Source organism: Bacteroides luhongzhouii, assembly GCF_009193295.2.
Classification (GTDB): domain Bacteria; phylum Bacteroidota; class Bacteroidia; order Bacteroidales; family Bacteroidaceae; genus Bacteroides; species Bacteroides luhongzhouii.
In genome coordinates, this window is sequence record NZ_CP059973.1 from 2,249,182 (window position 1) to 2,306,852 (window position 57,671).

A 57,671-nucleotide genomic window follows, 5' to 3' on the forward strand; every position below is an offset into this window, starting at 1 on the left:
TTGAAAAGCGTGGTGACCGTGTCAATACTCGCCATATCTTATTGCGCCCGAAAGTATCGGAAAAAGAATTGACCGAGGCTTGTGCTCGTCTGGATTCTATTGCCGATGATATTCGTGCCAATAAATTTACATTTGATGATGCGGCTGCCGTTATCTCACAGGATAAGGATACTCGTAACAACCATGGTATTATGGTGAATATCAATGAAAATTCAGGTGTGACTACTTCTAAGTTCCAGATGCAGGATCTTCCTCAAGACGTTGCTAAGGTAATAGATAAGATGAATGTAGGTGAAATTTCCAAAGCCTTTACAATGATTAATGAGAAAGATGGAAAAGAAGTATGTGCTATCGTGAAGTTGAAAGCAAAAATCAATGGTCATAAAGCAACCATTGCAGAAGACTATCAGGACCTAAAAGAAATTGTGATGGAGAAACGCCGTGAAGAGGTGTTGCAGAAATGGATTCTGGACAAGCAGAAGCATACTTATGTGCGTATCAACGAAAACTGGCAGAAGTGTGACTTCAAGTATCCGGGTTGGGTTAAGAAGGACTGATGTAACCTTGCTTTGATTTTATATGCTGAAAACAAATAAGAAAAATAGACAACAAGACAGGCATAGATGGCTCCTTATAGGCTTTCTGTGCCTGTTTGGTGTATGTCTTGTAGCACAAAACAACAAGAAGCAACCGGAGAATAAAAAGACCAAAGTTTATCTGCTTCATGCTGATGAAGGGCAGGCAGATAAGTTGGCGCGTCCGGATGTGCAGGTATTGATTGGTAATGTGAAATTGCGGCATGACAGTATGTATATGTACTGTGACAGTGCACTGATTTTTGAGAAAACCAACTCGGTAGAGGCCTTCAGTAATGTGCGTATGGAACAGGGAGACACTTTGTTCATTTACGGTGATTATCTTTATTATGACGGAATGACGCAAATTGCGCAGCTTCGTGAAAATGTGAAGATGATTAATCGGAACACCACTCTGTTGACAGATAGTTTGAACTACGACCGTCTCTACGACCTCGGATATTATTTCGAGGGAGGAACCTTGATGGATGAAGAGAATGTATTGACTTCCGATTGGGGGGAATACAGTCCTGCAACGAAACAATCGGTATTCAACCATGATGTGAGGTTGGTAAACCCTAAGTTTGTATTGACTTCCGATACGTTAAGGTATAATACGGAAAACAAAATCGCAGTTATTCTCGGCCCCTCCAATATTGTCAGTGATAATAATCATATTTATTCGGAACGGGGATTTTATAACACATTGACCGAACAAGCCGAACTGTTGGACCGCTCAATCCTGACCAATCAGGGAAAGAAACTGGTAGGCGACAGTCTGTTCTATGACCGTATAATCGGTTATGGAGAGGCGTTTGATAATGTGAAGATGACAGATTCTATTAATAAGAATATGCTAACGGGTGATTATTGCTTCTATAACGAATTGACAGACTCCGCGTTTGCGACGAAACGTGCTGTGGCAATCGACTACTCGCAAGGACCTGACAGTCTTTATATGCATGGCGATACATTGCAGTTAGTGTCTTACAACCTGAATACGGATTCCGTTTTCCGGTTGATGAAGGCTTACCATAAGGTGCGTATGTATCGTACGGATGTTCAGGGAGTATGTGACTCATTGGTCTATAATTCGAAGGATTCTTGTATGACCATGTATACCGATCCTATTCTTTGGAATGAAGGGCAGCAACTACTTGGCGAGCAGATCAAGATTTATATGAATGACAGTACGATTGACTGGGCACATATTATCAACCAGGCGTTGACGGTGGAAATGAAAGATTCTATTCATTATAACCAAGTGTCCGGCAAAGAAATGAAAGCCTATTTCGTCAATGGAGATATGCGTCATATTGAAGTGGTTGGTAATGTGTTGACCGCTTTCTATCCGGAAGAAAAAGACAGTACGATGACCGGTTTTAATTGTTTGGAAGGTAGTGTACTTCATCTTTATATGAAGGATAAGAAGATGGAAAAAGGACTGTTTGTCGGTAAATCCAACGGAACGATGTATCCGATGGATCAGATACCGCCTGATAAATTGCGTCTTCCCACTTTTGCCTGGTTCGACTATGTCCGTCCGTTGAATAAGGATGATATATTTAACTGGCGGAGTAAGCGTGCGGGTGATACACTGAAACCGACCACTGACCGGCGACCCAAAACAGAAAAGCGAAACTTAATTAATATGAAGTAGTATGGGAATGTTTAACTCAATGAGAAAGCCCCGCGGCTTTAATCATCAATACATTTATGTAGACGAGCGGAAAGAAAAGCTCGCAAAGATGGAGGAGAACGCCAAACGTGACTTGGGGATGCTTCCGGAAAAGGAATTTAATCCGGAGGATATTCGCGGCAAGTTCATCGAAGGTACTACGCATTTGAAAAGAAGAAAAGCGAGTGGCCGCAAACCGGTCTCTTTCGGAATCATACTGATAATCATTGCTTTCCTTGTCTATCTGTGGCATTATCTGGCGACAGGAAGCTGGAATTTTTAATTATTAATTAACGAAGTATGAGCGATATAATTCATTTGTTACCTGATTCGGTAGCTAACCAGATTGCTGCCGGTGAAGTGATACAACGTCCCGCGTCTGTCATCAAGGAGCTAGTGGAGAATGCGATTGATGCAGATGCACAAAATATACATGTATTGGTGACTGATGCAGGTAAAACTAGCATTCAGGTGATTGATGATGGAAAAGGAATGTCCGAAACGGATGCTCGTCTTTCCTTTGAGCGGCATGCCACTTCCAAGATACGTCAAGCGGCAGATCTGTTTGCTTTGCGTACAATGGGATTTCGCGGAGAGGCATTGGCTTCCATTGCGGCAGTGGCACAGGTAGAGTTAAAGACACGTCCGGAATCGGAAGAGTTGGGAACGAAGCTGGTGATCGCAGGCTCTCAGGTGGAAAGCCAGGAGGCCGTGTCCTGTTCTAAAGGAAGTAACTTCTCTGTAAAGAACCTATTCTTTAATGTACCTGCCCGTCGTAAATTTCTAAAGGCTAATTCAACAGAATTGAGTAACATCCTTGCCGAATTTGAACGGATCGCTTTGGTGCATCCGAATGTTGCTTTTTCGCTTTACAGTAATGATTCGGAGTTATTTAATCTTCCGGTATCACAATTACGTCAACGTATCCTTGCTATTTTCGGTAAGAAGCTCAATCAGCAGTTACTGAATATAGAGGTAAATACTACCATGGTGAAAATCTCCGGATACGTAGCCAAGCCGGAGACTGCCCGTAAGAAAGGGACACATCAGTATTTCTTTGTCAACGGGCGTTATATGCGTCATCCTTATTTTCATAAGGCAGTCATGGAGGCTTATGAACAGTTGATTCCCGTCGGCGAACAGATTTCTTATTTTATCTATTTCGATGTCGATCCGGCCAATATTGACGTGAATATCCACCCGACAAAGACCGAAATCAAGTTTGAGAATGAACAGGCCATCTGGCAGATACTTTCAGCATCCGTGAAAGAGTCGCTGGGTAAATTCAGTGCGATCCCTTCCATTGATTTTGATACAGAAGATATGCCTGACATCCCGGCATTTGAAGAAAAGATATCTTCCGAGCCTCCGAAGATACATTATAATACAGATTATAATCCGTTTAAAGTTTCTGCCGGTGGCGGATCGTACAGCCGTTCGAAAGTGGAATGGGAAGATTTGTACGGAGGGCTGACGAAAGCCAGTAAGATGAATAACCCGCAACCGGAACCCGAAATGGATTGGGAAGACTCTTCTATTGGCGGCCAACCTGCTTTCGTTGAAGAAAAGATGGAGACGGTCACCTCTGCCGCTTCTTCTACTTTGTATGCCAGTGAACCGGTTATGGAGAAAGGAAATCAGCATTTGCAGTTTAAAGGGCGGTTTATCCTGACTTCAGTTAAATCCGGTCTGATGTTAATCGATCAGCACCGGGCACACATACGGGTGCTTTTTGATCGTTATATGGTACAGATCCAACAGAAACAGGGGGTATCACAAGGCGTTTTGTTCCCGGAAATCTTACAATTGCCGGCTTCGGAAGCAGCTGTACTGCAAAGTATTATGGATGATTTGTCTGCAGTCGGTTTCGATTTGAGCAATCTGGGAGGCGGTAGCTATGCCATTAATGGTATTCCTTCGGGGATTGAAGGCCTGAATCCGGTGGAACTGGTGCGTAATATGCTGCATACGGCGATGGAAAAAGGAAGTGACGTCAAGGAAGAAATCCAAAGTATTTTGGCATTAACATTGGCTCGCGCGGCGGCTATTGTTTACGGACAGGTGTTGAGTAATGAAGAAATGGTAAGCCTTGTAGACAACCTTTTTGCCTGTCCTTCACCGAATTACACACCCGATGGGAAAACTGTTTTGACAACAATCAAGGAGGAAGATATCGAAAGATTATTCAAATAAAACAAATAATTTCATCTTTTTCTAAAACCTTTTAGTTCAGTTCGTGTTATTTAAATAGTTCAACAAAGAAAAAGATTTAAATAACCACTTAACTATTAGGTATATGAAAAAGATTCTGATGTTGCTGGCATTTGCCGGCGTTGCGTCTGTCGCTTCTGCGCAGCAGACAATGACTGTAACTGAATACGAAGTGATTCAGGTACAAGATAAATATCAAGTAATAACTAATCCTTTCTGGAGTAACTGGTTCTTCTCTGTAGGAGGTGGTGCTCAGGTGCTATATGGAAACAATGACCATATCGGCAAATTCAGAGACCGTGTTGCTCCTACATTTAATGTGTCTGTCGGCAAATGGGTAACTCCAGGTTTCGGATTACGTTTGCAATACAGCGGATTGCAGGCAAAAGGATTCACTACCAGTGAAACTGCTAATTATGTAGTAGGTGGTCCGAGAGAAGACGGCTCTTACAAACAAAGATGGGACTACATGAACTTGCATGGTGATTTGATGATTAACCTGAACGCGCTTTTCGGTGGATACAATCCGAACCGCGTATATGAAATTATCCCTTATATAGGTGCCGGTTGGGCTCATGCTTATTCTCGTCCTCACACTAATTCCGCTACTTTCAATGCAGGTATTATCAACCGCTTCCGTTTGTCGAATGCTGTTGACTTGAATCTGGAGTTGAGCGCAACAGGTCTGGAAGGTAAGTTTGACGGAGAACATGGAGGTAAACCCGATTATGATGGTATCTTAGGTGCTACCCTCGGGGTGACTTATTACTTCCCGACTCGCGGATTCCAACGTCCTACTCCACAGATTATCTCCGAACTCGAATTGAACCAGATGCGTAATCAGATGAATGCAATGGCAGCAGCTAATATGCAATTGCAGCAACAGTTGGCAAATGCACAACAACCGGTAGAAGTAGAAGATACTGAAGAAATTGTTATAACAGATACTAACATTGCTCCGCGTACCGTATTCTTCAAGATTGGTTCTGATAAATTATCTCCGCAAGAAGAAATGAACTTGTCATATCTTGCCAGCAAGATAAAAGAATCTCCGAATGCTACATACACAATCAACGGATATGCTGACTCTGCAACTGGTACTCCTGCTTTCAATCAGAAGTTAAGTTTGGAACGTGCACAGGTTGTTAAAGACTTGTTGGTTAAGAAATATGGTATCTCTGCCGATAGACTGAAAGTTGCAGCCGGTGGTGGTGTCGACAAGTTCGGTCAACCGATTCTGAATCGTGTTGTATTGGTAGAATCAGCTCAATAATACATTTGATATTGTAATATAGATGCGGCTGTTAAGTGGGCCGTATTTATGAAAGGAAAGACTTGCTCAGGTAAAGATATCCCCTTGGATACTTTACTTGGGCGAGTCTTTTTGTTTCCAATGATTTGCATATCCTATAATTTTTTGCGAATATTGCAATCAAATGCATGGGTCTTAGACATAAGTTTCTTACTTTTGAACAAAGATTCCGGTTTTTATGATTGTTACTATGAAATGTAGATACCTTCTATCTTTAGTCTTTTTATTGCATATATGGGTATGCAAGAGTAATGTTATAGATAATAGTGTCTATGATTATGGTCTCACGTTTCTGGCTCATTCTACCAATCAGGATCAGCGGACCAATCTAGATCTTACTCCTGCGGCTTCTTTGTCTTTTCCCGAGGACGGTTTCTCGGTGGGATTCGATATAAAGTTGAGAAATGAGCTGTATACTTACGGGTATGTTGTACGGGTCATAGCAGATGATTCTTCCTGCTTTGATTTTATCTCTTACCTGCTTTATTCCCGTTTTAATATTGTATTGACCGACAAAGACCGGGTGGTCAAGAATACAGAGATTGCAGATTCGGTAAAGATTGTAGCGGACAAATGGATACATGTCGATCTGCAATTCACAAAAGATCAGATTCATATTGCCGCAGACGGTATCCAGGCGGAAATCAATCATTCCCTGAGCAACTTTAAGGATATCAAGATCTATTTCGGAGGCAGTAAGCATCCTCGTTTTTTCTCTACAGATGTACCTCCTATGACCATTCGTAATATAGAACTTGTTGATTTTCAAGGTAAACTGCTTTATAAATGGGAATTGGCTGCTCATGATAAAGATGAGACTTACGATAGTGTCAGAAATAAACAGGCTTTTGTACGTAATGGTGTTTGGGAGATAGATAAACATACTAAATGGGCGGCACTAGCTTCGTTGAATGTGCGTCATATCAATCCGCAGGTGGCTTATGACGATGTGTCGGGACGTTTTTTCATAGCAGGAGGCGGTTCGTTATTTGTTTATGATGTGAAGGCGAATCGTATTGATTCGATTGCTTATAAAGGACATCCTTATATAGGAGCTTCCAGCCAGATGATTTTTGATGCCAAACGAAACAGGCTCTTGTCTTATACACCGGATTCTAACGATTTGAATGTCTATGAGTTTGACCGGAAATGCTGGACATTAGAAACTCCGGTAATGATTGATACCCGCCAGCATCATAATCGTATTATCAATCAGAAGAGAGATGAACTGATTGTTTTTGGTGGCTATGGTAATCACCGGTATAATTCACAACTGAGCAGAATAAACCTGTCTGATCCGCAGGGATGGTCGATCAGTTCCCTTGATTCCTGTCTGTTTCCGCGCTATCTAAGTGCGATGGGGGCGGAGAATGAAGACTACTTATTGATCATGGGTGGTTATGGCAATCAGTCGGGTAAGCAGGAAGAATCTCCAGGAAACTTCTATGATCTTTACCGATTGAATTTGAAAACAGGCAAATGTGCCAAGTTATGGGAGTTTGTGAATGACAGGCAGCACTTTACTTTCGGCAATTCAATGATTGTTGATACACCGTCGAATAGTGTATATGCTTTGACATATAATAATGACCGGTATAATACTTTTGTTTATTTGAGCCGGTTTGATATAGAGACCGGACAACCGGTTCAGGAAGTGATGAGTGATTCCATTGTTTATAACTTCCTCGATATTCATTCTTATTGTGATATGTTTCTGCAAAAAGAGACATCTTCTATTTATGCCGTGGTGTTGCAGGAAAAAGAGCCCGGAATATCTAAAATCGAATTTTATAAACTAGCATTTCCACCTTTGTCTAAGGAAGATATTTTGCCTCATCAGACTGGTAGAATGAAGCCAGTGATATTGATATCCGGTATTTTGGCGGGACTACTGTGCCTGATAGGAGGAAGTATATGGTTATTGCATAGTAAGAGAAAGAGAATAGTGAATGTGGCAGTCGGTCCGGTTGCTACGGAAGAAGTAAAAGACAGATCGGTCAAAGAAGAACCGACCGAACAAAAAGTATCTTCCGTTTTATTATTGGGTGGATTTCAGGTCTTTGATAAGCAAGGCGATAACATCACGGGAGATTTTACGCCTACTCTTAAGCAATTATTCTTGTTTTTACTGCTGAATACCATCAAGAACGGAAAGGGAACGACTTCTCAATGTCTGGATGAAACCTTTTGGCTCGATATGAGTAAGTCCAGTGCATCGAATAATAGAAACGTGAATATCAGAAAGCTAAGGCTGGTCATAGAGAAAATCGGAGATATCAATATTGAAAATAAGAACGGCTACTGGTATCTGAATTTGGGGAAAGACGTGACCTGCGATTATCAGGAAGTGATGAGATTGCTGGATCAGATAAAAGATAAAGATACCATTACGGACAAAAAGATAATCAATAAAATCATATCCCTGGCGAGTGCCGGCGCATTGCTCCCTAACGTCAGTGCCGAATGGATTGACGAATATAAGTCAGCCTACTACGTTCTGTTGACGGAAATACTGCTTTCTGTGGTCAACCGTTCCGATATAAAAGAAGATTCCAGGCTTTTGCTGAAAATATCAGATGTAATTCTGCTTGTTGATAATATAGACGAAGACGCTATCCGCACTAAATGCAGAGTCTTGTATCAGATGGGGCAGAAAGGTTTGTCCAAGCAAAGTTTCGATAAGTTCTGTATTGAATATGAACGTTTGCTGAATGCCAAGCCTGATTTCTCTTACGATGATATTATAAATTCACTCTAAATTAATCCTCTATTAATAATTTTCCGGTACTTTCTGTTGGTCGGTGAAGAGATAGTTCCTCATCGATAGCGAGGTATGCCTTCATCGATATTAGATCCTGTCCTCATCGGTGCCCGAAATAAATCCTTGCGATGTAAGGCACTCATTATACCATCAAATAATAATTGTTTTTTTATCATGAAACCGTCATTGATAACTAGATACTTATGCGAAAATGATGAAATGCTTTATCGCTATTAATCTAAAATTAATATGGCATTAAGGACTGGAATTCTATATTTGCTTCAGAAACGGACGGGATATCTTCCACTATGTTTCTGATGGCTTGAGCGGATCAAACTATAACCTTATAAAATGATGGAAATATGAAAAACGACACTTCTTAATTACTGCTTGGACTTACTTGTCAGAGAAAGTTTTCTTGAGATGAAAACGGTTTGAATTAATTAATGTTAATCTATAAATTATGAAAATAGGAAAGAGCAAAGATCATTTGCAAAGAGTTTTTTTAAGGTTCCTTTATTTGATAATGGGGAGCATTCTTTCTTTGGATTCTGTTATGGCGCAGGAAAACTTGAAAGTTTCTGGGCAGGTGACAGACAATAAAGGAGAAGCCATTATCGGAGCCTCAGTGAAAGTACTGAAAACGGGTACGGGGACTATTTCTGATATGGATGGTAAGTTCACTATCCAGGTTCCTGTGGGAACAGAACTAGAGATAGGATATGTCGGCTATAATCCGAAGAGAGTGAAAGTGGTGAATAAAAACTTCGTAACGATAGTCCTTGAGGAGAATGTGGTAGCATTGGGCGATGTAGTTGTTGTCGGATATGGCATTCAGAAAAAGGAAAGTTTGACGGGAGCTATCGGAAATCTGAAAGTAGATGATATCGTAAAGACCAAGGCACCTAGTTTGGCACAGGCCATTCAGGGAAAAGTTGCCGGTCTGCGGATCAGACAGGAAAATGGAGAGCCGGGTAAGTTCAGTTCCAATATCAATGTCCGTGGCTTCGGAACTCCTTTGTTTGTGATTGACGGAGTAGTGAGAGACGGTTCCAGCGAATTTCAACGGCTGAATCCGGAAGATATTGAAAGCATATCTTTCCTGAAAGATGCTACTGCCTCTATCTATGGTATGAATTCGGCGAATGGTGCCGTGATTGTTACCACCAAGAAAGGGGCTACAGGCAAACCGCGTATTACGTTGAACGCCAATGTCGGCATTACTTCTCCTACCAATGTGCCGGAGATGGCCAACGCCGGACAATATATGACCATGCGAAATGAGGCGGAAATCAATGCAGGCAGACCGGCTTATATCACAAAGGACGAATTGACCAAATGGCAGCAAGGTGCTCCCGGTTATGAGAGTGTAGACTTGTATGATGCCGTTTTCAATAAGCACGCCACACAGTTTCAGACGACTCTGTCCCTGGAAGGTGGTACCGACAAAGTAAGTTATTACGGTAGTTTCGGTTATGCCACCGATAACAGCTTGTTGAAGAATAACGCATTGACTTATGATAAATATACATTCCGTTCCAATGTCAGTCTGAAGATTACCAAAGACCTGACAGCCAGTATCAATCTTGGCGGACGTTATGATACCACCAACCGTCCCTGGTTTCCTTTCTATGATATATTTAAGAGTACGCGTGTAAATCCGCCTACTACTTCTATCTATGCCAATGACAATCCGGATTATTATAATAACTTCTCTTATGTCCCTAATCCGGCAGCTATGATCGATGCCGATTATACCGGCAGCGCTAAAGAGCGGAATAAGAATTTGCAGACACAGTTTGCATTAGAGTATAATATTCCTTATGTAAAGGGGCTGAAGGTGAAAGGTACTTTTATCTACGATTACAATAACTACGGATATAAGGCTACGCGGAAAGGTTTTAAAACATATACCTATGGCGAATATACGGGCGAGTATACAGCGGCAGATGCCAACTATCCAGCTTTACTCCAGGATAATCGCAGAGAATCGGAGCGGGTGGATATGCAGTTTCAGACAAACTATAGCAGAACGTTCGGCAACCATACCATCGGAGCTACTTATGTCTTCGAAAGACGCGAAGAGAAAGCAAACTGGATGAACGGTGAACGCAAGTTTGACTTTTTCACAATCGGTGAACTGGACAATGCACGCGAATCTGACCAAAAAGTATCCGGTTCCTCGGAACACCAGGCTTATCTTTCTCATATCGGGCGTCTGACCTATGATTATAAAGGCAAATATCTGGCAGAGCTTGCTTGCAGATACGACGGTTCTTATCGATATGCTCCGGGCAGCAGATGGGCATTCTTTCCGTCCGCTTCCGTAGGATGGAGAATTTCGGAAGAGAGCTTTATCAAAGACAACTTCAAGTTTGTCGATAATCTGAAACTTCGTTTCTCTGCCGGTCGTTCGGGGCAAGATGCCGGTGATCCGTTCCAATACTTCTCCGGTTACACGTTGAACAGTGGCGGATATGTATTCAGTCAGGGAAATTATACCAATGGAGTGGCTTCTCCTGTGATGATCAATAAGAATCTGACCTGGATTAAAGTAAATATGTATAATATTGGTATTGACTTTTCAATCTTTAACCGGCTGATCGCAGTAGAGTTTGATATTTATCAGCGTGACCGCAGCGGTCTGTTAGCCGACCGTTACGGCTCTCTTCCCAATACATTCGGTTCCAAGTTGCCACAGGAAAACCTGAACGGCGACCGTACGAGGGGTATTGAATTTACATTGACTCATACCAACAAAATCGGTGATTTCCACTACAGTGTATCCGGTAACTTTAACTTGGCGCGTACCCAACGCCGTTATATAGAGAGCGGTCCTTACAAGAGCAGTATGGAAAGATGGAGAAACCAAGCATCCAACCGCTGGGGAGATTTTATCTGGGGGTATCAGACGGACGGACGTTTCCAGAACTTTGACGAGATTAATACATATCCGATTCAGAATGGGGATAACGGAAATTCCAAGGAACTTCCCGGTGACTACATCCTGAAAGACGTAAACGGTGATGGAGTAGTGAATGATCTGGACAAGACTCCTTTGTTCTGGTCCGGCAGCCCGTTGATTCACTATGGTTTCAATGTAGAAGCGTCCTGGAAGAACTTCGACTTCTATGCTCTTTTCCAAGGTTCTGCCCTGTACACGGTGCAGTTTGATGAGGTATACGCAAAGATGCTCTGTTTCAAGGGTGGCAATACCCCCGAATACTTCTACGACCGTTGGCATCTGTCCGATCCGTATGACTCGAACAGTGAATGGATACCGGGAGAATGGCCGGCCATCCGTCTGGAGCAGGACATGGGATCGTTCTATACGAGGGATTCGCAGATATGGCGTAAGAACGCTTCTTATCTGAGACTGAAAACAATTGAGATCGGCTACACCTTCAGTCCCCGACTGATGCATAAACTGGGTATCGGTAGTTTAAGAATCTATGCGAACGGAAATAACCTGTTTACTATCTGTGACCCGTTTGTAAAGGCATTCGATCCGGAAAAGATTGAAGGAGACTATAGTGCCGGATTGAATTATCCTCTAAATAAGAGCTTTAACTTTGGATTGACCTTGAACTTTTAAAGAAGATGATTATGAAAATATATAGTTGTTTATTATTGGGAGCCATGTTTCTGCTGGGCGGATGTAGCGATTTGCTTGATATCGATCCGAAGAATAAAATTCCGGCGGATGAATTGTTCTCCACTCCAGAAGGGGTACAGGCACATATGGCCAATCTGTATGGTCGTTTGCCTATCGAAGATTTTACCTATTCACCGAATCGCGGCTTCAATGTGGGAGTCGGTACGGATGTGAATAATGCCGGTTTTATGGCTGCTCATTTTTGTGATGAGGCTATCCATCCGGAGTACAATGACTTTGGAGAAGAGTGGTTCGATTATTGGGAAGACGGTTATAAACTCATTCGTGATTTAAACAGTCTGTTGGTTACTATTCCTACACTGACCAGTATTACCGAACAGCAAAAGAATGAGATCAATGCGGAAACTCATTTCCTGAGAGCTTATACCTATTTCGCCTTAGCCAAAAGATACGGTGGGGTACCTATCATTAAAGAACCGCAGGAGTATAACGGTAATATCGAAGAACTGCGTGTCCCCAGAAATACGGAGAAAGATACTTGGGACTTTGTTCTGGAAGAATGTGACCAGGCAGTATCGCTTTTTGGAGATGCGAATGAGGATGATGTGTTGAGAGCGAACAAATGGGTAGCATTGGCGCTGAAGTCAAGAGCCGCTCTGTATGCTGCTTCCGTTGCCAAGTTTACTCATCAGCCTTATGTCTCTTTCTCAGGTCCGGCTGTTGACCAGAAGCTGGTAGGTATAGAAGTTATATCGGCCGATCATTATTATGATGAATGTATATCAGCCTCACAGGAAATCATGAATAGCGGTAAGTTCGGTCTTTACAAACCTTCCCCCGCTACTCCGGAAGAAGCGACAACCAACTATCAGAAGCTATTTGAACAGCCTTTCCAATGCCTGGACGGACTGAAAGAGCCTATCTTCATGAAAGCCTATGCTGCAAATACCATTTTGGCACATAACTATGATGTCTGGTTCAGCCCCCGTCAGATGATCCTCGACCCGAATCTCTATCCCGGTCGTATGAATCCGACACTAGATTTTGTCGATTCTTTTGAAGATTATACGGATGATGGAACCGGAACACCCAAACCGATCAGCACGCGTGTGGATGGAAATGAAAGTGATTATAATGGATTTAACCTATCCACTCGATACCTGTCTTTCCCGATAGATAAACCTTACCAGGCATTTGCAGGTCGTGATGCCCGTTTGAATGCGATGGTGTTATTCCCGGGACAGAACTTTGGGAGTACGAAGATCATTATCCAGGGTGGCCTGGTAAAAGCTGACGGTTCCGGTTATCATTACAGGACTCAGGCTTCGGAGAAGGGGCAGGATGGTCTGATCTATTATACTTACGGAGCGGAGAAAAGCACGGAATATTCAGGATTCGATCCGACTTTGGGACACTATACCCGCAGCGGGTTTCTGTTTAAGAAGTTCTTGCAGATAGAAAATCCGGTTGAGCAGGCATGGAGTAAAGGTACACAGCCTTGGATCGATTTCCGTTATGGGGAAATTCTTCTCAACTATGCAGAAGCCGTTATCGAAAAGACAACCTCTACTTCTGCTGAAAAACAGGCTGCACAAGACGCTTTGAATGCGATCCGCAAAAGAGCGGCTCACAAAGATGACATTGCATTAACTCAAACGAATGTTCGCAAAGAACGTTTTGTCGAGCTGGCATTTGAAAACAAGCGCAGATGGGATTTGTCACGTTGGAGAACTTTCCATAAGGAATTTGAAAACCGAGTGAGAAAGGGACTTGTACCTTTCCTTGACCTGCGGACAAATCCTGCGCATTATGTATTTGTACGTGTCAATCCGTTGGGCATTGAATCAAAGACCTTTGATTATAGCTGGTATTATAAGAGTATCCCGGGTACGGGGGCTAATGGTCTGGTACAGAATCCTTAATTAGTATATTCTAAAATATAGATTAGATATGAAAAAGCTTCTATTTTTATTATGTGTTGTAGTAGCAGGCAGTATGTTTTACTCTTGCGAAAAAGATAATCTCGAAGGGCCGGACGCAATCTTTGCCGGTGAACTGAGAGACCGGAAGACCGGAGAACTCATTCAACAGGAGATATCGGACGGTTCCCGTGTTTATTTCATCGAACAGGGGTGGGGAGATAATCCTCCTGTTCAGAATATGGTCGTTAAAAAAGACGGAACGTTTTATAACGGTATGATCTTCTCCGGTAATTATAAAATCATCCTGAATCGTGGGAACTACGTTCCTTTGGATACCCTGGATATGAAAATAAAGCCGGGAAAGAATTATCAGGTCTTCGAAGTGAATCCCTATCTGCGGATCATTGAACCGGAAATATCTGTGATCGGAAGAAAGGTAGTGGCGAAATTCAAACTGGAGCAGGTGACCAGTAACGAGGTCTATCGCATTTCGTTGTTTGCACACTCTCACATTGATGTATCCAACAAGCTGAATATTGTCAACCGGACAGAAGAACTGAACCGTTCTATTATCGATGGTGAGGCCTTCGAACTGTCTATCAATCTGGACGACTACACTTCTACGCTGGTTCCGGGCAAGAGTTATTATTTCCGGATCGGCGCACAGTCTCACGGAAGCGAGACAAAGTACAATTATTCGGCATCTGTACAGTTGGACATTTAGCATAAAAACGGAAAAGCCATGAGAAAATATTTACAGTTGGTATTCCTTGCGGTCTCTGTCTTTTGTTCAGAGATATTGTTGGCAGAATCTCGTGATCCGGTCCGGATACTGGATTTGAGGACGCTCAATGAACTTGATCTGAAAGAACAGGAGAAGGCGGAGCAACTATGGGACATTATGCATACGACAGCTACCTTGCAAGGCATTGTGAATCGGAATAGTCCGCGATTGTACATTCGCTATGTCAAGAACGGGCAGGGAGAGAATGTCGATGATTATTGGTGGAATAAATACCGTCAGGAAGGACAGTGGCTGGCGGGACGTGATACGGTAGCTTACACCGAACTGTCGGATGTCGTGACCGTTTTCAGAAAAGAAATACGCGGAGTGGTTGTTTATGACTCAAAAGTAGCATCTACCAGTAATATTGCTTCATCTGTGGCGGGAATCGAGAATCTGATAGCTGTGCGCTATGACATTTCTCCCAATAGTCTCTATACCCGTTTGGTGCTGCAAGGACCGAAGCTGGCTGTGAAATGCTGGCTGGTGAACAAAGATGGTTCTTCTCTTTTCACGGGCAAAGGAAAGATTGCCGGAACCGGTCAACCTTCGACAGGATCTCTGAAAATCGATCCCTATGTATGGTTTATAGAGAAATACCTGAAGAAAGGATTATGCAATACGGAGTACGCTGCTTATTACATCGACCAGTTCTGGCGTACCGATCCTACCCGGACGGTAACGAACCATCACCAGTTGACCAATCATGACTTTTTTGTCAGCAAGAAAGCTTTCTTCTTTGACCTTTCTCCTTGGGGAGACGAGCCGGCGACAGATGATCCGACACAAAAAGAAGGATTGGACTTGCAGATACTGGAAACTTTTCTGCAAGAAGCCTATAAGCAAAATAAAGGAAAGAAATTCTGCTATGTCGGAGGTTTCCCGAGCTGGATTTATAAATATACGCAGCATGCCGGTGGAAAGCATGAAGATGTAGCTACCGAGTGGGAATTTTCTCGTATTATCAGTGCTTATAACGCCTTTAAGGATGCCGATGCCATCGGACTGGGAGCATTGGCTAACTCCTCCTTCTGGCAGCATTTTCCTCTTCAGGAAAAGTATCCCCAAAAGTGGGTGACACATCAGGAACTTATGGACAGAGGCTATCTGAACAGTGACGGAACAATCAACTTCCAGGGACGGAATTTTATCCTCTTCTATGTAGGCGATTATGATTCCTCCTCCTGGATTGCTCAGACTACCCCTTTCCTGTGGGACGAACCCAGCCGGGGAGAAGTGCCTTTGATGTGGTCTGTCAGTCCTGTACTTGCAGAACGCGTTCCGATGGTGATGCATAATTATCGGGTGACGGCTACTCCGAATGATTATTTTGCCGCTGCCGACAATGGTGCCGGATATTTAATGCCGGGTATGTTGCAAGCGCCCCGGCCGGTGTCCGGATTGAAAAGTGGATTGAGTGCATGGGCAAAGCATTGCAGCAAGTATTATCAGAAGTGGGGATTGACCATTACAGGATTTGTGATCGACGGCGAAGCCCCCGGACTGGATTCAGACGGATTGGACTGTTACGCATCGTTCAGTCCGAATGGAATAGTTCCGCAGAAGATGCCTTTGACATTGCTGCACAATGATATGCCGGTGATCCGGGCAGATTATGATATTGTAGATCATGATTACCGCAAGGCAACGGATGTGATTGTGGAAAGAGTAGAGAAACGTCCGGTTCCTTTCCATTGGTTCAGAGCCATATTGAAATCACCTTCCTGGTATAAAGGGATTTGTGATGAATTGAAACAGCGGCATACGAATATTGAATTGCTGGATGCACCGACATTTTTTGAACTCTATCGTATCTATCTGAAGCAACATCCGGATGCTGCTGCCGGAAAGATAACGATGAACTAACTAAATTAATGAACAGACATATTCATATAGAATGATGATGAACAGATTGAATATAAAAAGAACAGTCGGCTCCTGTTTGATGGCGATGGCGTTTTTTTCGTGTACCCATACGGATCAGACGCCCGTGAAGGACTTTGTCGATTATGTAAATCCATATATTGGCAATATCAGCCATCTGCTGGTGCCTACTTACCCAACCGTACATCTGCCGAACTCGATGCTCAGAGTCTATCCGGAAAGGGAAGACTATACATCGGACAGGGTAAACGGCCTTCCGGTGGTGGTGACCAGTCATAGAGGCAGCTCGGCTTTTAACCTGAGTCCGGTGCAGGGAGAGGTATCCCGACCGATTGTATCTTATTCCTATGATTTGGAGAAGATTACCCCCTATAGTTATTCCGTATACCTGGATGAGGCTGATATACAGGTTGAGTATGCTCCTTCACATCAGGCCGGTATTTATCATATCTGTTTTGGGACGGAAGGTGATAATGCTCTGGTGGTAAATACGAAAAACGGAAAGCTGGTCGCTGAAGAAAAAGGAGTCAGTGGCTATCAGATTATTGACAACACTTCTACCAAAATCTATCTGTATCTCGAAACTAGTCAGCCACCTTTACGCAAAGGAGTACTGGCAGATGGAAAAGTTGATATGGAAAGTAAGGAAGGCAGTGCCATCGCTTTGTTTTATGGAAGCGAGAAGAACCTGAATCTACGTTATGGAATTTCCTTTATCAGCGCCGAGCAGGCAAAGAAGAATCTGCAACGTGACATCACCACCTATGATGTAAAGGCAATGGCGGATGTTGGACGCAGAATATGGAACGAGACATTGGGCAAGATTGTGATAGAAGGCGGTTCGGAAGACGAAAAAGAAATCTTCTACACTTCCCTTTATCGTACCTATGAACGCATGATCAATCTTTCGGAAGACGGGAAGTATTACAGTGCTTTCGATGGCAAGATTCATGAAGATGGCGGAATACCTTTTTATACAGATGACTGGATATGGGATACTTACCGGGCTACACATCCGTTGCGTATCTTGATAGAACCGCAGAAGGAACTCGATATGATTCGTTCATATATCCGGATGGCGGAACAGTCGGACAGAAGATGGATGCCTACCTTCCCCGAGGTGACTGGAGACAGCCACCGGATGAATGGCAATCATGCAGTGGCAGTTATTTGGGATGCTTATTGCAAAGGATTGAAAGACTTTGATCTGGAGGCTGCTTATGAAGCCTGCAAGGGAGCGATCACAGAGAAAACATTGTTGCCTTGGCTGAGATGTCCGTTGACGGAGCTCGATGAGTTCTATCAGGAAAAAGGATTTTTTCCTGCACTGAACCCTGGCGAAGAAGAGACTTGCAAGGCTGTTCATTCGTTTGAGAGGCGGCAAGCGGTTGCGGTTATGTTGGGTAACTGTTACGATAATTGGTGTCTGGCGCAGATAGCCAAGACATTAAACAAGACCGATGACTATAAGAAGTTTATGCGGATGTCTTATACGTACCGGAATGTTTATAATGCGGAAACGGGTTTCTTCCATCCCAAGAACAAGGACGGAAAGTTTATCGAACCGTTTGACTATCGTTATTCGGGAGGACAGGGGGCACGTGACTATTATGGTGAAAACAACGGTTGGATCTATCGTTGGGATGTGCAGCACAATCCGGCGGATTTGATTGTCTTGATGGGTGGACAGGCTTCATTTATCGAGAGATTGAATCAGACATTCAATGAACCGTTGGGACGAAGCAAGTTTGATTTCTATCATCAGTTGCCGGACCATACCGGTAATGTCGGCCAGTTCTCTATGGCAAATGAGCCTTGTCTGCATATTCCTTATTTGTATAACTATGCCGGTCAGCCGTGGATGACACAGAAAAGGATTCGCGTTTTGCTGAACCAGTGGTTCCGTAATGACTTGATGGGCGTCCCCGGTGATGAAGACGGAGGTGGAATGACCGCATTTGTGGTATTCTCCATGATGGGCTTTTATCCGGTAACTCCCGGTTCTCCAACCTATAATATCGGCAGTCCGGTATTCCAATCCGCAAAGATGGAGGTAGGTGACGGACATTTTTTCGAGATCATAGCGGAGAATTATGCACCGGACCATAAGTACATCCAGTCGGCTACCTTGAATGGAAAGCCGTGGAATAAGCCGTGGTTCAGCCAGTCGGATATTCAAAACGGCGGACGTTTGGTTTTGCAGATGGGAGATAAGCCCAATAGGAAGTGGGGAACAGCTTCGGACGCCGTGCCGCCTTCTTCAGAGAGTTTGCCGGAATAAAGTCATAATAATATTAAAATCTAAAATATAACACAATGAAAAAGATGATTGTACTCACCAGTCTATGGTCGTTTTTATTTATCTTTTCCTTTTCAATGTTCGGTTGCAGCGAGGATGACGATGAATTTGGCACAACGACCGAAAGAGGAAATGAAGTCCGTACTCCCCGTGTGGAGGAGATCAATGGAAAAGCAGTGGTCACCTGGATTGATCCTTATATTACGGATATCAAGGAGGTGCAGGTAAAAGATTTGCAGACTAATGAGCAGCAGACGGTTGCCAAAGGAGTGCAGAGCGCAGAATTTGCGATTACGGACAATAGCCTGTTGTCCTACCGATATGAAATGAAAGTTGTCAGAACGACCGGAGAGGTGTCTGCCGGAGTGACTGCCCGTTTGGTGAAGAACTGGGCACAAAAGTTGCATCCTTTGATGGATTATCATAGTGATGCGACTCCTCAAAGTGGTATGTTCTTTAAGAATCAGCCGGTGGCGAAAGTGAATGTGTTCGATATTCGTGATGACGAAAATATATCGAAGCTGACTACCGCTGTTATGCAGGGAGTGATTAACCAGGAACAGGCACTGACTTATCTGATTTGGTTACAGCAGGATTTGACACAGCTGGATGATGCTGAAGTGCAGTATGAAATGCAGCCTTTGGCGAATACTTCCCGCAACAGAGGTTTTGCGGCATTATATAATATGTACAAGGACCGCTTCAACTGCCTGGTAGTCTGGGATGAGAATCAGCCTTGGTCATGGAGTATGGCACAGATGATTTCATCGCAGGAGAAAGGCATTCCGGTTACGGAATCCATGAGAAAGTTCATAGAGGACGAGCTGGGAACAGGAGATCTGGAAATAAGGGATATACGTAACCAATGGTCGTCAAAGGCAGAAGCTTATGGCTGGGCGATAGCGCACTATGCCGGCAAATGCCATCCGAAGCTAACCTTCTCCGGTGGATTGAGGAGTGACTATAAAGATAATCCGTGGAGAATGTACGATTACGTAGCTGCTTCTAAAGGCTTTGTCTTCTGGTTAGACGACTCTAATGGAGATGACAAACAGATCATGGATAATATCTTCAATAGCGGATCTTATCCGGTAGGTTCCTCGGTATTTGGTTATGGAATGAATGCCAATGGCGACGAACTGAACAAGATTACCAACATTCATAATGCAGGATTTGTGGTGAGTGACTATTATGCGAATGGCAGCTACTGGTGCAGTTTCCCAAGCAAAGCCTTCCAGCAGCGTAAAGGGATAGCCGGAGAAGTGAAGTCGGGTAAGATATACGTCGCTATCAGTCTGAGTGACGGAGACAATGTTCAGTTCGATGCAAATTCTCTTTATCAGATATTCAAGGAAGGAAAGCGTAGAGGCGAAGTCCCGGTAGGAGTGACTTTGGCGGCAGGCTTACAGGAATTAAATCCGAAGTTGCTTGAATTCTACTATAAGAATATGACTTCGAACGATGAGTTGACGGCAGGACCTTCCGGTTTCCAGTTTATCTATGGGGATTATTATGCGCAGAGCGGTAAGTATGCAGAATGGCTGGAAATGAACAAGAAGTGGTTATCCACTGCCGGTTTCCACACGGCGCATCTTTGGAATACAGACGAGCAGATGTATTTCGAACAATACATGAAGAGCAAGGCTGTCGATGCGATCATGGACGGATCTAACCGGACGCATACCACAGGTTCATCCTACAAATTGGTAGATGGTGTGGTGCGTATCGATCAGGGGACTATGTGCCGCAATAATGGAGACGTATACCGTGATCTGATGTCTGTATCTCCCAGCCCGCGGCGTCCTTTATTCCGGCATGTATATCTGTTGACCAACTATTACGGATTTGAAGGAAATAAAGTGGTGGTGTACGAGAGACTGATCAAGGAACTCGAACGGGTTGAACAGGACTGCCCGGATACGTATGAATTTATGCTCCCGATGGATTTGGCCGCTTCTATCAGGAAGTACATAGAAGAAGGCGGTATTTATTAAAGGAATTATAAACGAATCTAAAACAAGTGAGATATGAAAAATAGATATAGTATCCGGTTACTGGTTATAGCCTTTCTTTCGGTTTTCGCTATGGGTATCTGCTACTCATGTTCGGATGATGACGGAGAAGGGGTGAAGGTATATGAGTATCGTGAACAGATAGGCAGGAAGATAAAAGTGTTGACCGACCTGCAGGCCGAATCCCAGTTCGGACTTCGGGAAGGAATGTATCCTGAAACAAGCCGGACGATTCTGGAAGATGCGATAGCCAAGCTGAAAGATTTCCTTCAGACGATAAAAGAAGCGGGAGTGGCGGAAGCTCAGATTCCCGAAGAGACAGCCAGACTACTGAAAGAATCGGACGAAAAGATAGCCGAGTTTAAGGCGACTGTCCGGACGGAAGACTTACTGGTTCCGGCAGAGCTGGAAGTAAGCGGGAAGAATGGCGGATATATTGACTTTGGCGCTCATCCGGAATATTCCACATTCGGTGAAGTTGGCAAGCAGGCGTTTACTGTTGAGTTTTGGGTAAAGCTGAAGGATGTAGAAGGCTTCTTCTATCTGATTTCTACCTTTACGGATGATGATACGAACAATCACGAGCGCAAAGGCTGGTGCGTGAATAGCTATAACTATGGTGGCAACAACATGCGTATGACATACGGAATGGGCTTTAATGACCTGATGGAACCTGCCTTCGGATTTAGCACCGTTAATGAGTGGGTACACCTGGCTGTGGTGACGGATGAAACCGGAGTAGACGGCGAGATGAATGGAGGCAGACCTGTCATGACCAAAATGTATATGAACGGTGAACTGAAACTTTCGACCACTTCTCATCAGGATGCTTCCAAACCGTACGCTTCTAACGACAGCAATGTCCCGATGGTGGCATTTGGCGGTATGAGTGCCACAGGCAACCGTATCAGTGATAAGGGGGCTAACGGAAGTATGAAACACCTCCATATCTGGCGTGCCGCCAAGACACAAGATGAAATCCGCCGGGTGATGGAGCATCCGGAGAATGTGACGGGCGAAGAGGACGATCTGGTTTGCGGATGGACTTTCGCGAAGATGGCGCTTGACGACCAAGAGATTAAAGACCTGACCGGAAAGTATACGGCAAAGCTGATCGGAGATTATAAGTGGATTGAATTAGAATGATACGAAACAGAAAATACAGGATAGATATGAAAAATAACTATTTATATAATTGGGTAGCGATAGTGTTTATGATGCTTCAGATGCTGTCATTTACTTCTTGTTCTGATGATGACAATAACGGTTGGCCGACGGAAACGGACAAAACCGAAATCTTCATAGAACGTTTCTGTACATTGGTGACTAACCTGACTGCACTGCGGGACGGAGCTACGTATGGCGAACAGAAAGATAACTATCCGGTATCCAGTAAAGTCATGCTGGATGATGAGATTGCTTATTTGGAGGAAACGATTGCTAAACTGAAAGAAGGAAACAAAAAGTTGGCGGACAGTGAAGCCGACCGTATAATCCGTGAAGCTGACCAGATAGAGAAAAACTTCAGAGCGACCAGACGTACCGAAGATTTCTTACCGATTGCCGCCGAACTGTTGGTCAACGGAAAGAATGGCGGATACATTGATTTTGGTGTTCATCCGGAGTATTCAGCTTTCGGCGAACAGGGACAACAGGCATTTACAGTCGAGTTCTGGGTGAAACTGACAGATGTGGACGAATATCTCAATAGCTTTGTATTCTTGCTTTCCACCTTCACGGATGATGATACGAAAGATCACGAGCGTAAGGGATGGGCGGTAAACAGTCACTTCGGCAGATTACGTATGACGTATGGTATAGGTTATAGTGACTTGTTTGAGCCGGGCTTCTCGTTCAATACACTAAATCAGTGGGTTCATGTGGCAGTTGTTACTAACGAGAATGGAGTGGACGGAGAAATCAGAGACGGCATTCCGGTGATGACAAAGATCTACGTCAACGGTCAGTTGATGCTGTCGGAAAGAGGTCGGGATGACCGTTTGCCATACACTCCGAATGATAAGGAAGTGGCTATGGTTGCCTTTACCGGACTCAGTGCAACTGCCAACCGTATCGGAGAAAAAAGCACCAATGGATGTATGCGTCATCTGCATATCTGGAAATCAGCGAAGACAGAGGCCGAAATACAACATCTGATGGATACTCCGGAATCCGTGACAGGAAGTGAATCGGATCTGGTATGCGGATGGACATTGAATAAGACTGTTTCGGATAACAATAACATCAAAGATCTGACGGGCAAATTCTCAGCCAAGCTGATCGGAGATTTTCAATGGGTAGAGAATAGATAATTGTTTTACGAACCGGGTAGTTCCCAAGGCCGTCGGATGGCTGGCTTTGGGGCTACTTTTTTAAACAAACGAACATGAGAAAAGAACTTGTTTTTGTTTTATTGGCATTGTTTCTGTGTGCCGGCTGTAACGGCAACAAAAAGAAAATGAACGGTGAACACGATTCGGAAGCGGTAAACATTACGTTGGATGACCATACGATTAGTTTTTATTATAACTGGTATGGAAATCCGTTAGTGGATGGAGAAATGAAGCACTGGATGCACCCGATAGCCCCTGCTCCGGGACATTCAGGAGATGCCGGTGCCATATCCGGACTTAATGATGACATCGCCTGCAATTTCTATCCGGAACTCGGAACGTATAGCAGCAATGATCCTGAAATCATCCGGAAACATATCCGGATGCATATAAAAGCGAATGTCGGCGTACTGTCTGTCACTTGGTGGGGGGAAAGCGATTATGGCAACCAAAGTGTGTCTCTCCTGTTGGATGAGGCTGCCAAAGTTGGGGCAAAGGTGTGCTTTCATATAGAGCCTTTTAATGGACGCAGCCCGCAAACGGTAAGGGAGAATATTCAATACATAGTGGATACTTATGGTGATCACCCGGCTTTTTACCGTACGCAGGGCAAACCTCTTTTCTTTATCTATGATTCTTATCTGATCAAACCTGCCGAGTGGGCGAAGTTGTTTGCTGCCGGAGGAGAGATAAGTGTGCGTAATACCAAGTACGACGGTCTTTTTATTGGTCTGACATTGAAGGAAAGCGAGTTGCCCGACATTGAGACAGCGTGTATGGATGGCTTTTACACTTACTTTGCCGCAACAGGTTTCACAAATGCTTCTACTCCGGCCAACTGGAAATCCATGCAGCAATGGGCAAAAGCACATCATAAATTGTTTATTCCGAGTGTCGGCCCGGGATATATTGATACCCGGATTCGTCCTTGGAACGGAAGTACCACCCGCGACCGTGAAAATGGAAAATATTACGACGATATGTATAAAGCTGCCATAGAAAGCGGTGCTTCTTATATCTCAATTACGTCTTTCAACGAATGGCATGAAGGAACTCAGATAGAGCCGGCTGTCTCAAAGAAATGCGATGCTTTTGAATATTTGGATTATAAACCATTGGCTGATGATTACTATTTGATAAGAACTGCTTATTGGGTAGATGAATTCCGAAAAGCAAGATCTGCTTCGGAAGATGTTCAATAATAAAGAATAGAAAAGCGATTTCAGCATTCAGCGATTCTCTGTAATCGCTTGCTGGAAAGGAAAAGCGGCTGAAAGCGAACCCTGAAAAGAGAGATTCATACTTTCAGCCGTCTTTTTTATATCCGTTATTTGGGTTATCTCTTCTGGTATTTTTATTTCATTTTAGTTTATTTGACAGGCTGATAATCTCTGGATTTTCCGTAAAATCCGGGAGCAGGCACATATATCGGTTGGTTGGGTATGCCGATATTCAGCAGCTTGCCTTCCTTGCGGAGCCGACGAATATGAATCATGGCTGTGGAGCGTACCATCCCCGTGATTCTTTGGAAGTCGGAACGTTGCATAATCTGATGATCGGTGAAATACTCTTTCAGTCGCATGTCTATCTCTATTTCCGATAATTTGGCGGAATGTTTGACCCGCTTCATTTGCTTTATTTTTATAGTTCCGACAGATTGTTTCAACCTTTTGTCCGAACGGAATTGTATCGCTTTCAATTTCACTTTCGAATTTTTGCGGGGAGTATCAGCGGATATTTCCTCGGTGGCGGTCAACGTAGGGTAGAAATAACCGATGCCATCCAGGTGCACCTGTCTGCCTTCTCCCAGCTCTTCTCCCATTACTTGCGAGAGAGCGTCCAATACGGCAGTCACGTCTACTTCGTTCAGTGTGCAGCGCGCTTGGATTCTACTTCTGAGTTCTTCCGTATCTACCTGTCCGTTGGCGATGATGCGCGGATGGAATCTTTTCTTCTTGGGTTTGTCCGGTGATAACGGATTCTCGTACCAGTCAAATAATATAGCCATAGTTCTTTTCTTTTATAGATGTACTTCTGTTCTGTTTCTCCTATAGTTCTTTGTGGTTGTTCTTCCTTTAAATGCACAAGCTAATCTCAATCAGCTTATACGCTAACTAAAGTTAGCGTATAAGATAACAATGGATAGCTTATCGGCTAACCTTAATTAGCTTATGCATTTTCTTGTTGCAAAGATACAACACAAAGGCTTGCTAACCTAATAATAAAGGCTTTATTTCATAAATGCAATTAGTTAAGGACAAACTTGCAATCGGCTTGCAAACCGCTATCGGGCGGTTGTATATTTGGCATACGAAAACATTAAAATAACAACAAAAATATGATGGAAAAAGTAACAAAATTGTTCTCTATGTTGAGGAAGGTGTGGAGAACTGGAATGAAAAAAGAGACTGCTTTTGCAGGAACGGAAACGAACGGGCTGAAAATGAACGGACCGAAAAAAGTAGAGGGAGGACTGTCTGTCCCGGAAGAGATACAGCCGGAAGTAGTGGAAAAGCCGGAATCTTCGGCATTATTTTTGGGGGCGGATTTGCCGCTATCTAAACCGGATAGTAAGAAAAGCGGCTCTGCCTGCTTGACGGAGCAGGTAAACGATTTTTTGCGTACACGGTATGATTTCCGTTATAATCTCTTGACGGAAGAAACGGAATTCCGGCCGTTGGATGATGCAGGTAAAGCAGTCGGGCTTTTTCAGCCGGTGAGCAAACGTGATTTGAACACCTTTTGTATGGAAGCTCATGCAAAGGGAATTAGTTGCTGGGATAAGGACGTGAGTCGCTATATTTATTCTACCCGTATTGCCGAATACCATCCTTTCCGGCTCTATATGGACGAATTGCCCGTTTGGGATGGCATTGATCGCGTCACTCCGTTGGCATTGCGCGTTTCCGACTTACCTCTGTGGGTACGCGGCTTTCATACGTGGCTTTTGGGAGTTGCCGCCCAATGGTCGGGAAAAACAGGGATTCATGCCAATAGTGTAGCTCCCATCCTCGTAAGTTCGGAACAGGGACGGTTGAAGTCTACTTTCTGCAAGTCGTTGATGCCTGCGGCTTTGCGGCACTACTATATGGATAATCTCAAACTGAATTCGGAGGGGAAGGCCGAGCGTCTTATGGCGGAAATGGGATTGATCAATCTTGATGAATTTGATAAATATGCTGCGGGTAAGATGCCCCTATTGAAAAATCTGATGCAGATGTCGAGCCTGCATATTTGTAAGGCATATCAGAAAAACTATCGTGACTTGCCGCGTGTCGCTTCATTTATAGGCACTTCCAATCGCTATGATTTGTTGACTGACCCTACGGGCAGCCGTCGTTATCTTTGCGTGGAAGTCGTAAAACCGATTGATTGCGAGGGCATAGAACATGAGCAACTTTTTGCCCAGCTGAAAGCTGAATTGGAACAGGGAATTCCTTATTGGTTCAATAAGGAACAGGAACGGGAATTGCAACGGCACAATGTGTCTTTTTATCATGCCTGCCCTGCTGAAGATGTTTTTAACAGCTGTTTTCGCATAGCTTTGCCGGAAGAAGAATGTTTACATTTATCCGCAGCGGAGATATATAAGGAATTGAAGAAAATGAATTCAGCCGCATTGAGAGGTTTTAATCCGAACCAGTTTGCACGAGTATTGACGAAGATGGGAGTGGGGCGGAAACATACGGAGTATGGAAATGTATATTCGGTGATACGCCGCTGATGGAGTCTAAGATTTGTAAAACTGAAACGGCTGAAAGCAATATTTTTTACTTTTGCGGTTCGCTTTCAGCCGGAATGCCGATGGATAAGAGGTTTCAGAGCGGCTGAAGAGGCTGGAAGCTAAATCTTGCGGAAGAAGTCGTTTTCAGCCGCAACTATCATTCTTGTTGTAGAAAGGCAGTCCTACCCGTTCTATATGTTCACCTATTGGAGTGTTCCTGTTTTTATTGTAATCAATAACATCTACTTTATATAATAATCCCAAATCTTCTATTTGAATATGAATGTCCATTAGCTGGTCAAAAGAAATATCATTACCTATCGCAGCCAAATCTATATCGGAACCTTCCGAATATGTACCTTTAGCTCTGGAACCGAAGATTAGAACTTTTTCTATGTTAGCGTGTTTGCGAAACACACTGCAAATATCCGATATGACAGTATTGCTTAGTCCGTACATGATTAAAATAGTGTATTCATTTCCGTTCTTAATTTTTCTTCATTAAGTTTGGTGTCCAGTTGTTTTAAAAGAAGAGAGTATTCCTCGTATATTTTTCGCGCAATTTGTATGGCATCTCCCTCATTATAGGTGTGGGAGGTCGTGACTCGTGCTTTTGCCATACGTCGCCAACCGTCGTGATCAGAAATTAACCCGTCTTCGAAAGCTTGTTGGAGAGTGCCGTTGGGATCTTGTACAAATTCATACCCTTTAAATTTTAAGAAATCCTGAAGAACTTCCATCCAAGTTCAAAAGTATATTCGAATCGTTGGATTAACCCTTCCATTTCCAATTCTGATAAACTATCCGGTTGTATACCTGATTCTGTTATATCCAGGATTCTTTTATTTGCACGATGAAAGCTATCATATCGTTGTAACCAGCGTATATCTTGTTCCATATAAGTATCTTGTTTTTAAGTAAGGAGTTTCTTTATTGCAAAAATACGTATACTATCGGGAAAGACAAAGCTAAAACATTGATTCTTTTAGTTTTTTATTGTAATTATTCCATGCTGCTATTATGTAATTTCCTATATTTGTAATATTGAATCAAATACAAAATACTATGGGAGATTTGAATAGTGTATATCCGCTACTCGGTATAGTAATACTTATTGTTTTGTTATGCCGGTTCGATGGTCGGTTCACGAAGATAGAGAAAGAGCTTGATGTAATAAAAAAACAGATGGACGCTCTTTTGAAGGGGCAGGCGAAAATGGCTGTAGGTGATAGGGAATCAAGTGAGGAGACGCCTGAAAAAGTAGTAGCAGAAGTCTTGCCAGAAGAAAAATTGGTTGAAGAAGAGTCGGTTGTTCGAGAACCAAGTACAATGGTTGAGGCTGTGGTTGCTGATAAATTGCAAGATGCTTCGGAATCTGCCCAAGAATCTATTCAAGAAGAAATTATTGAAAATATCCCAGTGATGGATACCGTTCGGGAAGAGTCTACAATGTCTCCAGAACCGATTCATGTGGCGCCGGCTACTCCGGAACCACCAAAGAAACAAATCAATTACGAGAAGTTTATCGGTGAAAACCTTTTTGGAAAGATTGGTATTCTCATATTTGTGATAGGGGTGGGCTTCTTTGTGAAGTACGCCATTGACAAGAACTGGATAAACGAAACTTTCCGTACGGTGCTTGGTTTCCTGACCGGAGCCGCATTGCTGGTTGTTGCCGAACGGTTGCAGAAGAAATATCGTACATTCAGTTCGTTACTTGCCGGTGGTGCTTTCGCCGTGTTCTATCTCACGGTTGCTATCGCATTCCATTATTATCATATCTTCTCGCAGACTGTGGCGTTTGTCATTCTGATAGCCACTACTATATTTATGTCTGTTTTATCTGTGATATATGACAGGCGTGAGCTGGCTATTATTGCACTTGTCGGCGGATTTTTAGCACCTTTCATTGTGAGTAGCGGTGAAGGAAGTTATCAAGTTCTGTTTACTTATGTGAGCATTTTGAATTTGGGGATGTTCGGGCTTTCCATCTGCAAAAAGTGGAGCGAGCTTCCGATAATCTCCTTTGTCTTTACTTGTCTGATAATGGCTAGTTTCTTATTGTTGAGCTATTCTTCCCGTTCTACGGTCATTTCGGGACATTTGTTGATGTTTGCCACCCTGTTCTATTTTATCTTTTTGCTTCCTGTGTTTTCCATTCTCCGTGGAGAGAAGATACAGGCGATGAGCCGCGGGCTGGTGTTTGTCATCATCACTAATAATTTTGTCTATCTGCTTTCGGGAATTCTTTTCCTAAAGAATATGGAGCTGTCTTTTAAGGCGAGCGGTCTGTTGAGCCTGTTTATCGCACTCGTTAATCTGGGGCTAGTGCTTTGGTTATGGAAGAATAGGAAAGAATACAAATTCCTCGTGTATACTACATTGGGACTTGTGCTGACATTTGTCTCCATTACAGTCCCGATTCAACTGGACGGAAACTATATTACTTTGCTTTGGGCATCGGAAATGGTATTGTTGTTGTGGCTTTATGTTAAGTCGAAAATCAGGGTATATGAGTCTGCGGCCAAAGTCCTGATAGGACTTACTTTCGTTTCTTACTTGATGGATGTGTATAGCGTGATGTTTGAACAGCATTCTTTGGATACGATCTTTCTGAATAGTTCATTTGCCACCTCTTTGTTTGTAGGATTAGCTACAGGAGCGTTTGCTTTATTAATGGAATATTATCATTCATTCTTCTCTACGGCACGCCGGTTGAAATACAGTTTTTGGAATCCTTTTATGCTTATAGTTTCCGTAATCATACTTTATTATACATTTATGATGGAATTCAATTTGTATTTTGAAGAGGCAACGAGAAGCGGAGCGATGTTTTTGTTTACCGCCGTATCCATTTCGGGCATTTGCTATGCTTTCAGAAAACGATTCTCAATAATCAAGCACCTCACTTCCTATACATTGGCTATCGGAATGAATACGTTTGTATATATTCTGAATATATGGTGTGACCAATGGGAGAATATGGCTTTCACTCCTGTCATGTTGCGATGGCTGACGGCCGCTTTCGTGATAGCAAACATGTATTACGTGGCACGTCTGTACTATACATCAATCGGCATAAAATCCCGCTTCACCGTATATCTGAATATTCTTGCCACACTCCTTTGGCTGACAATGGTACGTTCTTTCCTTTGGCAAGTAGGTGTAGACGATTTCAGTGCCGGGTTATCTCTTTCATTAAGCATTGCTGGGTTCGTCCAGATGGGATTAGGAATGCACCTGCATCAGAAAGCGATGCGTATGGTAAGCCTTGCGACTTTCGGAATAGTCCTGCTCAAACTCGTATTGGACGATTTATGGGCAATGCCGACTATCGGTAAGATTGTCGTATTTATCATTTTGGGATTGATATTGCTGACACTTTCGTTCCTTTATCAGAAACTAAAGGATGTGTTGTTCAAAAATGACGAGGAAGAAACAAACTAAATCTTTGAAAATATCCGATAAAAAATAGGCTGTCTAAAAAGTCGGTTCTATCCTCATTCTCCTCCTTCAAGAAGGAGGAGTACCCGTAGAGGAGGTGGTAGGTAAATATATAAATCTTTCATCTACAATAAGATAGGGGTAATTTTGTTTATCCTACCACCCCGTCCTTCGGATACCCCTCCTTCCCGAAGGAGGGGAGTTAGAGTAACTGACGACTTTTTAGACAGCCTCTTTACTTTAGCTCTTAATTATGTTTATTCCCAAACGAAATATTTTACTTCTGAGAGAAACGCTTTACCTGCTCTTCGATCAGTTCCTTGTCATCAAAGTAATTAATCTTCATTGCTTTCTTCACGTCAGCCAACGTTTCTGCAGCAGTAGTTCTGGCCACTTCGCATCCTTTCTGAAGCATGTCATATATAGCCGGAATGTCTTTGCTGAACTCTTTACGACGGTTGCGAATCGGTTCGAGAATTTCTTGCATGATAGAGTTCAGAAAACGTTTTACTTTTACGTCGCCCAGTCCGCCGCGTTGATAATGCGCTTTTAGTTCTGCCAGATTCGGATAATCCGGTAGGTAACGTTCAAAATGTTCGGGGAGGCAGAAAGCATCCAGGTAAGTAAATACCGTATTACCTTCAATCTTTCCCGGATCTTGTACGCGGAGATGTCCCGGGTCGGTATACATACTCATGATTTTCTTTTGGATTTCTTCCGGTTCTTCCGAGAGATAGATGCAGTTTCCGAGCGATTTACTCATTTTAGCTTTACCGTCAGTTCCCGGAAGACGCAAACAAGCCGCATTGTCCGGCAACAGGATTTCCGGTTCTACCAATGTTTCACCATATATATAGTTGAAACGGCGAACGATTTCACGAGCCTGTTCGAGCATCGGTTCCTGGTCTTCACCCACAGGGACAGTCGTTGCGCGGAACGCTGTAATGTCCGCTGCCTGGCTGATGGGATAAGTGAAGAAACCTACGGGAATACTTGCTTCAAAGTTACGCATCTGAATTTCCGATTTCACAGTCGGGTTACGTTGCAGTCGGGATACGCTGACAAGGTCCATATAATAGAAACTAAGTTCGCACAGTTCCGGAATTTGCGACTGGATGAAAATCGTAGCTTTAGTCGGATCAATACCACAAGCCAGATAATCAAGAGCAACTTCGATTACATTCTGACGCACCTTTTCCGGATTGTCTATATTGTCTGTCAATGCCTGTGAATCGGCAATGAAGATAAACATCTTACTATAATCACCTGCATTCTGCAAGTCAACTCTGCGTTTCAACGAACCTACATAGTGACCGATATGAAGTCTTCCGGTAGGGCGGTCGCCTGTCAATATGATTTTTTCTTTGCTCATAATGAATGTCTTATTTATAATCAATGGAACGCAAAGATAAGGATAAAAACTGAAAAATGAATAAAAACGGAGATACTTCATTTTCGAAATGCCCACTTCTGTCAATGCTTGTGAAAAGATTAATGAAGGTTGTCTTGATAAATAAAGAGTTGAAATCATGATTCTTATGTTTTTTATATATCTTTGTAGCATACTAACCATCGTTTTATAGCCTCATTAAAGAGTGGCTGGAAAATGAATGAAAAATGAAAAAGATTCTTTTAATATGTTTGTCATCTTTGTTAATAATGAGTGATTTGGCAGCACAACAACAGACTATGGTTGTATGGCCGGGAGAAGTGCCGGGTGCAACTAAGGAAAAACAAGCCATGGTGAAGGACTTAACTACCGAACCGGGTGTGATACGTATAACGGAAGTTACCAATCCGACACTGGAAATATACCAACCTGTAGGTGCGGGGAACGGAGCGGGAGTAATCGTATGTCCGGGAGGAGGATATGCACTTTTAGCTTATGATAAAGAGGGAACTGATATTGCAAAGTGGCTGGCGAAACAAGGCTTTACTGCCTATGTACTTGCCTATCGGGTACCCGGTAAGCAAGATGGGGCATTGCAGGACGTGCAGCGTTCCATCCGGCTGATGCGTCAGAAGAATAAGCAACTCGAAAAAGTGGGAGTAATCGGATTCTCTGCTGGCGGCAGTCTTTCTGCAAGAGCGGCCACACGCTTTAATGAGAATACTTATCCGAAAGTAGATGCAGCGGATGAACTTAGTTGTCGTCCGGATTTTGCATTGCTGATTTATCCGGCCTATTTAGATCAGGGAAATGAACGGACCTTGACCCCGGAACTGACTATCACCGAACAGACACCTCCCATGTTTTTGTTTGCCACCAGTGATGATTTCCATGCCAATAGCGCTTTAGTTATGGCACAAGCATTGCGCGATCATAAAATACCCGTAGAATTTCACCTTACGGCAAAGGGAGGACATGGATATGGTATGCGTGGAGCTCCGGCAGGACTTTTATGGCCTTCGTGGGCCGAGCAGTGGTTGAAAGAATTTGTGAAAAAGTAGTAGTTTCTTTTTGCTATTTCCAAAATTAGTAGTTACTTTGCACAAATTTTGAAGAAAACAATGAATCAACAGGAAATTAGAAGTAAGTATTATCTACATTCGGATGTTTTGCACCCGGAAACGGCGGGCTTCTTCTCTTATTTCCAAAAACGATATTTTAGTTCTTTGGTAATGCGTTAGTCCTTTTTTGAGGGCAACGCATTTTTTTTATAAGCAAACTTAGATATAACAACATATTATAACAACAAAAGAAATGGAAAAGGAAATCAAGAAAGTCCTCGTTTTGGGTTCAGGAGCACTCAAGATCGGACAGGCAGGAGAATTTGACTACTCTGGCTCACAAGCACTGAAAGCGTTGAAAGAAGAAGGTATCAGCTCGGTACTGGTTAATCCGAACATTGCAACCATTCAGACTTCTGAAGGTATTGCTGATAAGGTGTATTTCCTTCCTGTGAATACTTATTTCGTAGAAGAAATTATCAAGAAAGAAAAACCGGATGGTATTCTGCTGGCATTCGGCGGACAGACTGCATTGAACTGCGGTGCTGAACTTTATACACAAGGTGTTCTTGATAAATACGGAGTAAAGGTACTCGGAACTTCGGTAGAAGCTATCATGTATACAGAAGACCGTGACCTGTTCGTGAAGAAACTGAATGAAATCGACATGAAGACTCCGGTTAGCGAGGCAGTAGAAAACATGGAAGATGCCATTGCTGCTGCACGCAGAATTGGTTATCCTGTCATGGTGCGTTCTGCCTATGCATTGGGTGGTCTTGGTAGCGGTATCTGTGCCAATGAGGAAGAGTTCCTGAAACTGGCAGAGAGCTCATTTGCTTTCTCAAAACAAATTCTGGTAGAAGAGTCTTTGAAAGGCTGGAAAGAGATCGAATTTGAAGTGATCCGTGACGCTAACGACCATTGCTTCACAGTAGCTAGCATGGAAAACTTCGATCCGTTGGGTATTCATACCGGTGAATCAATAGTAGTAGCTCCTACCTGCTCGCTGGATGATAAAGAATTGGCTCTGTTGAAGGAACTTTCCACCAAATGTATCCGTCACCTCGGTATCGTGGGTGAATGTAATATTCAGTATGCTTTCAACTCTGATACGGATGATTACCGTGTGATTGAAGTAAATGCCCGTTTGAGCCGTTCTTCTGCATTGGCTTCTAAGGCTACCGGTTATCCATTGGCATTCGTTGCTGCTAAAGTAGCGCTTGGTTACACACTCGACCAGATTGGTGAGATGGGAACCCCGAACTCTGCATACGTAGCTCCACAACTTGACTACTATATCTGTAAAATCCCTCGTTGGGACTTGACTAAGTTTGCCGGTGTATCTCGTGAAATCGGTTCAAGCATGAAATCAGTTGGTGAAATCATGTCTATCGGTCGCTCTTTCGAAGAAATCATCCAGAAAGGTCTTCGTATGATCGGTCAGGGAATGCACGGTTTCGTAGGAAACGATGATTCGCATTTCGACGACCTCGACAAAGAACTATCTTGCCCGACAGACTTGCGTGTCTTCGCTATCGCACAAGCAATGGAAGAAGGTTACACCATCGAACGTATCCATGACCTGACAAAGATTGACCCATGGTTCCTTGGCAAACTGAAAAATATCGTAGACTACAAAGCGAAACTGTCCACCTATAATAAGGTAGAAGATATACCTGCTGATGTAATGCGTGAAGCTAAAGTGTTAGGTTTCTCCGACTTCCAGATTGCCCGTTTCGTTCTGAATCCAACCGGAAACATGGAGAAAGAAAACCTGGCAGTGCGTGCTCATCGTAAATCGATGGGTATTCTTCCGGCTGTAAAACGTATTAATACGGTTGCTTCCGAACATCCGGAACTGACTAACTATCTGTATATGACTTATGCAGTGGAAGGTTATGATGTGAACTATTATAAGAATGAAAAATCAGTAGTCGTATTGGGCTCGGGTGCTTACCGTATCGGTAGCTCTGTGGAATTTGACTGGTGTTCGGTGAATGCGGTTCAGACTGCCCGCAAACTGGGTTACAAGTCTATCATGATTAACTACAATCCAGAAACGGTTTCTACTGACTATGATATGTGCGACCGTCTTTACTTCGACGAACTTTCGTTCGAACGTGTACTTGACGTAATCGACCTCGAACAACCTCGTGGTGTGATCGTCTCGGTAGGCGGACAAATCCCGAACAACCTGGCTATGAAACTTTACCGCCAGTCGGTTCCTGTATTGGGTACTTCTCCGATTTCTATCGACCGTGCTGAAAACCGTAACAAGTTCTCGGCTATGCTCGATCAACTGGGTATCGACCAACCGGCTTGGATGGAACTGACCAGTCTTGAAGAAGTGAAGGGATTTGTAGAAAAAGTAGGCTACCCGGTATTGGTTCGTCCTTCTTACGTCCTTTCAGGAGCAGCAATGAATGTTTGCTACGACGATGAAGAATTGGAGAACTTCCTGAAGATGGCTGCCGAAGTTTCTAAAGAATATCCGGTTGTTGTTTCCCAGTTCCTTGAAAATACGAAAGAGATTGAATTTGATGCCGTTGCTCAGAATGGGGAAGTGGTAGAATATGCAATTTCCGAACACGTAGAGTTTGCCGGTGTTCACTCCGGTGATGCTACTTTGGTATTCCCGGCACAAAAGATTTACTTTGCAACAGCTCGTCGCATCAAGAAGATCAGCCGTCAGATTGCTAAAGAACTCAATATCTCCGGTCCGTTCAATATCCAGTTCCTGGCTCGTAACAATGAAGTGAAAGTAATCGAATGTAACTTGCGTGCTTCTCGTAGCTTCCCGTTTGTTTCTAAAGTTCTGAAACGTAACTTTATCGAAACAGCTACCCGCATCATGTTGGATGCTCCATACTCACGTCCGGATAAGTCGGCGTTCGATATCGATTGGATCGGTGTAAAGGCTTCTCAATTCTCCTTCTCTCGTCTGCACAAAGCTGACCCGGTATTGGGCGTAGATATGTCTTCTACAGGTGAAGTGGGATGTATCGGTGATGATTTCTCTGAAGCATTGCTGAATGCAATGATTGCTACCGGATTCAAGATTCCTGAAAAAGCAGTGATGTTCTCTTCCGGTGCAATGAAATCGAAAGTAGATTTGCTGGATGCCAGTCGTATGCTGTTCGGTAAGGGTTATCAGATTTACGCAACTGCCGGAACGGCTGCTTTCCTGAATGCTCATGGAGTAGATGCAACACCAGTTTACTGGCCGGATGAAAAACCGGGTGCAGAGAACAATGTCATGAAGATGATTGCTGACCATAAGTTTGATTTGATCGTTAACATTCCGAAGAATCACAGCAAACGTGAATTAACGAATGGTTATCGTATCCGTCGCGGTGCAATCGATCATAACATTCCGTTGATTACAAATGCTCGTTTGGCAAGTGCCTTTATCGAAGCATTCTGCGAATTGAAACTGAATGATATTCAGATTAAGAGCTGGCAGGAATATAAATAAAAACAGCTTTAGCTGTCTGTTAGATAAAAAGAACTCCCTCTTTGGCTTGTCCAAAGAGGGAGTTCTTTTTTATTAGCAAATATAGCACATTAGAGTGTGTTCTATATAGGGAGTGTTTTGTTATTAATAAATGATTAAAGTTAATTATTGGTTGAAACTAAGTAGAATCTGCCTATCCATCAGCAAGAGAAGAGATTTATTTTTTATTTTTGTTTTTTGAAAAGATAAAATCAGATAAAACAATGTTAGTACTTCTATCTTGTGCCAAGACTATGAGTGAGACTTCAAAGGTGAAAATACCTTTGAAGACAGTTCCACGATTTCAAAAAGAAGCTTCCGGGATTGCTTTGCAGATGTCACAGTTTTCAGTGGATGAACTGGAACGCCTGTTGCGTATAAATGCCAGGATGGCGGTAGAGAATTATAAGCGTTATCAGGCTTTTCATGCAGAAGATACGCCGGAATTGCCAGCTTTGCTGGCTTATACCGGAATTGTGTTCAAACGATTGAACGCAAAGGATTTCTCGAAAGAAGAATTTGAATATGCGCAGGGACATCTGCGGTTGACTTCTTTTTGTTATGGGTTGTTGAGGCCTTTAGATGTTATTCGTTCCTATCGCTTGGAAGGAGACGTAGTATTGCCGGAACCGGGCAATCAGACCATGTTCTCTTATTGGAAATCTCGTCTGACGGATGTTTTCATTGAAGATATAAAGAAAGCGGGAGGCATACTCTGCAATTTGGCCAGCGACGAAATGAAAAGTTTGTTTGATTGGAAGCGTGTGGAGAGGGAAGTACGTGTCATTACTCCCGAATTTCAGGTATGGAAGAACGGGAAATTAGCTTCGATAGTGATCTATATCAAAATGTCCCGTGGCGAAATGACGCGGTTCATTCTGAAGAATAGAATAGAAGATCCGGAGGATTTGAAAAGCTTCTCCTGGGAAGGATTCGAATTTAACGAATCTCTTTCGGGTGAAAAGAAGTTTGTATTTACTAACGGTAAAGAAATATAAAGTATGACGGAAGTAGAAAAGATGCGTAGCAGCCGGTTGGCTGATATGGCTGCGCCGGAATTGCAGGTGCGTTTTGAACATGCCAAGAAGCTGCTGGCACGTATGCGGGGAATGAGTACGTATGATGAGGGGTATCGGGAATTATTGGAAAAACTGGTACCGGGGATTCCTGAAACTTCAATTATCTGTCCGCCTTTCCATTGCGATCATGGAGACGGAATCAAATTGGGTGAACATGTATTTGTGAATGCCAATTGCACTTTCCTGGATGGAGGATATATCACGATAGGCGCCCATACGCTGGTTGGGCCTTGTGTACAGATTTATACGCCGCATCATCCGATGGATTATCTGGAAAGAAGAGGCTCTAAGGAATATGCTTATCCGGTGACGATTGGTGAAGACTGCTGGATTGGTGGGGGCGCTATTATCTGTCCCGGCGTGACGATTGGCAATCGCTGTGTAATAGGAGCGGGGAGCGTTGTGACGAGAGATATTCCCGACGACAGTGTGGCAGTCGGGAATCCGGCACGTGTTGTTCGCAAACAAGTTGTTTAACGCTTGACCGGAAAGGTTATTTCCCGGAATTTAAGCGTTTCTGCGTTACTATCCTCGTTGTGAATCCGTTTCCCTGCAGATTCTTTTTAATTATTAATGATAGAGAAAGAGGCGCGACTATCTTTATTTTGTTCTGTTTATTAGACGAACCGGAAGATGTGAAAGTTGCAAGAAAAAAGTTTTTATTATTATTTGCTGATAATCAGAGTGTTCCTTTATTTGATGAAAAATTTCTTGAAAAATAATACATGAAATGTTTGCAGAATTCAAAAAATGCCGTACCTTTGCATCGCTTTTGAAACGGAAGTGTACGGGCGTTTAGCTCAGCTGGTTCAGAGCATCTGCCTTACAAGCAGAGGGTCGGCGGTTCGAATCCGTCAACGCCCACACAAAAAAACGAAACACTTCCGGCTCATTAACAAGGGCGTTTAGCTCAGCTGGTTCAGAGCATCTGCCTTACAAGCAGAGGGTCGGCGGTTCGAATCCGTCAACGCCCACACAAAACAGAGTCTTACGAAGAAATTCGTGAGACTTTTTTTATTTCTTACCTCTTTTATACAAACTTTCTTCCTCCTTTTATCTTATAACTCAGGAAAAAGAGTTAATTTTGCAGTCTGATAATTATCTAAGAAAACGTATGGAACTTGATGTATTAACGGCCATATCTCCGATTGATGGTCGATATAGAGGCAAAACTAAAGCTTTGGCAGCTTATTTCTCTGAATTTGCACTGATTAAATACCGTGTACAGGTAGAGGTGGAGTATTTTATCACCTTGTGCGAACTTCCTTTGCCGCAATTGAAAGGAATCGATAGTAGCGTGTTTGAAACTTTACGGAATATCTACCGTAACTTTTCCGAAGCAGACGCACAACGCATTAAAGATATCGAAAGTGTAACTAACCACGATGTGAAAGCCGTAGAGTACTTCCTGAAAGAAGAATTTGACAAGATGGGCGGAATGGATGACTATAAAGAATTCATCCACTTCGGACTGACTTCTCAGGATATTAACAATACGTCTGTTCCTCTTTCTATCAAAGAGGCATTGGAGCAGGTTTATTACCCGTTGATTGAGGAACTGATTGCACAGTTGAAAACTTATGCGACAGAATGGGCTAACATTCCGATGCTTGCCAAAACTCACGGTCAACCGGCTTCTCCTACCCGTCTGGGTAAAGAAGTGATGGTATTTGTTTACCGTCTCGAACGTCAGCTGGCTATGTTGAAAGCATGTCCGCTTACTGCTAAATTTGGCGGTGCTACCGGAAACTACAATGCGCATCACGTGGCTTATCCTCAATATGACTGGAAACAATTCGGCAATCGGTTTGTTGCAGAAAAACTGGGACTGGAACGCGAAGAATATACAACGCAGATTTCGAACTATGATAACCTCTCTGCTGTTTTTGATGCTATGAAGCGTATCAATACTGTCATGGTGGATATGAATCGTGACTTCTGGCAGTACATCTCTATGGAGTACTTCAAGCAGAAGATCAAAGCCGGAGAAGTAGGTTCGAGCGCTATGCCGCATAAAGTGAATCCGATTGACTTTGAAAATGCGGAAGGTAACCTGGGCATAGCAACGTCTATTCTGGAACATTTGGCTGTGAAGCTTCCTGTTTCCCGCTTGCAGCGTGATTTGACAGACTCAACAGTGTTGCGTAATGTCGGTGTACCTTTCGGTCACATCGTGATTGCCATCCAGAGTTCTTTGAAGGGGGTGCGCAAACTGTTGCTGAACGAACCGGCTATTTATCGTGATTTGGATAACTGTTGGAGTGTGGTGGCAGAAGCTATTCAGACTATTTTGCGCCGTGAGGCTTATCCGCATCCGTATGAAGCTTTGAAAGCGTTAACCCGGACCAATCAAGCTATTACAGAAAGTTCTATTAAAGAGTTTATCGAAGAATTGAATGTAAGCGAAGATATTAAAAAAGAGTTAAGAGCAATCACTCCCCATACATATACGGGGCTTTAATTGTTTACTTATATAATAAACGTGTTTTTTAAATAGGCCGTGAGGCCAAAGTCTAATTTTATTCGAATAAAAAAATGAGCACAGAAAACGAAGAATGGCGCGAAAATTCTTTCAATGAGGAGAATACAGGTGCCGGCCGTGATGGTAACAGGTCTTACAACAGAGAAGGTGGAGAACGTCCGTATCGCCCTTCTTACAACCGTGAAGGCGGGGATCGTCCGTATCGCCCGCGATTTAATGCCAACAATGAAGGAGGCGAACGCCCGCAGCGTTCGTATGGTGACCGCTCTTATGGCGACCGTCCCCAACGTCCTTCTTATAATCGTGAAGGTGGAGATCGTCCGTATCGTCCTCGCTTCAATAATAATAATGAAGGAGGCGACCGTCCTCAACGTCCTTACAACCGCGAAGGTGGTGACCGCCCGTCTTATGGCGACCGTCCTCAACGTCCTTCTTACAACCGTGAAGGCGGCGACCGTCCTTATCGTCCCCGCTTCAATAACGGCGAAGGTGGTGACCGCCCGTCTTATGGCGACCGTCCTCAACGTCCTTCCTACAACCGTGAAGGTGGCGACCGTCCTTACCGTCCCCGCTTTAATAACGGCGAAGGTGGCGACCGTCCTCAACGTCCTTCTTACAACCGTGAAGGTGGTGATCGTCCGTATCGTCCCCGTTTCAATAACGGCGAAGGTGGCGGCTATCGCAGCAACAACGGAGGTGGAGGTTACCGTCCGAGATACAACAACGACCGTTCACAAGGAGGATATCGTCCGCGTCCGCGTACCGGCGATTATGATCCGAACGCTAAGTATAGCGTAAAGAAACAGATCGAGTACAAGGAACAGTTTATTGATCCGAATGAACCGATTCGTCTGAATAAGTTCCTGGCTAACGCAGGTGTTTGCTCCCGTCGTGAGGCTGATGAATTTATCACGGCAGGTGTGGTTTCTGTAAACGGTGAAGTGGTAACGGAATTGGGTACGAAGATCAAACGTTCGGATGTGGTTAAGTTCCACGACGAACCGGTAAGCATCGAACGCAAGGTATACGTATTGCTGAATAAACCGAAAGATACCGTTACTACATCGGATGATCCGCAGGAACGTCGTACAGTAATGGATTTGGTGAAAGGCGCTTGCAACGAACGTATTTATCCGGTAGGACGTCTGGACCGTAACACGACTGGTGTACTGTTACTGACGAATGACGGTGATCTGGCTTCCAAGCTGACACACCCGAAATTCCTGAAGAAGAAAATTTATCATGTTCATCTGGACAAGAACCTGACTAAAGCGGATATGGATCAGATTGCAGCTGGTATCCAGTTGGAAGATGGTGAAATCCATGCAGATGCGATCAGCTATACAGATGATTTCAAGAAAGACCAGGTAGGTATCGAAATTCACTCCGGTAAGAACCGTATCGTTCGCCGTATTTTCGAATCACTGGGTTATAAAGTAGTAAAACTCGACCGTGTGTTCTTCGCCGGACTGACCAAAAAAGGTCTGCGTCGCGGAGACTGGCGTTACCTGTCGGAAGCAGAAGTAAACTACCTCCGCATGGGTTCGTTTGAGTAATAAGTCAATAAATAACAACTTGACAGAGGACGGGGAAAGAAAGCAGGAAAGAATTCATCTTGCATTTGAAACCTCGTCTTCTTGTATCTAAAAAGAAAAAGTTAAATGGAAAAGATTGGTAGAACAAAAATTGTTGATCTGTTGAAGCGCACAGATATTGGCGCTATGGTCAATGTGAAAGGATGGGTTCGCACCCGTAGAGGTAGCAAACAAGTAAACTTTATCGCACTGAATGACGGTTCTACAATAAATAATTTGCAGATCGTAGTAGATTTGGCTAATTTCGATGAAGAGATGCTGAAACTGATTACTACCGGCGCTTGTATCAGCGTGAACGGAGAAATGGTAGAATCAGTGGGTTCCGGACAGAAAGTGGAAGTACAGGCTCGTGAAATCGAAGTGCTGGGTACTTGCGATAATACATACCCATTACAGAAGAAAGGCCACTCTATGGAATTCTTGCGCGAGATTGCTCACTTGCGTCCGCGTACGAATACATTCGGTGCAGTGTTCCGCATCCGTCACAACATGGCGATTGCTATTCACAAGTTCTTCCATGAAAAGGGATTCTTCTATTTCCATACGCCGATCATTACAGCTTCCGATTGTGAAGGTGCCGGACAGATGTTCCAAGTGACTACCATGAACCTGTATGATTTGAAGAAAGACGAGAGAGGTTCCATCTCTTATGAAGATGATTTCTTCGGTAAGCAGGCAAGTCTGACTGTTTCCGGTCAGTTGGAAGGTGAACTGGCAGCTACTGCCTTGGGATCTATCTACACATTCGGTCCTACATTCCGTGCCGAAAACTCCAACACTCCTCGCCACTTGGCAGAGTTCTGGATGATTGAGCCGGAAGTTGCTTTCAACGACATTACAGACAACATGGACTTGGCAGAAGAGTTCATCAAATATTGTGTGAAATGGGCGTTGGATAACTGCGCGGATGATGTGAAGTTCCTGAACGATATGTTCGATAAAGGCTTGATTGAACGTCTGCAAGGTGTATTGAAAGATGATTTCGTACGTTTGCCTTATACAGATGGTATCAAGATTCTTGAAGAGGCTGTTGCGAAAGGACATAAGTTCGAATTCCCGGTTTACTGGGGCGTGGACCTGGCTTCCGAACACGAACGTTTCTTAGTGGAGGAACACTTCAAACGTCCGGTGATTCTGACTGACTATCCGAAGGAAATCAAAGCCTTCTATATGAAGCAGAACGAAGACGGTAAGACAGTACGTGCAATGGACGTACTTTTCCCGAAAATTGGTGAAATTATCGGTGGTTCCGAACGTGAGGCCGACTATGACAAGCTGATGACCCGTATTGAAGAAATGCATATCCCGATGAAAGATATGTGGTGGTATCTGGATACCCGTAAGTTCGGTACTTGTCCTCACTCCGGTTTTGGATTAGGATTCGAACGTCTGTTGTTGTTTGTAACAGGTATGGCGAATATCCGTGACGTGATACCGTTCCCGCGTACACCAAGAAATGCTGATTTCTAATATTTCGGTATATTTATGTAAAACTCGCATAATCTTCAGGTTATGCGAGTTTTTTTATGCTCTGAATTGCTGTATTTTCAAAATAAATCTTTATATTTGAAAATACGCATTCGAGAGTGTTAACTAAAATAGTACAACAATGAAAAAGCTCTATTTCTTTACCATGCTTTCAATAATGTTGTTAGCAGTAACAGGTGCGATGGCCCAGAAGAAAACCAAATTCAAAGCGGCCGATTTGAAAGGTATTTGGCAGCTCTGCCATTATGTATCCGAATCTCCCGATGTTCCGGGGGCATTAAAACCCAGTAATACATTTAAAGTATTGAGTGATGACGGACAAATCGTCAACTTTACCATTATTCCCGGTGCGGATGCGATTATTACTGGATATGGTACTTATAAACAACTCACGGACGATTCTTATAAGGAAAGTATCGAGAAGAATATTCATCTCCCGATGCTGGACAATCAGGACAATATTTTGGAATTCGAGATTAAGGACAATGATTATCTCCATCTGAAATATTTTATCAAGAATGATTTGAATGGAAATGAGTTGAACACCTGGTATTATGAAACCTGGAAGAGGGTGGAGATGCCGGCTAAGTTTCCGGAAGATATTGTAAGATAGAAGAGCGCGTACTTTCTGTTGAGGCATGGATTTTGCAAAAAGCTGCATGGTTGTTTGGCTATGTCTGACGACGGCTTATTTTGTGAAATCTGTGCCTGTTTTTCTATAAAAGATAAAAACAAAGAACTTTTGGACAAAATCAAACTCCGTAGAAATAGAAACAAAAATGAAAAAATAGATTTGCAAAGGTTGTGCCCGCGACTTGTTCTAACTTTGTTGCCAGTAATAGAATACAGTAACAAAATAAAGTAGAACAATGAAAAACAAACTTTTACTGGCGGTAGGGAGTATGGCTCTCCTGACTGCTTGCGATACTTCAAAAGGAAATGAGATGGAATGGTTTGACCATGCAGTGAAAACATCGGGACATCAGTTGCTCTATATGGCAGAACAATTGAAGAATGAACCGGACACCGCCTGTTTCCCCCGTTCTATCAAAGAAGGAAAGTACAGGCTGGAGCATCCCACCGACTGGACGAGTGGTTTCTATCCCGGTTCCATGTGGCTGGCATACGAGTTGACCGGTGATGAGGCTCTTGCGAAGGAGGCGCGTAAATATACGGACCGTCTGCAGGATATGCAATATTATACGGGTAATCACGATTTGGGTTTTATGATGTTTTGCAGTTATGGGCAGGGCATTCGTTTGAAACCGGAGCCTGGGGATAGTTTAATTCTGATTCATTCTTCAGAAAGCTTGTGCTCCCGTTTTCGTCCGGAAGTCGGACTGATTCGTTCGTGGGATTTCGGTGAATGGAGCTATCCGGTGATTATTGATAATATGATGAATCTTGAAATGCTGTTCTGGACTTCAGAGCAAACCAATAATCCGAAATATCGTGAAATAGCCATCTCTCATGCCGACAAAACGTTGAAGAATCACTTCCGGGAGGACATGACTTCCTATCATGTGGTGAGTTACCTGGCAGATAGCGGTGAGGTGGAGTCGAAAGGGACCTTTCAGGGATATGCCGATTCTTCCGCCTGGGCGCGCGGACAGGCTTGGGGAGTGTATGGCTATACCATGTGTTATCGCTTCACCAAGCAGCAGAGTTATTTGGATGCCGCTCATAAAATAGCGCGGTTCATTATCGATCACCGTCCGTCTGAAAATGACTATGTACCTTATTGGGATTATGATGCTCCCAAGATTCCGAATGAACCACGGGATGCTTCTGCGGCTGCCGTAACAGCTTCTGCATTGCTGGAGTTGAGCGGCTATGGCGACAAGAAACAAGGGGAAGAATATTTCCGTTATGCGGAGCATATCCTAAAACAGTTGTCATCAGATGATTATTTGGCCAAGGAGGGAGAAAATCATGGTTTCGTCCTGTTACATTCGGTTGGTAGTTTCCCGCACGACAGTGAAATTGATACTCCGCTCAATTATGCCGATTATTATTATCTGGAAGCCTTGAAACGCTATAAAGATCTGAAAGAAAAATCAGAAAATCCGTCTTACTAACTTGAAGAGAAACCGTAAAAAAAAATTAAAGTCCAGGGTAACCGCGTCTAAAATATGAATTCATAACTGTTGGACTTTGGCGCGGTTGCCCTGTTTTAAGTCGATGCCGGTCCTTTATATGAGTCACGGCTTTTTCATTTAAGCTTTGAATTGGGCGTACCATTCCCCTACCCATGCCAATGTGGCATGGGCGGAAATACCATTATTGGTAATCAATTCGTTACGAATATATCAAATCTGAATTTTTCTCATTTTTGAGCCAGAAAATGCAACACGTTAGTGAAGCTTACCGCCAGCTCCCTTATTATCTGCGCTGTTCCCTTTTGCTTATCTGATATTTTTTTCCTTCTGTTCTTCCAAACGGCAATCAGTGCCAACACCATTTTTTGAATTGTGTCCAGATTCCTAGCCGCGCGTTCAGCTTTACGCTTTATGCTGTCCTGCCGGAGGTTGCGGTCAAGATCCCAGTGCATACTTTCAATAGCCCAATGCTGCTTGGTTGTCTGACTAAGCCGCTCAGCACTGCTATCCAGGCTTGAAATGTACAGTCGCTGTTCAGATGTACTTCTGCCATCAGACTTTTTCTCCGTAGATGTGAGTATTTCTATAACTGTCAAATTGCCATTCCATTTCTTCCTGTCATCAATCAGTTCTTCCCCACGGTATATACGGCATACCCTTGACTCAATCCTGCCGTGTTCCAAGTATGGACCTTCCTTGTAGATATCAGTTGGGACGGCGATCTTTATAGAGTCCTCAAGCCCATAGCGCAAAGATCTTTGATTCGCCTTGAGTTCGATCACGAAGTCGCCTCCTTTATCTCTAATCTTGTCTATTATTGCCCTTTGACATGACATGGCATCTGCTGTGACGACACATCCTGACACGTCTAGTTTATCCAATAGTCGGGGCACGGATTTAATTTCATTACTTTTTTCTTTGCAAACATCAGTAGCCAAAGTAAAGCCGGAACGGAGTGAATATGCAGAGACGATATCAGGGTTACGTCCGTTGTCGTACAAGGTACCTCGCATGGCCTTGCCATCAATATAAATGATGTCAGTTGCCGAAGTGGATATTTCCTTGCGGAAAACCTCTGCAAAAGCAGACATTCGATCAGCCATCTTTTCATCGTCGATGCTTTGAAACACACGGCAAAGCGTAGCTTCTGAGGGTAACCCATACGGAAATAACCCTTTGGCCTGCAGGCGTTTCAAGTGACGTTTGCCAAATTGAAGTATTTCAGCTCTGGTAATACACTTACTGAGCCTGCCCAATATTACAAGCATGAGTATATCTTCAAGTTTGTGTTTGAAGTTACCTCTGCTTGTTCTGCGGTATTCAGGGACTGAGGATACAAATTTTCTCAAATGAGTCATGATGCTGCCACGAAGACAGTCAAGGGGGTTCTTCTTTAGTGATATTATGTATAAAAAGTTGTATGTCAACGAAATAAATCGTGTTTTTGCTATTGCAAAAACAAAGGCGGAAGACAATATCAACATCATATCCTATTGAATTCCGCCTATAAAAAAATAAAAATGAACGATAAGAAGAAACACCTAAGGCGGTGCTTCAGCATCGCTGTGCACGAATATAAGCATTTTTACTACAATTACAAGCGATGAACAATATTTCTTAAATGAAAAAGCCGTGTAGGCGACTGGAAAAATATACAAAAATAGTTTGCCAATTCAAAGAAAAGCCGTACTTTTGCAAGCCGATTATTATCACAAAATGATAAGAGATTAATTCATAGCAAGTTAGTGTTCCTTTGTCCGGGGAAGACTAATGAGTGGTGAAGAAAATTTTTAGTAGTAACATTTAAAAAACAAAATTAGAGTGGATACTTTAAGTTACAAGACCATTTCTGCAAACAAAGCGACTGTAACCAAAGAATGGGTTATCGTTGACGCTACAGACCAAACATTAGGCCGTCTGGGAGCAAAGGTTGCAAAATTGCTGAGAGGAAAGTACAAACCAAACTTTACTCCTCACGTAGACTGCGGTGATAACGTTATCATCATCAATGCAGACAAAGTAAAACTGACTGGTAACAAATGGAATGACAGAGTTTATTTGTCATATACAGGTTATCCTGGTGGTCAGAGAGAAATGACTCCTGCCCGTTTGATTGCAAAACCGAACGGTGAAGAGAGATTACTGAAAAAAGTAGTGAAGGGCATGCTTCCTAAGAATATCCTGGGAGCTAAATTGCTGAATAACTTGTATGTTTACGCTGGTAGCGAACACAAACAAGCTGCTCAGAACCCGAAAATGATTGATATTAATTCATATAAATAAGATATAATGGAAGTAGTAAATGCATTAGGCAGACGTAAACGTGCTATTGCACGCATATTCGTAAGCGAAGGTACAGGAAAGATTACTATTAACAAGAGAGACCTTGCAGAGTACTTTCCATCAACTATTCTTCAGTATGTTGTAAAACAACCATTGAACAAGCTGGGTGCTGCTGAGAAGTATGACATCAAGGTGAACTTGTGTGGTGGTGGTTTCACTGGTCAGTCTCAGGCATTGCGTTTGGCAATCGCTCGTGCACTGGTTAAGATGAACGCTGAAGATAAAGCTGCTCTTCGTGCAGAAGGCTTCATGACTCGTGACCCTCGTTCTGTTGAACGTAAGAAACCGGGACAGCCGAAAGCTCGTAGAAGATTCCAGTTCAGCAAGCGTTAATGTGCTGCCTGATAGAGGAATATGTTTAGTATCTAAACTACTGGGACTCTGCTCATAGACTACCCAGCGGTTGGTTTAGAAAAAACAAAAAAGAAAGTAAACGATTTAAAGAAAAACAAGATGTCAAGAACAAATTTTGATACATTATTGGAGGCTGGTTGCCACTTCGGACACCTTAAGAGAAAGTGGAACCCTGCAATGGCTCCTTATATTTTCATGGAACGCAATGGTATTCATATCATTGACCTCCACAAAACAGTTGCAAAAGTAGACGAAGCTGCTGAAGCTTTGAAACAGATTGCCAAATCTGGCAAGAAAGTTCTTTTTGTTGCTACTAAAAAACAAGCTAAACAAGTTGTAGCTGAGAAAGCTCAATCTGTTAATATGCCTTATGTAATCGAACGCTGGCCGGGTGGTATGTTGACTAACTTCCCGACTATCCGTAAGGCTGTGAAGAAAATGGCTACTATCGATAAATTGACTAACGATGGTACTTACTCTAACCTTTCTAAGAGAGAAGTTCTTCAGATTTCTCGTCAACGTGCAAAATTGGACAAGACTTTGGGCTCTATCGCTGACCTGACTCGTCTGCCGTCTGCATTGTTCGTTATCGACGTAATGAAAGAAAACATCGCAGTTCGCGAAGCTAACCGTCTGGGTATCCCTGTATTTGGTATCGTTGATACTAACTCTGATCCTTCAAACGTAGATTTCGTAATTCCTGCTAACGATGACGCTACTAAATCAGTAGAAGTTATCTTGGATGCTTGCTGCGCTGCAATGATCGAAGGTTTGGAAGAAAGAAAAGCTGAAAAGATCGATATGGAAGCTGCTGGTGAAGCTCCTGCTAACAAAGGCAAGAAGAAATCAGTGAAAGCTAGACTCGACAAGTCTGACGAAGAAGCTATTAACGCAGCTAAAGCTGCAGCTTTCATCAAGGAAGACGAAGAGGCTTAATATATAAAATGTGCCAATTTGCTAATGTGCAAGAGTATGCTTATGCGCTTGTATCTTGATTGGCAGATTGGCACATTTTTTTGTTTCGAAAATTATTATTCATTTAAATAAAGGAAATTATTATGGCTGTAAGTATGGCTGATATTACCAAGCTGCGCAAAATGACCGGAGCTGGTATGATGGATTGCAAAAACGCGTTGACTGAAGCTGAAGGCGATTTCGACAAGGCAATGGAAATTATCCGTAAGAAAGGACAAGCTGTTGCTGCTAAGCGTTCAGAACGTGAAGCTTCTGAAGGTTGCGTTTTGGCTAAAACTACCGGTGACCGTGCTGTTATCGTTGCTTTGAAGTGTGAAACTGACTTTGTGGCTCAGAATGCTGATTTTGTGAAACTGACTCAGGATATTCTTGATCTTGCTGTGGCTAATAAATGCAATACTTTGGACGAAGTAAAAGCATTGCCGATGGGTAATGGTACTGTACAGGATGCAGTGACTGATCGTAGCGGTATCACAGGTGAGAAAATGGAACTGGATGGTTACATGACTGTAGAAGGTGTATGCACTGCTGTTTACAATCACATGAACAGAAATGGTCTTTGCACGATTGTTGCTTTCAACAAGGAAGTTAACGAGCTGTTGGCTAAGCAAATAGCTATGCAGATTGCTGCCATGAACCCGATTGCTATTGATGAAGATGGCGTTTCTGAAGAAGTAAAACAGAAAGAAATTGAAGTTGCCATTGAGAAGACAAAAGCAGAACAGGTACAGAAAGCTGTAGAAGCTGCTCTGAAGAAAGCTAATATCAACCCGGCTCATGTGGACAGTGAAGAACACATGGATAGCAATATGGCTAAAGGATGGATTACAGCTGAAGATGTAGCTAAAGCAAAAGAAATTATTGCTACTGTTTCTGCTGAGAAGGCTGCACATCTGCCTGAACAAATGATTCAGAACATTGCTAAAGGTCGTCTGGGCAAGTTCTTGAAAGAAGTTTGCTTGCTGAACCAGGAAGATATCATGGACGGTAAGAAAACTGTAAGAGAAGTGTTGGCTGCTGCTGACCCTGAACTGAAGATTGTTGACTTCAAGCGTTTCACTTTGAAAGCTGAATAATCAGATTCAATTCAATGTGATGTGTCCTTGAAAAAGTAGAACACATTAAACTTAAATGGGATATTCATTAAAACTTCCTATTTGAAGATATAAAAGAAAGGCAACTGATTCATAACGAGTTAGTTGCCTTTCTTCTTGTATTTAAAGAATATTTCTGAAGATATTGGGAAGAACTCGGCCATGCATAACATGAGGCCCATTATCTGGAGAGATTATTTCAATGCTTTGTCTATTTCCTTCATCAGCTTGTCCATTTCCTCCTTTTTATAACCGACAGTAGCGGATATCACTTTTCCTTCTTTGTTAATTAAGTAACTTCTGGGAATGTATTGACTGGCAAACTTACCTGTGACTTCCCGTTTCGGGTCCGGGTAGAGAGGAAATGTAAACCCTTTGCGCTTGTTGTATTCTGTTAATTGATTGTCGGTATGTTCGCGCCCGATTACTAACATACAGAAATCCTTGTTGTCCTTATACTTAGGCCAAAGTGTTTTCTGAACTTCAGCCAGTTCGCTTTGGCAAGGACCACACCAAGTAGCGAAAATATTGATTAATACAACTTTCCCTTTCAGATTCTCTGAGTTTACAGTACCGTTTACGGTTGAATGAAGGGTGAAGGCAGGCATATTATCGCCTACTTTGACGATATCAGCATTGTTGTCTTGTGCGAATGACAATAGTGAGAATAATGCTGCTGCACAGAATAATATTACTTTTCTCATATCTTTAAAATTTCTAGTTACAAAAAGCTATTTAGTTTAACCTCCTATACCTTTTGTTTTGGAGTATCCTTCTTTGATGAGCAGTTCTATGATTTTGGTTTTGAAGTCTCCTTGCACCATAATCTCTCCGTCTTTAGCCGCTCCGCCCACTCCGCATTTGCTTTTTAGTAGCTTACCCAACTCTTTCAAGTCGTTGTCCGTACCTACAAATCCGGTAATTAATGTTACCACTTTACCGCCGCGGTTCTTTTTGTCAATGGAAACTCGCAGGTTTTGTTTGTTTTTGTCGAGGGTGACCTGCTCTTCATCATTATCCGTTTCATAGCCGAAGTCCGGATTCGTGGAATACACTACGTTTAATCTATCTTTCCAATCATTATTTTTCATACTCGTCATTTTTAATCCTTTTCAAAAGTATTAAACTTATGGAAAAGAGCAAAATTTGAACCTCTTTTCATCGTTTTGTTTAATCTCTATTAAGGTTTTCTATTATAGGGTTGTCAGTCTCAAAAAATAATGTACTTTTGCAAAATACCAAATTTTGTAAGAAGTATGAGCACTTATATACGAAAAGAGGCGGATAAAGTGCCGGAGCCTACCTTGCGCAGACTTCCCTGGTATCTGTCCAACATAAAACTAATGAAAGAAAAAGGGGAGCAGTATGTCTCTTCTACACAAATATCTAAGGAAATAAATATTGACGCTTCTCAAATCGCCAAGGATTTGTCTTACGTCAATATCTCAGGGCGTACGAGAGTTGGGTATAACATTGACGCGCTGATTGAGGTGTTAGAGAGCTTTCTTGGATTTACCAATATGCACAAAGCCTTCTTATTTGGTGTAGGTAGCTTGGGGGCTGCTTTGCTTCGGGATTCAGGTTTGCATCATTTCGGACTGGAGATTGTGGCAGCTTTTGATGTGAATCCGGAATTGGTGGGAAAAGATCTGAATGGTATTCCTATTTTTCACTCCGATGACTTTGAGGCAAAGATGAAAGAATACGATGTAAACATCGGTGTGTTGACCGTGCCTATTAATATTGCTCAGGAAATTACAGATAAGATGGTAGACGGAGGTATAAAAGCCGTATGGAACTTTACTCCTTTCCGAATCCGTGTACCCGAGAATATAGTGGTGCAGAATACGTCTTTATATGCTCATTTGGCTGTTATGTTTAACCGATTGAATTTTAACGAGAAATAATGAAGATTATTGCAGTAGGCATGAACTACGCCCAGCATAACAAAGAACTGGGACATACACAAGTAAATACGGAGCCGGTGATTTTTATGAAGCCTGATTCAGCTATTCTAAAGGATGGCAAACCGTTTTTCATCCCCGACTTTTCCAACGAGATACATTATGAAACGGAACTGGTAGTCCGTATCAACCGATTGGGGAAAAATATCGCTCCCCGTTTTGCTAACCGCTATTATGATGCTGTGACAGTCGGTATCGACTTTACAGCCCGTGACCTTCAACGAAAGTTCCGTGAGCTGGGGAATCCTTGGGAGCTTTGTAAAGGTTTTGATTCATCGGCTGCTATTGGGACTTTTGTTCCGGTGGAGCGTTATAAAGATATTCAAAATCTGAACTTCAGTTTGTTGATCGACGGTAAAGAAGTACAGCGTGGCTGTACGGCAGATATGCTTTTCAAGATAGATGATATTATCGCTTATGTCAGTCAGTTTGTAACGTTGAAAATCGGTGATTTACTCTTTACGGGGACTCCTGTCGGTGTAGGTCCTGTTAGCATCGGACAGCGTTTGCAAGGTTATCTGGAAGGGGAAAAACTGCTGGATTTCTATATTCGTTGATCTTTTTTATTCATTAGTACTCATTTGTTATACAAAATATGAAGATAAGAGTAGGCTTTGGCTTCGACGTACACCAGCTGGTCGAAGGACGTGAGTTATGGCTGGGTGGCATTCTTTTGGAACATACAAAAGGGTTGTTGGGGCATTCGGATGCTGATGTATTGTTGCACGCGGTTTGCGATGCTTTGTTAGGGGCAGCGAATATGCGTGATATCGGCTATCATTTTCCTGATACGGCAGGAGAATTTAAAAATATAGATAGCAAAATACTGCTGAAAAAAACAGTGGAATTGATTGCTGCCAAAGGATATAAAGTGGGCAATATCGATGCAACCATTTGCGCCGAACGTCCGAAGTTAAAGGCACACATTCCTTTGATGCAAGAGACGATGGCAACTGTCATGGGAATTGATGCGGATGATATTTCCATTAAGGCGACTACTACCGAGAAACTCGGTTTTACGGGTCGTGAAGAAGGTATATCGGCCTATGCTACCGTGCTGATAGAAAAGTATTCTTAACCCCTAAAACAAATAAATATGATTCGGCTCTTAAAAATTCATTTAACACTTACCTTTTTATTGGTAACGGCTTTTTGTATGGCTCAGAAGAGTGAACTGAAATTTAATAAAGATGGTAAATTCAAAATTGTGCAATTTACCGATGTGCATTTTAAATACGGTAACCGGGCTTCTGATATCGCTTTGGAACGCATTAATCAGGTGCTTGATGATGAATGTCCGGATTTGGTGATTTTTACCGGAGATGTTGTTTATTCTGCTCCGGCAGATTCCGGGATGTTGCAGGTACTGGAACCGGTAGTTAAACGCAAACTGCCTTTCGTGGTTACTTTTGGTAATCATGACAATGAACAGGGAATGACACGGGAACAGTTATATGATATTATCCGTAAAGTTCCCGGCAATTTATTGCCTGACCGGGGAGCGGTCTTATCGCCGGACTATGTATTAACCGTGAAATCGTCTTCTAATGTAAAGAAGGATGCAGCTTTGCTTTATTGCATGGATTCTCATTCCTATTCACCTTTGAAAGATGTGAAGGGATATGCATGGCTTACATTCGATCAGATAAATTGGTATCGCCAGCAGAGTGCAGCTTATAAAGCGCAAAATGGTGGACAGCCTTTGCCGGCTCTTGCCTTTTTCCATATTCCTCTTCCTGAATACAATGAAGCTGCCCGTACCGAAAACGCGATTCTTCGCGGAACTCGTATGGAGGAAGCTTGTGCACCTAAATTGAATACGGGAATGTTTGCGGCAATGAAAGAAGCGGGTGATGTGATGGGTATGTTTGTAGGACACGATCATGATAATGATTATGCAGTGATGTGGAAAGGTATTCTTCTGGCTTATGGACGCTTCACCGGTGGAAATACGGAATATAATCATTTGCCTAACGGGGCCCGTATCATCGTATTAGATGAAGGTACTCGTACATTTACGTCTTGGATTCGTCAGAAAGACGGAGTGGTGGATAAAATTTCCTATCCGGCAAGTTTTGTCAAGGATGATTGGACTAAACGTTGAGGCTTGCGAACTTCACATGGCTAAGGCGCGTGTATTTTGAACCATAGCTTTCGTAGCGGCGTGACACTTTCGCCGATGCAATGTAGATAATATCTCCCAGTCGGTATTCATGTTCTATCCCGGATAGAGTGCATGAAACCGCACTGGGATTTTTTGATGGAATACTTATAATAACGAGGTTTCCACTGGCATCGGTTAAAGTCAGTATCTGCTTGACAAAAAACTGTGGGGTAGTGCCGTTCACTCTTGTTTTGTACGGATCATCTTCCAGTCGTACGCGGGTAACTTTTAATTTTAAGTCAGTCAGTTTTTCCCCTAATTCTCCCAGATACCGGTTTGATGAACGTTTCTCTCTCGACTTTCTGATTATGATATCCAAATGTATGGAATGATAAGCCTGTGCTATTTTAACGAAACGTTCCTGTTTCGGTATTTGGGGGGTGAACTTGTAAGCTATCCAACTTAAATAGGCAGGATCTATCTTCAAAATCTCATGAAGAAAATGTCCCCGGTATTTTCCGAAGAAGACAAGATCGTCACCGTTACTCTGCATTCTTTTCTCATTGTAATCTACCAGGATGATGCAACGCCTTGAATAATAAAACATCGTACTAGCCATCCGGAGGGATTCGTTGATGTCCGGTGACAGGTCATGTATATAAAGAATTGATTGCTTTTCAGGCAGGGGAGAGTACAACCAAAGGGAATAGTTTGGTTTCCCCGGCCGGGGCAACACCACCAAGTAGACTCCTACCTCTTTAAAAGAGGCTCTGCCTCGGTTGTACTCATTCAATTTGGCATACAATAAGGCTTGCTCGTTTTCGGAAATGCCCGGTAATCTAGGGTTAGCCATAATTGTTTTCGCTTTTGGTATATTTCAAATATAAGGATTTTCTTTCAGAAAAGCAACTTTTCTCTTTGAAATCTCGTACATTTGTAACCATGTAAATTTTCAAAATTCGAATGGAAGAACGAAACAAGAGAGTATTGGTTGGTATGAGTGGTGGCATAGACAGCACCGCTACTTGCTTGATGCTGCAAGAACAAGGATATGAGATTGTAGGAGTTACCATGCGCGTGTGGGGAGATGAACCGCAGGATGCCAGGGAATTGGCTGAACGAATGGGGATTGAACATTATGTGGCAGATGAGCGTATTCCTTTTAAAGAGACCATCGTAAAGAACTTCATAGACGAATATAAGCAGGGGCGTACACCGAATCCGTGCGTGATGTGCAATCCGTTATTTAAGTTCCGTGTTTTGACGGAGTGGGCGGATCAGTTGAATTGTGCATGGGTGGCTACCGGACATTATTCGCGATTGGAAGAGAAAAACGGAAATATTTATATAGTAGCCGGAGACGATGATAAGAAAGACCAGTCATATTTTCTCTGGAGATTGGGGCAGGATGTGCTGAAACGTTGCATTTTCCCGTTGGGAGATTATACGAAAGTAAAGGTTCGTGAGTATCTTGCGGAGAAAGGATATGAAGCAAAGTCGAAAGAAGGAGAAAGTATGGAAGTCTGCTTTATTAAGGGGGATTACCGTGATTTTCTTCGTGAGCAGTGTCCCGAACTGGATAGTGAAATCGGACCGGGATGGTTTGTCAACTCTGAAGGAGTAAAGCTGGGGAAACATAAAGGATCCCCTTATTATACGATTGGTCAACGAAAAGGCTTGGAAATCGCTTTAGGAAAGCCTGCCTACGTATTGAAAATCAATCCGCAGAAAAATACGGTGATGCTTGGAGATGCCGGCCAACTGGAAACTGAATACATGTTGGCGGAGCAGGATAAGATTGTGGATGAACGGGAACTGTTCGGATGTGAGAATCTGACAGTGCGGATTCGTTATCGCAGTCGTCCGATTCCCTGCCGTGTGAAAAGATTGGAAGACGGACGTTTGTTGGTACGTTTCCTCGAAACGGCTTCAGCCATTGCTCCCGGACAATCAGCTGTGTTTTATGATGAAAGACGGGTGCTGGGAGGAGCTTTCATTGCTTCCCAAAGAGGAATTGGGCTGGTGATTATAGAAAATGAAGAATTATGATTGATTAAAATAGAAAGATAACTTATGAAGAAGTTTATAGTATTGATTCTCGCTTTAAATATATATGTGGGGGTATCTGCCCAATTTGCTCCGGGGGATACCTTAAAATACCGGATTAGTCTGAAAGACAAAGCGGCTACGGACTATTCCTTGCAAAAACCGGAAAAGTATTTGTCTAAGAAATCTATAGAACGGAGAAAGAAACAGGGATTGCCTATTGATTCTACCGATTTACCAGTTTGCAGGACGTATGTAGATGCCATACGAAAAACAGGTGTTCATGTACTTGTGACTGGAAAATGGGATAATTTCGTTACTGTTTCTTGTAATGACAGTACTTTAATCAGCGAAATAGCTCAACTGCCTTTTGTACGTTCTACAGAAAGAGTGTGGAAAGGTATTGCGCAAAGAGCATTTCAAAGAGACTCATTGATAAATAAACCGTTGCGTACCGATAGCCTTTACGGTCCTGCAATCACGCAAGCGGCTATGAGTCGCGTCGATCTCCTGCATGATGCAGGTTTTAAGGGACAAGGAATGACCATTGCCGTGATTGATGCCGGTTTCCATAATGTGGATAAGATTGATGCCATGAAAAATATCCGTATCCTCGGTGTGCGTGACTTTGTGAATCCGGAGGCAGATATCTATGCAGAAAGCAGTCATGGAATGTCTGTATTGTCCTGTATGGCCATGAACCAGCCGCATGTAATGATTGGCACTGCTCCTGAAGCTTCCTATTGGTTGCTGCGCAGTGAAGATGAATATTCGGAAAACCTGGTAGAACAGGACTACTGGGCAGCAGCTATTGAGTTTGCCGATAGTGTAGGAGTGGATCTGGTGAATACATCTCTTGGTTACTACTCATTTGATGATCCTACGAAGAATTATAGATATCGTGACTTGAATGGCCATTATGCGTTGATGTCCCGGGAGGCAGCGAAGGCTGCCGATAAAGGAATGGTAGTTGTGTGCAGTGCCGGAAATTCGGGTGCGGGTTCGTGGAAGAAGATTACTCCTCCAGGAGATGCGGAGAATATTATAACCGTAGGAGCGGTAAATAAAAGGGGAGAACTGGCACCGTTTTCTTCTGTAGGAAATACGGCTGACGGACGTGTGAAACCGGATGTCGTGGCTGTTGGTTTGAATTCGGATGTGATGGGGACGGATGGCAATCTTCACCGCGCTAATGGAACCTCTTTCTCTTCCCCGATTATGTGTGGAATGGTAGCTTGTTTATGGCAGGCTTGTCCGAAGCTCACCGCAAAGCAGATTATTGATTTGGTACGTCAATCAGGTGACAGAGCCGACTTCCCGGATAATATATATGGATACGGTATTCCCGATTTGTGGAAGGCTTATCTTCAGTACTCTTCCAAGGAAAGGAAATAATATGTATGATAAACGCTATGAATAAGTTGAAGCAATCTGACTCTTTTTCTTGGGGAGAGGGGGAGGAGAGGCTTTCTCTTTTAGAACTGAATGCACTTGTCCGTCGTAGTTTGGAGCAATGCTTGCCCGATGAATATTGGATACAGGCAGAGTT

44 protein-coding genes, 2 tRNA genes and 1 pseudogene (2 of these 47 only partly in view) are annotated in these 57,671 nt (G+C 43.0%); 39 read left to right on the forward strand and 8 right to left on the reverse strand.

Translation table 11 applies throughout. The features are described from left to right. The 15 genes from GD631_RS08100 to GD631_RS08170 form a co-directional block, all read left to right on the forward strand. Window positions 1–557: the 3' end of a peptidylprolyl isomerase gene (locus GD631_RS08100; protein WP_143258986.1), read on the forward strand. It extends 826 nt beyond the left edge of the window; the window shows 557 of its 1,383 coding nt (coding positions 827–1,383); its start codon lies beyond the left edge, outside the window; the stop codon is at window positions 555–557. Between the two features lie 22 nt (window positions 558–579). Further along, window positions 580–2,235 (forward strand): OstA-like protein, encoded by a 1,656-nt coding sequence (locus GD631_RS08105; RefSeq protein WP_143258987.1) that lies wholly within the window; start codon window positions 580–582, stop codon window positions 2,233–2,235. Window position 2,236: 1 nt separating this feature from the next. Beyond that, window positions 2,237–2,536 carry a hypothetical protein gene (locus GD631_RS08110; RefSeq protein ID WP_143258988.1) on the forward strand — a complete coding sequence of 100 codons (300 nt, stop codon included), beginning with the start codon at window positions 2,237–2,239 and terminating at the stop codon, window positions 2,534–2,536. Window positions 2,537–2,553: 17 nt separating this feature from the next. Then, window positions 2,554–4,446, forward strand: coding sequence for a DNA mismatch repair endonuclease MutL (gene mutL, locus GD631_RS08115; protein ID WP_143258989.1), 1,893 nt, complete (start codon window positions 2,554–2,556; stop codon window positions 4,444–4,446). Between the two features lie 103 nt (window positions 4,447–4,549). After that, the gene (locus GD631_RS08120; RefSeq protein WP_143258990.1) at window positions 4,550–5,737 is read left to right on the forward strand and encodes an OmpA family protein; all 1,188 of its coding nucleotides are present in this window, start codon (window positions 4,550–4,552) and stop codon (window positions 5,735–5,737) included. 229 nt (window positions 5,738–5,966) lie between these two features. After that, window positions 5,967–8,534 carry a hypothetical protein gene (locus tag GD631_RS08125; RefSeq protein ID WP_223225883.1) on the forward strand — a complete coding sequence of 856 codons (2,568 nt, stop codon included), beginning with the start codon at window positions 5,967–5,969 and terminating at the stop codon, window positions 8,532–8,534. A gap of 466 nt (window positions 8,535–9,000) precedes the next feature. Beyond that, entirely contained in the window at window positions 9,001–12,132 is a 3,132-nt protein-coding gene (locus GD631_RS08130) for a SusC/RagA family TonB-linked outer membrane protein (RefSeq protein ID WP_185911605.1), read from the forward strand. Window positions 12,133–12,143: 11 nt separating this feature from the next. Beyond that, window positions 12,144–14,075 carry a RagB/SusD family nutrient uptake outer membrane protein gene (locus GD631_RS08135; protein WP_143258992.1) on the forward strand — a complete coding sequence of 644 codons (1,932 nt, stop codon included), beginning with the start codon at window positions 12,144–12,146 and terminating at the stop codon, window positions 14,073–14,075. A 28-nt stretch (window positions 14,076–14,103) separates the two neighbouring features. Next, window positions 14,104–14,799 (forward strand): DUF3823 domain-containing protein, encoded by a 696-nt coding sequence (locus GD631_RS08140; RefSeq protein ID WP_143258993.1) that lies wholly within the window; start codon window positions 14,104–14,106, stop codon window positions 14,797–14,799. A gap of 18 nt (window positions 14,800–14,817) precedes the next feature. Further along, complete coding sequence (locus GD631_RS08145) at window positions 14,818–16,725, forward strand: GxGYxYP domain-containing protein (protein ID WP_143258994.1); 1,908 nt, start codon at window positions 14,818–14,820, stop codon at window positions 16,723–16,725. A 31-nt stretch (window positions 16,726–16,756) separates the two neighbouring features. After that, on the forward strand, window positions 16,757–19,024 hold the full coding sequence (locus GD631_RS08150) for a GH92 family glycosyl hydrolase (protein WP_143258995.1): 2,268 nt from the start codon (window positions 16,757–16,759) through the stop codon (window positions 19,022–19,024). Between the two features lie 35 nt (window positions 19,025–19,059). Continuing rightward, window positions 19,060–21,036, forward strand: coding sequence for a GxGYxYP domain-containing protein (locus GD631_RS08155; protein WP_143258996.1), 1,977 nt, complete (start codon window positions 19,060–19,062; stop codon window positions 21,034–21,036). A gap of 33 nt (window positions 21,037–21,069) precedes the next feature. Next, window positions 21,070–22,200: a DUF4972 domain-containing protein gene (locus GD631_RS08160; RefSeq protein WP_143258997.1), complete on the forward strand. Its 1,131-nt coding sequence runs from the start codon at window positions 21,070–21,072 to the stop codon at window positions 22,198–22,200. A 26-nt stretch (window positions 22,201–22,226) separates the two neighbouring features. Continuing rightward, the gene (locus GD631_RS08165; RefSeq protein WP_143258998.1) at window positions 22,227–23,366 is read left to right on the forward strand and encodes a DUF4972 domain-containing protein; all 1,140 of its coding nucleotides are present in this window, start codon (window positions 22,227–22,229) and stop codon (window positions 23,364–23,366) included. A gap of 74 nt (window positions 23,367–23,440) precedes the next feature. Continuing rightward, window positions 23,441–24,589: a glycoside hydrolase family 99 protein gene (locus tag GD631_RS08170; protein ID WP_143258999.1), complete on the forward strand. Its 1,149-nt coding sequence runs from the start codon at window positions 23,441–23,443 to the stop codon at window positions 24,587–24,589. 167 nt (window positions 24,590–24,756) lie between these two features. Here the strand turns inward: GD631_RS08170 and GD631_RS08175 are convergent, their stop codons facing one another. Then, window positions 24,757–25,395 (reverse strand): HU family DNA-binding protein, encoded by a 639-nt coding sequence (locus GD631_RS08175; protein WP_143259000.1) that lies wholly within the window; start codon window positions 25,393–25,395, stop codon window positions 24,757–24,759. A 330-nt stretch (window positions 25,396–25,725) separates the two neighbouring features. Here GD631_RS08175 and GD631_RS08180 point away from each other — a divergent pair, with 330 nt between their 5' ends. Beyond that, complete coding sequence (locus GD631_RS08180; protein ID WP_143259001.1) at window positions 25,726–27,111, forward strand: DUF3874 domain-containing protein; 1,386 nt, start codon at window positions 25,726–25,728, stop codon at window positions 27,109–27,111. Between the two features lie 144 nt (window positions 27,112–27,255). Here the strand turns inward: GD631_RS08180 and GD631_RS08185 are convergent, their stop codons facing one another. Together GD631_RS08185 and GD631_RS08190 are read right to left on the reverse strand one after the other, a co-directional pair. Continuing rightward, on the reverse strand, window positions 27,256–27,570 hold the full coding sequence (locus GD631_RS08185; RefSeq protein ID WP_143259002.1) for a nucleotidyltransferase domain-containing protein: 315 nt from the start codon (window positions 27,568–27,570) through the stop codon (window positions 27,256–27,258). 2 nt (window positions 27,571–27,572) lie between these two features. Then, window positions 27,573–28,009: pseudogene (locus GD631_RS08190) on the reverse strand (HI0074 family nucleotidyltransferase substrate-binding subunit). A 167-nt stretch (window positions 28,010–28,176) separates the two neighbouring features. Between GD631_RS08190 and GD631_RS08195 the strand changes: the two are divergent. Then, on the forward strand, window positions 28,177–30,558 hold the full coding sequence (locus tag GD631_RS08195; protein ID WP_143259003.1) for a DUF2339 domain-containing protein: 2,382 nt from the start codon (window positions 28,177–28,179) through the stop codon (window positions 30,556–30,558). 274 nt (window positions 30,559–30,832) lie between these two features. Here GD631_RS08195 and trpS read toward each other — a convergent pair whose 3' ends face one another. Beyond that, a complete protein-coding gene (gene trpS, locus GD631_RS08200) occupies window positions 30,833–31,927 on the reverse strand; it encodes a tryptophan--tRNA ligase (RefSeq protein ID WP_143259004.1) in 1,095 nt (364 codons plus the stop codon). A 245-nt stretch (window positions 31,928–32,172) separates the two neighbouring features. Between trpS and GD631_RS08205 the strand changes: the two genes are divergently transcribed. The 11 genes from GD631_RS08205 (at window position 32,173) to GD631_RS08255 (ending at window position 45,221) form a co-directional block, all read left to right on the forward strand. After that, complete coding sequence (locus GD631_RS08205) at window positions 32,173–33,006, forward strand: alpha/beta hydrolase (RefSeq protein WP_211200536.1); 834 nt, start codon at window positions 32,173–32,175, stop codon at window positions 33,004–33,006. A 253-nt stretch (window positions 33,007–33,259) separates the two neighbouring features. Continuing rightward, a complete protein-coding gene (gene carB / locus GD631_RS08210) occupies window positions 33,260–36,481 on the forward strand; it encodes a carbamoyl-phosphate synthase (glutamine-hydrolyzing) large subunit (RefSeq protein WP_143259006.1) in 3,222 nt (1,073 codons plus the stop codon). A gap of 242 nt (window positions 36,482–36,723) precedes the next feature. Next, a complete protein-coding gene (yaaA, locus tag GD631_RS08215) occupies window positions 36,724–37,497 on the forward strand; it encodes a peroxide stress protein YaaA (RefSeq protein WP_143259007.1) in 774 nt (257 codons plus the stop codon). Between the two features lie 3 nt (window positions 37,498–37,500). Continuing rightward, a complete protein-coding gene (locus GD631_RS08220; protein WP_143259008.1) occupies window positions 37,501–38,055 on the forward strand; it encodes a sugar O-acetyltransferase in 555 nt (184 codons plus the stop codon). Window positions 38,056–38,367: 312 nt separating this feature from the next. Next, window positions 38,368–38,442, forward strand: a tRNA-Val gene (locus GD631_RS08225). A 35-nt stretch (window positions 38,443–38,477) separates the two neighbouring features. Then, a tRNA-Val gene (locus GD631_RS08230) sits at window positions 38,478–38,552 on the forward strand. Window positions 38,553–38,692: 140 nt separating this feature from the next. Continuing rightward, complete coding sequence (purB, locus tag GD631_RS08235; RefSeq protein WP_143259009.1) at window positions 38,693–40,039, forward strand: adenylosuccinate lyase; 1,347 nt, start codon at window positions 38,693–38,695, stop codon at window positions 40,037–40,039. A gap of 74 nt (window positions 40,040–40,113) precedes the next feature. Continuing rightward, on the forward strand, window positions 40,114–41,616 hold the full coding sequence (locus tag GD631_RS08240) for a pseudouridine synthase (protein WP_143259010.1): 1,503 nt from the start codon (window positions 40,114–40,116) through the stop codon (window positions 41,614–41,616). Window positions 41,617–41,721: 105 nt separating this feature from the next. Further along, window positions 41,722–43,125 carry an asparagine--tRNA ligase gene (gene asnS, locus GD631_RS08245; RefSeq protein WP_143259011.1) on the forward strand — a complete coding sequence of 468 codons (1,404 nt, stop codon included), beginning with the start codon at window positions 41,722–41,724 and terminating at the stop codon, window positions 43,123–43,125. Window positions 43,126–43,264: 139 nt separating this feature from the next. Then, window positions 43,265–43,756: a DUF4488 domain-containing protein gene (locus tag GD631_RS08250; RefSeq protein WP_143259012.1), complete on the forward strand. Its 492-nt coding sequence runs from the start codon at window positions 43,265–43,267 to the stop codon at window positions 43,754–43,756. 256 nt (window positions 43,757–44,012) lie between these two features. Further along, a complete protein-coding gene (locus GD631_RS08255) occupies window positions 44,013–45,221 on the forward strand; it encodes a glycoside hydrolase family protein (protein WP_143259013.1) in 1,209 nt (402 codons plus the stop codon). A 248-nt stretch (window positions 45,222–45,469) separates the two neighbouring features. On the opposite strand, the gene GD631_RS08260 is transcribed toward GD631_RS08255, so the two are convergent. After that, on the reverse strand, window positions 45,470–46,729 hold the full coding sequence (locus tag GD631_RS08260) for an ISAs1 family transposase (protein ID WP_223225882.1): 1,260 nt from the start codon (window positions 46,727–46,729) through the stop codon (window positions 45,470–45,472). Between the two features lie 334 nt (window positions 46,730–47,063). Between GD631_RS08260 and rplM the strand changes: the two genes are divergently transcribed. The 4 genes from rplM (at window position 47,064) to tsf (ending at window position 49,990) form a co-directional block, all read left to right on the forward strand. Next, a complete protein-coding gene (gene rplM, locus GD631_RS08265; RefSeq protein ID WP_004314716.1) occupies window positions 47,064–47,525 on the forward strand; it encodes a 50S ribosomal protein L13 in 462 nt (153 codons plus the stop codon). Window positions 47,526–47,531: 6 nt separating this feature from the next. After that, the gene (rpsI, locus tag GD631_RS08270) at window positions 47,532–47,918 is read left to right on the forward strand and encodes a 30S ribosomal protein S9 (protein ID WP_004297203.1); all 387 of its coding nucleotides are present in this window, start codon (window positions 47,532–47,534) and stop codon (window positions 47,916–47,918) included. A 120-nt stretch (window positions 47,919–48,038) separates the two neighbouring features. Continuing rightward, window positions 48,039–48,875, forward strand: a complete 837-nt coding sequence (gene rpsB, locus GD631_RS08275) for a 30S ribosomal protein S2 (RefSeq protein WP_004297204.1) — start codon at window positions 48,039–48,041, stop codon at window positions 48,873–48,875. 122 nt (window positions 48,876–48,997) lie between these two features. After that, on the forward strand, window positions 48,998–49,990 hold the full coding sequence (gene tsf / locus GD631_RS08280) for a translation elongation factor Ts (protein ID WP_143259014.1): 993 nt from the start codon (window positions 48,998–49,000) through the stop codon (window positions 49,988–49,990). A 212-nt stretch (window positions 49,991–50,202) separates the two neighbouring features. On the opposite strand, the gene GD631_RS08285 is transcribed toward tsf, so the two are convergent. Further along, window positions 50,203–50,712, reverse strand: coding sequence for a TlpA family protein disulfide reductase (locus GD631_RS08285; RefSeq protein WP_087318600.1), 510 nt, complete (start codon window positions 50,710–50,712; stop codon window positions 50,203–50,205). A 36-nt stretch (window positions 50,713–50,748) separates the two neighbouring features. Then, window positions 50,749–51,099, reverse strand: a complete 351-nt coding sequence (locus GD631_RS08290; protein ID WP_087318601.1) for a translation initiation factor — start codon at window positions 51,097–51,099, stop codon at window positions 50,749–50,751. Between the two features lie 165 nt (window positions 51,100–51,264). On the opposite strand from GD631_RS08290, the gene GD631_RS08295 reads away from it, so the two are divergent. From GD631_RS08295 to GD631_RS08310, 4 genes are read left to right on the forward strand one after another with little or no spacing between them, the layout of a single operon-like run. Beyond that, window positions 51,265–51,915 (forward strand): redox-sensing transcriptional repressor Rex, encoded by a 651-nt coding sequence (locus tag GD631_RS08295; protein WP_008650453.1) that lies wholly within the window; start codon window positions 51,265–51,267, stop codon window positions 51,913–51,915. Continuing rightward, window positions 51,915–52,529, forward strand: a complete 615-nt coding sequence (locus GD631_RS08300) for a fumarylacetoacetate hydrolase family protein (protein ID WP_143259015.1) — start codon at window positions 51,915–51,917, stop codon at window positions 52,527–52,529. Before GD631_RS08295 ends, GD631_RS08300 begins: the two co-directional genes overlap by 1 nt. 38 nt (window positions 52,530–52,567) lie before the next feature. Next, the gene (ispF, locus tag GD631_RS08305; RefSeq protein WP_143259016.1) at window positions 52,568–53,050 is read left to right on the forward strand and encodes a 2-C-methyl-D-erythritol 2,4-cyclodiphosphate synthase; all 483 of its coding nucleotides are present in this window, start codon (window positions 52,568–52,570) and stop codon (window positions 53,048–53,050) included. Between the two features lie 18 nt (window positions 53,051–53,068). Further along, window positions 53,069–54,076, forward strand: coding sequence for a metallophosphoesterase family protein (locus GD631_RS08310; protein WP_143259017.1), 1,008 nt, complete (start codon window positions 53,069–53,071; stop codon window positions 54,074–54,076). On the opposite strand, the gene GD631_RS08315 is transcribed toward GD631_RS08310, so the two are convergent. Continuing rightward, window positions 54,066–54,929 (reverse strand): exodeoxyribonuclease X C-terminal domain-containing protein, encoded by an 864-nt coding sequence (locus tag GD631_RS08315; RefSeq protein WP_143259018.1) that lies wholly within the window; start codon window positions 54,927–54,929, stop codon window positions 54,066–54,068. The two genes, GD631_RS08310 and GD631_RS08315, sit on opposite strands and share 11 nt — an antisense overlap. A gap of 110 nt (window positions 54,930–55,039) precedes the next feature. On the opposite strand from GD631_RS08315, the gene mnmA reads away from it, so the two are divergent. The 3 genes in view from mnmA to xseA are tightly spaced (at most 24 nt apart) and all read left to right on the forward strand, a layout consistent with a single transcriptional unit that may run on beyond the window. After that, window positions 55,040–56,125, forward strand: coding sequence for a tRNA 2-thiouridine(34) synthase MnmA (gene mnmA / locus GD631_RS08320; protein WP_143259019.1), 1,086 nt, complete (start codon window positions 55,040–55,042; stop codon window positions 56,123–56,125). Window positions 56,126–56,149: 24 nt separating this feature from the next. Next, the gene (locus tag GD631_RS08325) at window positions 56,150–57,517 is read left to right on the forward strand and encodes a S8 family peptidase (RefSeq protein WP_143259020.1); all 1,368 of its coding nucleotides are present in this window, start codon (window positions 56,150–56,152) and stop codon (window positions 57,515–57,517) included. A 5-nt stretch (window positions 57,518–57,522) separates the two neighbouring features. Further along, window positions 57,523–57,671 carry the 5' portion of an exodeoxyribonuclease VII large subunit gene (gene xseA / locus GD631_RS08330; RefSeq protein WP_370511917.1) on the forward strand. 1,141 nt of this gene lie beyond the right edge of the window, so the window shows 149 of its 1,290 coding nt (coding positions 1–149); its start codon is at window positions 57,523–57,525; the stop codon falls past the right edge of the window.

What these genes read in the sequence shown, in the direction of transcription:
- carB (WP_143259006.1), top strand. Translation starts at nt 33,260, where the DNA reads ATGGAAAAGGAAATCAAGAAAGTCCTCGTTTTGGGTTCAGGAGCACTC.
- GD631_RS08300 (WP_143259015.1), top strand. Translation starts at nt 51,915, where the DNA reads ATGAAGATTATTGCAGTAGGCATGAACTACGCCCAGCATAACAAAGAA.
- GD631_RS08150 (WP_143258995.1), top strand. Translation starts at nt 16,757, where the DNA reads ATGATGATGAACAGATTGAATATAAAAAGAACAGTCGGCTCCTGTTTG.
- asnS (WP_143259011.1), top strand. Translation starts at nt 41,722, where the DNA reads ATGGAAAAGATTGGTAGAACAAAAATTGTTGATCTGTTGAAGCGCACA.
- GD631_RS08155 (WP_143258996.1), top strand. Translation starts at nt 19,060, where the DNA reads ATGAAAAAGATGATTGTACTCACCAGTCTATGGTCGTTTTTATTTATC.
- GD631_RS08255 (WP_143259013.1), top strand. Translation starts at nt 44,013, where the DNA reads ATGAAAAACAAACTTTTACTGGCGGTAGGGAGTATGGCTCTCCTGACT.
- GD631_RS08195 (WP_143259003.1), top strand. Translation starts at nt 28,177, where the DNA reads ATGGGAGATTTGAATAGTGTATATCCGCTACTCGGTATAGTAATACTT.
- GD631_RS08310 (WP_143259017.1), top strand. Translation starts at nt 53,069, where the DNA reads ATGATTCGGCTCTTAAAAATTCATTTAACACTTACCTTTTTATTGGTA.
- GD631_RS08250 (WP_143259012.1), top strand. Translation starts at nt 43,265, where the DNA reads ATGAAAAAGCTCTATTTCTTTACCATGCTTTCAATAATGTTGTTAGCA.
- rpsI (WP_004297203.1), top strand. Translation starts at nt 47,532, where the DNA reads ATGGAAGTAGTAAATGCATTAGGCAGACGTAAACGTGCTATTGCACGC.
- GD631_RS08135 (WP_143258992.1), top strand. Translation starts at nt 12,144, where the DNA reads ATGAAAATATATAGTTGTTTATTATTGGGAGCCATGTTTCTGCTGGGC.
- mutL (WP_143258989.1), top strand. Translation starts at nt 2,554, where the DNA reads ATGAGCGATATAATTCATTTGTTACCTGATTCGGTAGCTAACCAGATT.
- GD631_RS08220 (WP_143259008.1), top strand. Translation starts at nt 37,501, where the DNA reads ATGACGGAAGTAGAAAAGATGCGTAGCAGCCGGTTGGCTGATATGGCT.
- GD631_RS08145 (WP_143258994.1), top strand. Translation starts at nt 14,818, where the DNA reads ATGAGAAAATATTTACAGTTGGTATTCCTTGCGGTCTCTGTCTTTTGT.
- GD631_RS08160 (WP_143258997.1), top strand. Translation starts at nt 21,070, where the DNA reads ATGAAAAATAGATATAGTATCCGGTTACTGGTTATAGCCTTTCTTTCG.
- GD631_RS08120 (WP_143258990.1), top strand. Translation starts at nt 4,550, where the DNA reads ATGAAAAAGATTCTGATGTTGCTGGCATTTGCCGGCGTTGCGTCTGTC.
- GD631_RS08130 (WP_185911605.1), top strand. Translation starts at nt 9,001, where the DNA reads ATGAAAATAGGAAAGAGCAAAGATCATTTGCAAAGAGTTTTTTTAAGG.
- GD631_RS08290 (WP_087318601.1), bottom strand. Translation starts at nt 51,099, where the DNA reads ATGAAAAATAATGATTGGAAAGATAGATTAAACGTAGTGTATTCCACG.
- yaaA (WP_143259007.1), top strand. Translation starts at nt 36,724, where the DNA reads ATGTTAGTACTTCTATCTTGTGCCAAGACTATGAGTGAGACTTCAAAG.
- GD631_RS08240 (WP_143259010.1), top strand. Translation starts at nt 40,114, where the DNA reads ATGAGCACAGAAAACGAAGAATGGCGCGAAAATTCTTTCAATGAGGAG.
- GD631_RS08260 (WP_223225882.1), bottom strand. Translation starts at nt 46,729, where the DNA reads ATGATGTTGATATTGTCTTCCGCCTTTGTTTTTGCAATAGCAAAAACA.
- mnmA (WP_143259019.1), top strand. Translation starts at nt 55,040, where the DNA reads ATGGAAGAACGAAACAAGAGAGTATTGGTTGGTATGAGTGGTGGCATA.
- GD631_RS08315 (WP_143259018.1), bottom strand. Translation starts at nt 54,929, where the DNA reads ATGGCTAACCCTAGATTACCGGGCATTTCCGAAAACGAGCAAGCCTTA.
- tsf (WP_143259014.1), top strand. Translation starts at nt 48,998, where the DNA reads ATGGCTGTAAGTATGGCTGATATTACCAAGCTGCGCAAAATGACCGGA.
- GD631_RS08105 (WP_143258987.1), top strand. Translation starts at nt 580, where the DNA reads ATGCTGAAAACAAATAAGAAAAATAGACAACAAGACAGGCATAGATGG.
- trpS (WP_143259004.1), bottom strand. Translation starts at nt 31,927, where the DNA reads ATGAGCAAAGAAAAAATCATATTGACAGGCGACCGCCCTACCGGAAGA.
- purB (WP_143259009.1), top strand. Translation starts at nt 38,693, where the DNA reads ATGGAACTTGATGTATTAACGGCCATATCTCCGATTGATGGTCGATAT.
- GD631_RS08205 (WP_211200536.1), top strand. Translation starts at nt 32,173, where the DNA reads ATGAAAAAGATTCTTTTAATATGTTTGTCATCTTTGTTAATAATGAGT.
- GD631_RS08125 (WP_223225883.1), top strand. Translation starts at nt 5,967, where the DNA reads ATGAAATGTAGATACCTTCTATCTTTAGTCTTTTTATTGCATATATGG.
- GD631_RS08170 (WP_143258999.1), top strand. Translation starts at nt 23,441, where the DNA reads ATGAGAAAAGAACTTGTTTTTGTTTTATTGGCATTGTTTCTGTGTGCC.
- GD631_RS08180 (WP_143259001.1), top strand. Translation starts at nt 25,726, where the DNA reads ATGATGGAAAAAGTAACAAAATTGTTCTCTATGTTGAGGAAGGTGTGG.
- rpsB (WP_004297204.1), top strand. Translation starts at nt 48,039, where the DNA reads ATGTCAAGAACAAATTTTGATACATTATTGGAGGCTGGTTGCCACTTC.
- GD631_RS08295 (WP_008650453.1), top strand. Translation starts at nt 51,265, where the DNA reads ATGAGCACTTATATACGAAAAGAGGCGGATAAAGTGCCGGAGCCTACC.
- GD631_RS08165 (WP_143258998.1), top strand. Translation starts at nt 22,227, where the DNA reads ATGAAAAATAACTATTTATATAATTGGGTAGCGATAGTGTTTATGATG.
- GD631_RS08325 (WP_143259020.1), top strand. Translation starts at nt 56,150, where the DNA reads ATGAAGAAGTTTATAGTATTGATTCTCGCTTTAAATATATATGTGGGG.
- GD631_RS08140 (WP_143258993.1), top strand. Translation starts at nt 14,104, where the DNA reads ATGAAAAAGCTTCTATTTTTATTATGTGTTGTAGTAGCAGGCAGTATG.
- GD631_RS08175 (WP_143259000.1), bottom strand. Translation starts at nt 25,395, where the DNA reads ATGGCTATATTATTTGACTGGTACGAGAATCCGTTATCACCGGACAAA.
- ispF (WP_143259016.1), top strand. Translation starts at nt 52,568, where the DNA reads ATGAAGATAAGAGTAGGCTTTGGCTTCGACGTACACCAGCTGGTCGAA.
- GD631_RS08110 (WP_143258988.1), top strand. Translation starts at nt 2,237, where the DNA reads ATGGGAATGTTTAACTCAATGAGAAAGCCCCGCGGCTTTAATCATCAA.
- GD631_RS08185 (WP_143259002.1), bottom strand. Translation starts at nt 27,570, where the DNA reads ATGTACGGACTAAGCAATACTGTCATATCGGATATTTGCAGTGTGTTT.
- GD631_RS08285 (WP_087318600.1), bottom strand. Translation starts at nt 50,712, where the DNA reads ATGAGAAAAGTAATATTATTCTGTGCAGCAGCATTATTCTCACTATTG.